General features: G+C 46.2%; 45 protein-coding genes and 1 pseudogene (1 of these 46 only partly in view). 8 read left to right on the top strand and 38 right to left on the bottom strand.

Translation table 11 applies throughout. The features are described from left to right. From ACZ42L_RS11770 to ACZ42L_RS11755, 4 genes are all read right to left on the bottom strand, one after another. Window positions 1-995: the 5' end (the start) of a surface glycan-binding family protein gene (locus ACZ42L_RS11770; protein WP_464716196.1), read on the bottom strand. It extends 1,156 nt beyond the left edge of the window; the window shows 995 of its 2,151 coding nt (coding positions 1-995); the start codon lies at window positions 993-995; its stop codon lies off the left edge, out of view. Window positions 996-1,004: 9 nt separating this feature from the next. Continuing rightward, entirely contained in the window at window positions 1,005-3,146 is a 2,142-nt protein-coding gene (locus tag ACZ42L_RS11765) for an alginate lyase family protein (protein WP_464716195.1), read from the bottom strand. Between the two features lie 92 nt (window positions 3,147-3,238). Further along, window positions 3,239-5,842 (bottom strand): DUF4962 domain-containing protein, encoded by a 2,604-nt coding sequence (locus tag ACZ42L_RS11760; RefSeq protein ID WP_464716194.1) that lies wholly within the window; start codon window positions 5,840-5,842, stop codon window positions 3,239-3,241. A gap of 110 nt (window positions 5,843-5,952) precedes the next feature. Beyond that, a complete protein-coding gene (locus ACZ42L_RS11755) occupies window positions 5,953-7,323 on the bottom strand; it encodes a sulfatase family protein (protein WP_464716193.1) in 1,371 nt (456 codons plus the stop codon). A gap of 215 nt (window positions 7,324-7,538) precedes the next feature. Here ACZ42L_RS11755 and hepC point away from each other — a divergent pair, with 215 nt between their 5' ends. Both hepC and ACZ42L_RS11745 read left to right on the top strand, forming a co-directional pair. After that, complete coding sequence (hepC, locus tag ACZ42L_RS11750; protein ID WP_464716192.1) at window positions 7,539-9,545, top strand: heparin-sulfate lyase HepC; 2,007 nt, start codon at window positions 7,539-7,541, stop codon at window positions 9,543-9,545. Between the two features lie 16 nt (window positions 9,546-9,561). Next, the gene (locus ACZ42L_RS11745; protein WP_464716191.1) at window positions 9,562-10,818 is read left to right on the top strand and encodes a glycoside hydrolase family 88 protein; all 1,257 of its coding nucleotides are present in this window, start codon (window positions 9,562-9,564) and stop codon (window positions 10,816-10,818) included. A gap of 472 nt (window positions 10,819-11,290) precedes the next feature. On the opposite strand, the gene ACZ42L_RS11740 is transcribed toward ACZ42L_RS11745, so the two are convergent. From ACZ42L_RS11740 to ACZ42L_RS11700, 9 genes and pseudogenes are all read right to left on the bottom strand, one after another. Continuing rightward, the gene (locus ACZ42L_RS11740) at window positions 11,291-12,436 is read right to left on the bottom strand and encodes an OmpA family protein (RefSeq protein WP_464699454.1); all 1,146 of its coding nucleotides are present in this window, start codon (window positions 12,434-12,436) and stop codon (window positions 11,291-11,293) included. Between the two features lie 187 nt (window positions 12,437-12,623). Continuing rightward, on the bottom strand, window positions 12,624-14,435 hold the full coding sequence (gene mutL / locus ACZ42L_RS11735) for a DNA mismatch repair endonuclease MutL (protein WP_464716190.1): 1,812 nt from the start codon (window positions 14,433-14,435) through the stop codon (window positions 12,624-12,626). A 25-nt stretch (window positions 14,436-14,460) separates the two neighbouring features. Beyond that, complete coding sequence (locus ACZ42L_RS11730) at window positions 14,461-14,748, bottom strand: hypothetical protein (RefSeq protein ID WP_464716189.1); 288 nt, start codon at window positions 14,746-14,748, stop codon at window positions 14,461-14,463. Then, window positions 14,745-16,397 carry an OstA-like protein gene (locus ACZ42L_RS11725; RefSeq protein WP_464716188.1) on the bottom strand — a complete coding sequence of 551 codons (1,653 nt, stop codon included), beginning with the start codon at window positions 16,395-16,397 and terminating at the stop codon, window positions 14,745-14,747. Before ACZ42L_RS11725 ends, ACZ42L_RS11730 begins: the two co-directional genes overlap by 4 nt. Window positions 16,398-16,444: 47 nt before the next feature. After that, a complete protein-coding gene (locus ACZ42L_RS11720; protein WP_464716187.1) occupies window positions 16,445-17,884 on the bottom strand; it encodes a peptidylprolyl isomerase in 1,440 nt (479 codons plus the stop codon). 24 nt (window positions 17,885-17,908) lie between these two features. Continuing rightward, window positions 17,909-19,330 (bottom strand): peptidylprolyl isomerase, encoded by a 1,422-nt coding sequence (locus ACZ42L_RS11715; RefSeq protein WP_464716186.1) that lies wholly within the window; start codon window positions 19,328-19,330, stop codon window positions 17,909-17,911. 4 nt (window positions 19,331-19,334) lie between these two features. Next, window positions 19,335-20,819, bottom strand: coding sequence for an IMP dehydrogenase (guaB, locus tag ACZ42L_RS11710; protein ID WP_464702869.1), 1,485 nt, complete (start codon window positions 20,817-20,819; stop codon window positions 19,335-19,337). 680 nt (window positions 20,820-21,499) lie between these two features. Further along, on the bottom strand, window positions 21,500-21,967 hold the full coding sequence (locus ACZ42L_RS11705; protein ID WP_464716185.1) for a hypothetical protein: 468 nt from the start codon (window positions 21,965-21,967) through the stop codon (window positions 21,500-21,502). Window positions 21,968-22,270: 303 nt separating this feature from the next. After that, window positions 22,271-22,490 (bottom strand): annotated as a pseudogene (locus ACZ42L_RS11700) (Arm DNA-binding domain-containing protein); the annotation flags it as partial. Between the two features lie 696 nt (window positions 22,491-23,186). Between ACZ42L_RS11700 and ACZ42L_RS11695 the strand changes: the two are divergent. Both ACZ42L_RS11695 and ACZ42L_RS11690 read left to right on the top strand, forming a co-directional pair. Beyond that, complete coding sequence (locus tag ACZ42L_RS11695; RefSeq protein ID WP_464716184.1) at window positions 23,187-24,833, top strand: glycoside hydrolase family 9 protein; 1,647 nt, start codon at window positions 23,187-23,189, stop codon at window positions 24,831-24,833. A gap of 957 nt (window positions 24,834-25,790) precedes the next feature. Beyond that, the gene (locus ACZ42L_RS11690; protein WP_464699443.1) at window positions 25,791-26,306 is read left to right on the top strand and encodes an isoprenylcysteine carboxyl methyltransferase family protein; all 516 of its coding nucleotides are present in this window, start codon (window positions 25,791-25,793) and stop codon (window positions 26,304-26,306) included. Window positions 26,307-26,352: 46 nt separating this feature from the next. On the opposite strand, the gene ACZ42L_RS11685 is transcribed toward ACZ42L_RS11690, so the two are convergent. The 6 genes from ACZ42L_RS11685 to tig all read right to left on the bottom strand — a co-directional run bounded on the left by ACZ42L_RS11685 (window position 26,353) and on the right by tig (window position 34,296). Beyond that, complete coding sequence (locus tag ACZ42L_RS11685) at window positions 26,353-27,492, bottom strand: acyltransferase family protein (protein WP_464716183.1); 1,140 nt, start codon at window positions 27,490-27,492, stop codon at window positions 26,353-26,355. Window positions 27,493-27,505: 13 nt separating this feature from the next. Then, window positions 27,506-28,582 (bottom strand): sialidase family protein, encoded by a 1,077-nt coding sequence (locus ACZ42L_RS11680; protein ID WP_464716182.1) that lies wholly within the window; start codon window positions 28,580-28,582, stop codon window positions 27,506-27,508. Window positions 28,583-28,597: 15 nt separating this feature from the next. After that, window positions 28,598-30,772: a DNA helicase RecQ gene (recQ, locus tag ACZ42L_RS11675; RefSeq protein WP_464699439.1), complete on the bottom strand. Its 2,175-nt coding sequence runs from the start codon at window positions 30,770-30,772 to the stop codon at window positions 28,598-28,600. A 77-nt stretch (window positions 30,773-30,849) separates the two neighbouring features. Beyond that, a complete protein-coding gene (gene clpX / locus ACZ42L_RS11670) occupies window positions 30,850-32,097 on the bottom strand; it encodes an ATP-dependent Clp protease ATP-binding subunit ClpX (protein ID WP_464716181.1) in 1,248 nt (415 codons plus the stop codon). Between the two features lie 12 nt (window positions 32,098-32,109). Beyond that, window positions 32,110-32,775 carry an ATP-dependent Clp endopeptidase proteolytic subunit ClpP gene (clpP, locus tag ACZ42L_RS11665; protein WP_464699435.1) on the bottom strand — a complete coding sequence of 222 codons (666 nt, stop codon included), beginning with the start codon at window positions 32,773-32,775 and terminating at the stop codon, window positions 32,110-32,112. Window positions 32,776-32,940: 165 nt separating this feature from the next. Continuing rightward, a complete protein-coding gene (gene tig, locus ACZ42L_RS11660) occupies window positions 32,941-34,296 on the bottom strand; it encodes a trigger factor (RefSeq protein WP_464716180.1) in 1,356 nt (451 codons plus the stop codon). A 258-nt stretch (window positions 34,297-34,554) separates the two neighbouring features. Here tig and ACZ42L_RS11655 point away from each other — a divergent pair, with 258 nt between their 5' ends. Continuing rightward, window positions 34,555-35,685 carry a PCMD domain-containing protein gene (locus ACZ42L_RS11655; protein ID WP_464716179.1) on the top strand — a complete coding sequence of 377 codons (1,131 nt, stop codon included), beginning with the start codon at window positions 34,555-34,557 and terminating at the stop codon, window positions 35,683-35,685. A 9-nt stretch (window positions 35,686-35,694) separates the two neighbouring features. Next, the gene (locus tag ACZ42L_RS11650) at window positions 35,695-36,471 is read left to right on the top strand and encodes a porin family protein (RefSeq protein ID WP_464716178.1); all 777 of its coding nucleotides are present in this window, start codon (window positions 35,695-35,697) and stop codon (window positions 36,469-36,471) included. A 415-nt stretch (window positions 36,472-36,886) separates the two neighbouring features. Here ACZ42L_RS11650 and lptB read toward each other — a convergent pair whose 3' ends face one another. Beyond that, the gene (gene lptB, locus ACZ42L_RS11645; RefSeq protein ID WP_464716177.1) at window positions 36,887-37,711 is read right to left on the bottom strand and encodes an LPS export ABC transporter ATP-binding protein; all 825 of its coding nucleotides are present in this window, start codon (window positions 37,709-37,711) and stop codon (window positions 36,887-36,889) included. A gap of 636 nt (window positions 37,712-38,347) precedes the next feature. Here lptB and ACZ42L_RS11640 point away from each other — a divergent pair. After that, window positions 38,348-39,094 (top strand): MlaE family ABC transporter permease, encoded by a 747-nt coding sequence (locus ACZ42L_RS11640; RefSeq protein ID WP_464702859.1) that lies wholly within the window; start codon window positions 38,348-38,350, stop codon window positions 39,092-39,094. Window positions 39,095-39,106: 12 nt separating this feature from the next. Further along, a complete protein-coding gene (locus tag ACZ42L_RS11635) occupies window positions 39,107-39,886 on the top strand; it encodes an ABC transporter ATP-binding protein (protein WP_464702858.1) in 780 nt (259 codons plus the stop codon). A gap of 100 nt (window positions 39,887-39,986) precedes the next feature. Here ACZ42L_RS11635 and ACZ42L_RS11630 read toward each other — a convergent pair whose 3' ends face one another. From ACZ42L_RS11630 to ACZ42L_RS11545, 18 genes are all read right to left on the bottom strand, one after another. Next, a complete protein-coding gene (locus ACZ42L_RS11630) occupies window positions 39,987-40,385 on the bottom strand; it encodes a hypothetical protein (RefSeq protein ID WP_464716176.1) in 399 nt (132 codons plus the stop codon). A 5-nt stretch (window positions 40,386-40,390) separates the two neighbouring features. Continuing rightward, window positions 40,391-41,704, bottom strand: a complete 1,314-nt coding sequence (gene der, locus ACZ42L_RS11625) for a ribosome biogenesis GTPase Der (protein WP_464716175.1) — start codon at window positions 41,702-41,704, stop codon at window positions 40,391-40,393. Between the two features lie 72 nt (window positions 41,705-41,776). Next, complete coding sequence (gene era, locus ACZ42L_RS11620) at window positions 41,777-42,658, bottom strand: GTPase Era (protein WP_464699415.1); 882 nt, start codon at window positions 42,656-42,658, stop codon at window positions 41,777-41,779. Between the two features lie 120 nt (window positions 42,659-42,778). After that, window positions 42,779-43,777 (bottom strand): beta-ketoacyl-ACP synthase III, encoded by a 999-nt coding sequence (locus ACZ42L_RS11615; RefSeq protein ID WP_464699413.1) that lies wholly within the window; start codon window positions 43,775-43,777, stop codon window positions 42,779-42,781. Continuing rightward, complete coding sequence (gene rpmF, locus ACZ42L_RS11610) at window positions 43,777-43,962, bottom strand: 50S ribosomal protein L32 (protein WP_084589749.1); 186 nt, start codon at window positions 43,960-43,962, stop codon at window positions 43,777-43,779. Before rpmF ends, ACZ42L_RS11615 begins: the two co-directional genes overlap by 1 nt. Window positions 43,963-43,968: 6 nt before the next feature. Continuing rightward, window positions 43,969-44,505, bottom strand: a complete 537-nt coding sequence (locus ACZ42L_RS11605; protein WP_464699411.1) for a YceD family protein — start codon at window positions 44,503-44,505, stop codon at window positions 43,969-43,971. 184 nt (window positions 44,506-44,689) lie between these two features. After that, on the bottom strand, window positions 44,690-45,859 hold the full coding sequence (locus ACZ42L_RS11600; protein WP_464716174.1) for a sensor histidine kinase: 1,170 nt from the start codon (window positions 45,857-45,859) through the stop codon (window positions 44,690-44,692). A 330-nt stretch (window positions 45,860-46,189) separates the two neighbouring features. Next, entirely contained in the window at window positions 46,190-46,939 is a 750-nt protein-coding gene (locus ACZ42L_RS11595) for a WecB/TagA/CpsF family glycosyltransferase (RefSeq protein WP_464716173.1), read from the bottom strand. A gap of 72 nt (window positions 46,940-47,011) precedes the next feature. Next, on the bottom strand, window positions 47,012-48,112 hold the full coding sequence (locus tag ACZ42L_RS11590; RefSeq protein ID WP_464699406.1) for a glycosyltransferase family 4 protein: 1,101 nt from the start codon (window positions 48,110-48,112) through the stop codon (window positions 47,012-47,014). Window positions 48,113-48,128: 16 nt separating this feature from the next. Then, window positions 48,129-49,202: a glycosyltransferase gene (locus tag ACZ42L_RS11585; protein WP_464716172.1), complete on the bottom strand. Its 1,074-nt coding sequence runs from the start codon at window positions 49,200-49,202 to the stop codon at window positions 48,129-48,131. Further along, window positions 49,199-50,311 carry a glycosyltransferase family 4 protein gene (locus ACZ42L_RS11580; RefSeq protein ID WP_464716171.1) on the bottom strand — a complete coding sequence of 371 codons (1,113 nt, stop codon included), beginning with the start codon at window positions 50,309-50,311 and terminating at the stop codon, window positions 49,199-49,201. The genes ACZ42L_RS11585 and ACZ42L_RS11580 overlap by 4 nt, the downstream gene beginning before the upstream one ends. Further along, window positions 50,311-50,889 (bottom strand): serine O-acetyltransferase, encoded by a 579-nt coding sequence (locus ACZ42L_RS11575; RefSeq protein ID WP_464699402.1) that lies wholly within the window; start codon window positions 50,887-50,889, stop codon window positions 50,311-50,313. Before ACZ42L_RS11575 ends, ACZ42L_RS11580 begins: the two co-directional genes overlap by 1 nt. 47 nt (window positions 50,890-50,936) lie before the next feature. Then, a complete protein-coding gene (locus ACZ42L_RS11570; RefSeq protein WP_464716170.1) occupies window positions 50,937-51,929 on the bottom strand; it encodes a hypothetical protein in 993 nt (330 codons plus the stop codon). 184 nt (window positions 51,930-52,113) lie between these two features. Continuing rightward, window positions 52,114-52,944 (bottom strand): glycosyltransferase family 2 protein, encoded by an 831-nt coding sequence (locus tag ACZ42L_RS11565; RefSeq protein ID WP_464699399.1) that lies wholly within the window; start codon window positions 52,942-52,944, stop codon window positions 52,114-52,116. Then, complete coding sequence (locus ACZ42L_RS11560) at window positions 52,910-53,527, bottom strand: acyltransferase (protein WP_464716169.1); 618 nt, start codon at window positions 53,525-53,527, stop codon at window positions 52,910-52,912. Before ACZ42L_RS11560 ends, ACZ42L_RS11565 begins: the two co-directional genes overlap by 35 nt. 61 nt (window positions 53,528-53,588) lie before the next feature. Beyond that, window positions 53,589-54,584 carry a hypothetical protein gene (locus ACZ42L_RS11555; protein ID WP_464699396.1) on the bottom strand — a complete coding sequence of 332 codons (996 nt, stop codon included), beginning with the start codon at window positions 54,582-54,584 and terminating at the stop codon, window positions 53,589-53,591. Between the two features lie 35 nt (window positions 54,585-54,619). Then, window positions 54,620-56,176 carry a lipopolysaccharide biosynthesis protein gene (locus ACZ42L_RS11550; protein WP_464716168.1) on the bottom strand — a complete coding sequence of 519 codons (1,557 nt, stop codon included), beginning with the start codon at window positions 56,174-56,176 and terminating at the stop codon, window positions 54,620-54,622. Window positions 56,177-56,332: 156 nt separating this feature from the next. Next, window positions 56,333-57,571, bottom strand: a complete 1,239-nt coding sequence (locus ACZ42L_RS11545) for a nucleotide sugar dehydrogenase (protein ID WP_464716167.1) — start codon at window positions 57,569-57,571, stop codon at window positions 56,333-56,335. Between the last annotated feature and the right edge of the window lie 100 nt (window positions 57,572-57,671).

Raw genomic sequence — 57,671 nt, 5'->3', positions numbered from 1 at the left:
GAGCCATACGCATTGGTCGCCGTAACGGTAACCTTGCATTCTGTACCCAATGCCAGATCGTTTTTCGCCAATGTCAATTCGCCCGTCATCGCATCAATGGTGACAGGCGCATTGGCCGGTACTATCGACTTCACACTGTATTTCAGTCCATCGCGCGAACCCACCATCTTCGGGACTACCGTCTTGGTCGGTTCGTCAGTACCAAGCTCTACCTTACTGAAATCAGGCTCATAGACCAGCGACAAAGGCTTCGACACCACATTCACCTCTACGGCATTGGCAAACAAACCTTCGCTGGATTCCGCATCAACCACAGCCGTAGTCAGTTTCATGTCGATGACATACTTACCCGGTTTCAGGTTCTGATGTTTCTTGCCAAACGAGACCACTCCGGCATCCGATACGGTGAACAACTCGTCATTGTCTACCAGTTCTCCCTCGTGTCGTACATTCGCTACGACATACTTCGTAATGTGGATATGGTTTCCGTCGGTAGTTATCGCAGAGGTGGGTAAATCAGCCTCGCTTTTCGACAACACATCCTCATACTTCACGTCCAGCTTCTTCGGCGTAGCCACGATACCTTCCGGCACCGTACGCATCATATTGATATGCACTATATCGTCAAAGCTGTAATGCTTCCCGTCCGATGTACATGCCACGCTCAGCGCATAGCTGCCAATAGCCAACTGATTGGTATTGGCAATGATAATCGCACCAGTTTCCTTATCTATGCCAAAACTTTCGTTCTGCACATTCTCACCATCGAGCGATACGCGTGTTATCTCAAAGTCGTAAGGTTTCGCACCGATATAGGTAGGTGCATAGAGCGTCATGCTCATAGACGGTCCTATGTCGGTAACATCAGAATAGTATAGTTGGAACTTACCACTATCCGTTGTCTCTTCCGAACACGAAACTATCATTATTCCTGCCATCAACACCATCAGTGCATGGAGAAATTTTCCCGTCATACATTTGATTTTTTGTTTCATAGTCTAACTTTAAAGCGTGTATGTCAATTGATATACTTTACCATTTACACTCACCTCTACCGATGCTCCACCAGCATGGAAAGTGCCTACTGTTTCCTTGGTATTATCCGTAAATCCTGCTTCTATCTTCTGCTTCCCAAAGTCGGAAACTGCTCCAAACGGGCAAATCACAGTGACAAAACGGGCCGCTCCCCTTTCCGGTTTCCTGATAGTGTATTGATAGCCAATCCTGTCACCATTCACTTCGCCCAGTTTGTTGGAATAAGGCGAGGTGAGCTTGGTGCAGGCAAAGTCCTGTGCCGTCTCTGCAAAAGTGCGGATGAGCATGTTGTTATTGTCTCCAAAGGCAGTGTGCGCCCCATAGACATGTTGAGCCGACAAATCGTCCACCACCGTTGTCTCTGCGCCTGTACCCGTAGCCAGATGGAAGTTCAGATTGATTTTATCCTTGTTTCCGTCGCCATAGCCTTCATCTACAATCACAAAGAACCTGTTCTCTACAAAGAATACGGCTCTGCGATGGGTCAGTCGGGCATACGATTGATTCTCCGTCACCAGCAACTGTGCATTGCCTTGCTGCTCACACTTCAGCATCTTGCCATTCATATAGCCCTTCTTGATGACCGCACTCAAATCGGTCATCGTATTGTGCATCTTCGTGGCGGCATAAGAATTTCTCATCATATTGCTCTCGGCAGTTCCGCCATAGGAGTACACTCCTGCATCGGGAAAGAAGTTCCTACCCTTCCGATAGATACAGAATGTACCGTTATCGGGTTGGCAATGCCATTTGTTATTCGGGTTGGCATTGTTCTTCAGCACCATCATCGTAGCATCGGCCTTCCATCCGTTGCGCAACATATAGTAGCCCGATGTGGCATAGGTACTCACCAGGCGTTTAGGCATCATTCCCTGACGCCCCTCGGTGGCCAGCCATCGCAGTTCTGCATCGTCGGGATACATGTCGGCATAAAGTCGCAGGTTTTTCAATATCACGCTCTTTGTATAAGATGAATTGCGCGTGTCATTGAAGTTGTCAAGCGAATAGTTCGGAAATATCAAGTCGCATACAAACTTCACGGCATCCTTTATACGACTCGTATAACTCGGCGAGAACACATCCAGACGATTGTTCACCTGAGCCATCCGATACATAGCATGGAAGTCGCTGATAGCTGCAATATGGTAGCTGGGGTCGAGTTCGTTCTGCACACCATCGGCATTAAACTGATTGCTCAACTCCTGACTCACTACGGCTGCACCTTCTTTCAACCATTCTTCCGATTTCTTGAACTCCGGCATCAGCAATCCTGCCGTGGCCACCGACTTAGCCTGCGACAACTTGATATTGCTCCCATCGCCGTAATACCCTCGCCTGATGGTCTCTACCTCATCATTGAATGCCTTCAGGACAGTAGTCAGCCATCCGGCACCGAACTTCGTAGACTGTATGAAGTATGGCAGGAAGTCCATCCTGTCCCTCACACGCTCGGTAGGCTGAAGACCCACCCACGCTACATTCTTGTCAGAGGGTTTGGCTTGCGGATTCGGATACTGCGCCATCCAAGCCTGATAGGCCGACTTCCACGCATCAAGATACTTCTCGTCGCCCGACAGCCGATAGGCTTTGGCCAATGCCGGCATCCACTGATGCCGATGCAGCTGATTCCTGAACTCCTGGTCGGGCATCGTTGCTGCCAGTGTTTCCCAATCTATCTTCCCATTGCTGTCGAAAGAATAATAGGTATCGACCCCGTTTACGCTACTCTCCTTGAAGTTGCGGATGTAGAAACGGTGTTGCAGGGCCTGGTCGGCCATGTTTTGTTCTGCCGGCGTTATCGTCGGAGTCATCAGGTCGGCATGAGGATTGACCACGTTTGCCCGATTCCTATAATACGTCAACAGTTCGCAAGCTGCGTAGTAATACTGTCCCTGCGCATACTGCGCTTTTACTTTTTCCAGTCCGGGATAGTCCAGGTTTAATACTCCGAATGCGGCTTTATCTACCGAATCGGCCGACAGGGAATCGGGATAAGATACTAGTTCTAATACATCCTTCTCCTTAGCGTTCAGTGTGTCTTCTGAGCATCCCACACAGAGGGGAACACCGAGACACAAGGCCATCACTGGGTAAAATGCAAAGTGTTTCATCTGGTTATATTATCTATGATTATTTTTCATGTCGCAAGGCCTTCGATATTCTGCTCCAGCCTGTTATCAACGTTCAGATACGCGAACGAGACTTATATCTCCAACTTAGGCAACACATCTGTCAACAGCGTCTGCTGCCCATCGTCGTTCACGGTGGTTGCTCCGCCCTGATATTCCACCTTCGTGCGCATATCGCGCGTATAGACGCAGAAAGCTCCCGGCTTTTGCCCATCCAGAGCAAACTTGATACGCCACTCTCCTATCTGCCAAGTGCCATCGGCCTCCTGCTTCATCGGTCTTGGCATCGCCGTCTTGGCGTGCGTGTCTACGATGGTAGCAAACCGATATTGGCGGACTTTGGCCGTTTTAGCCGTAAAATGCCAATGATTGCTGTAGGTTTCCATCTTACCTTTCTCGTCGGCCCGCAACCAACTTACGGGCTGACAGAAGAAGCGGTCGGTGACATCGGTGGTCAGACTGCCCGACGAAAACAGGTAGGCATCGCTGATACCATGCGTATTCGAAGTCGATATTTTCACACAACGGTCGCGCTGTTCCACTGTGATAGGCTGCAACACGGCATGCAGAAGGTAGCTCCACTCTACAGGCTCGTCGGCTTCCAACTCGTCGTAGACAAAGATGATACCCGTACGTCCCAGGCTCACCAGATGGCGACGATAGGTCTTCACGTGATTCTTTCCCCATCCATGCGCTTCGTCGAAATGCACATCCGACACCGCAGCACGGTTTTTCCACAGTTCAGACACCACTTCGCCATAGGCATTCGAGGCATCGCCCAACACGTAAGACACCTCCCGACCGGCATACCAACGGGGCATCCAGCCGTAGCCTTCAGTTCCGATGCGCTGCATCATGCCATTGACCAAGATGGTGTTATGGGCACGCGTACCGCGATGGCAATAGACACTATGCGGGTCGATAAATGCCACATGATGCCCACTGCTATAGAATAGCGACTCGCCACCATAGAAGGTGTTCCACGCATTCTGATTGGCAAGGGCATGCGAAGTAGAACCATACGGACTGGAACGGAAGCTCCACATGGCATTCTGCCGATAGTCATGCCAATCGGTCATGCCCGATGCCAGTCCAGATTCGGGAAATATATAGCTCGGCGGCAAACGGTCAAGACCGTCGCCTACAGGTAACTCGCGATGGCACAGCAGGCGAAACCACGACAGGTCGGCCGACTTTCCACCGAATGCTCCCTTCAGAATAGTAGAGTCGGCACGCATCGTCCGGCGCACGTAATCGGCAGCATGGGTATTAACGGTAAGTCGGGCCAGGGCGTCCAGATAGCCTATCCGCGCCCCCGCGGGTTTCAGTTTCTTCTGATGCGAACTGCCGTTACCGCCCGACTTGGAGAAAGGTGGCTGCTGATACATCGTATAATAGACATTCGCCCGATACCAAGGGTCGGCAAAGAAGTCGAATCCCGTAACACGACTATAGAAATAAGGCAACTCTATCAGCGTACGGGTATTCACCGTGAAATACGAATCGCCATTGTGCCACGCTCCATCGGCATTGAGTCCGGGCATGCGTGTGAGCCACACACCGTAACAATAGCGCAGCCACTCGGCAGCCTCCGGCTCTTCACCATACACGCTTACGGCGGCCATTGTCAAGATGCGGAGCGTCATCTGCCACACATGATTGTCGGCAATATGATTCTCCAGTCGGTTCTGATAGTGCTGATACATCTTCCGAGCCTTCGTTCTGATAACGTCAAGCAGCCTGACCTTCTCGTCAGCACTGAGCAAATCGTAGAACGAATCGTAGGCCGTAGAGGCCAGCGAGAGCAGCGTGGCATCGTTGAAGTCGCCCTTCACATTAGGATTCCTGTCCCAGTCCATCATCACCAAGATACGCTTCATGGCCTCGCGGGCGTATGCAGCCTGCTTGGTAAGCAGATAGGCGCGTATGAGTGCGTTGCAATCGGTTTCTTCCTTGTCGATGATGCGCCGGCTTTCGCGCGTCAGATAAGCCTTCACCTGCATCTCGTTCGTCAGGTGTTTCAGCCGCGCAGTGCGTATATTTCCTATCTGCTGCATCTCGCCTTGCATCACCCGGTCGGCCTTCTTGCAATACCAGCGATATTCGGGCAAGGCCTTTCGGACGCGCAACTGCTCCCAATCTGCTTTCAGCACCAATACACGGGGATGCGCATCGGGCATTCTGGACAGCAGGGTCTGCACGGACGGCGGACAGAAATAATCTGCCGTAGGATTCATCACCAGCTTCAGTGTGTTGCTCCAATGCACCTTCCGCCCTTCCACGTATCCATATTGCCAATACCACGTGCCGCGAGCCAAGGGCTTCTCGGTGTTATAGAATGGGTATTTCGTCGTATGTTCCACCGTCTCCGCATCGGGAAACGTCGGTTTCCGCGAATACCTTATCTTATAAGTGAAGCTCTTTTTGGGGGTCGGACGGTCGCTCTCAAGCCCGTCCAGGCCTGTCGCTACCGGCAACTGCACACCCAAAGGCCACTGAAAGGCTACAGCACGACGCGTTATCTCGTCGCCATCGGCAGGCGAGGGCGTGGCTCTCATCTCGTGCATCAGCGTCACGTCGTCGAGTACGATGCGCGTCTGTGCCTGCACTTCCATCACACTGTATGTGGCGAAGCACAGTCCCAACGCTGCGATATATACGCTCTTGTTTTTCATCATAGACTACTTCTATTTACTGCTACGGCTTGGCAGCATCGCTGCAAAGCCCGAACAGCACTGCTGCAGAGCCTAGGCAGCAATGCTGCCAGGCCCTTGCAGTAAACCGACTATCATTTCTTTTGTTCCACAGGCATCCACTTCGCCTTCATCCGAGTGGCTTTGGAGGGATGGCGTTGCATCCACTCGGCCAACATATGCCTATGCGCCCGCAGCACATCGCGGTATTGCGCCACCACTGCCAGATTGACCATCTCGCCTCTATCGGTCGACATATCGAACAGCTGTTCACGGTTCTTGCCCGTGTCGTACATCACATATTTATATTGTGGAGTGCGCACCATCCATCCCAGCGTACCTGCTGTCTGGGCAAAGTTGGTCTCCGTGACGACATAGGGGTGAATCTCCACACTGCCATCGCCACGCTCCAAGGCTGCACGCCAACTCTTTCCGAGCCTGCCTGCGGGCAGAGATATGCCTGCGAAATCGCAGAGGGTGGGCATCAGGTCTTCGCCGTTGCTGACCAACTGGGACATCACCTTGCCGTGGTTCTTGCCGTGGGGCATGCACACTATCAAGGGGATATTCACCACGTTCTCGTAGAGTGCCGTCTTCTGATTCCACTGATGGGCCGCGCAACCGTCGCCGTGGTCGCTGGTGAATATCACCAGTGTGTTGTCCCACAGACGCTGTCTGTCCAGTTCGTCGACTATCTGTCCTATCTTGGCATCTACGGTTTCTACCAGTTGATAGTAGGCATTCAGATAGCTCCGCCAGTCGTCGGGCGTATATTCGGCCGTGGGATAGATCTTCAGGCTGGAGCGTTTTTCGTACGACAGTGCCGACGCATCGTAGGGATTACGGGCAAAGTTGGCCGGCAATGGCGGACGCTCATCAGGACGCTTCTCCACGATTCGGCCATCGGGCGGATTCTGCCCACGGGCAAACTCGCATATTCCATGCGGATTGTTAAACGAGGCTACCAGGAAAAAGGGGGAATCGTGCTTGCGGCGTAGGAATGATACGCAGGCTTCGGCTAACCCCTCGTCGTCGAAACCGTGCAACTTTGTGAAGCCGAATGCCGTAGCCGAGGGCAGTTCGGCCGTATTGACATGCCATTTACCGGCGTAAGCACACTCATAACCGCCCTGAGACAGCAATGAGCCTAGGGTCTGATTGCGCAACGAGTCGGGCAAAGGATTCCCGTTTTCCTGCATACCTGTCTCGGTAGGCATGTAGCCGGTGAACATCGCCGCACGCGAAGGACCACTCAACGGGAATGCACAATAGGCGTTGGCAAACCTCACGCCACGGGCCGCCAAACGGTCCATGTTGGGCGTCTTGACGTATGGATTCCCGGCACACGACATGGCCATGGCCGACTGTTGGTCGGTCATGATATAAAGGATGTTAGGACGCTTCTGTGCCATTGCCAGCAGAGGCAAAGGCATCGTCAACGAAAATATAATTGCTCTTGTATTCATATACATGGTATTACTGATGTGGCGAAATTATGAAAAGCGCATGAATCGCACTAGCAAAATTGTCCAAACAATTAGCAATATCGTTCAAAAGCAGCCTAAACAGGCATTTTATTGCACAAAACTGACATTGTTTTCAACAAATAGACTGATGCAGATGAGACTTTTAAACTATCTTTGCCTTATCATTAAAACAACCATCAAAAACATTCGTAACTATGAAATTAAAAGCTTTGGGAATGTCCTTTTTGCTCTTGATGAGTGTCGGTAGCCAGACTGTATGGGGAAGGACGCCCGACAGGGTGACAGACGGCGTGTTCCAGAACCTGAATCTAGATTATCCCGGACTGGAAAAAGTAAAGGCGTGCTATACCAAGAAGGATATGAAAGGGGCTGCCCGCGAGTTGCTCAAATACTACAGGGCGCGTCAAGGAGTGGTAGACCCGGACATAAATCCGGCCAAGGTGAAGCTGAGCGACAAAGAGCAAAAACGGGCTGAGGAAGCACTGAGCCACACTTTCTATGTACACGATGGCTACCAGCCGTCGTTTAATTACGGCAAAGACATAGACTGGCAATACTGGCCTGTCAAGGACAACGAACTAAGATGGCAGTTGCATCGGCACAAATGGTTCACCCCGATGGGCAAGGCTTATCATACCACTCATGACGTGCGCTATGCCCGCGAGTGGGCTTTGCAATATGCCGACTGGATAGCTAAGAATCCACTGCTCGACATCAAGAAGAATGCCTACGAGGGCAATGTGAAAATTACCGAGCGGGAAAAGGAAAACGTGAGGTTTGCATGGAGGCCTTTGGAGGTGAGCCACCGACTGCAAGACCAGATACACCAGTTTGTACTCTTCCTGAATTCACCGGCTTTCACTCCCGAATTTCTCACCCTCTTTCTCGACAACTATCACAGACACGCCGTACACATCACGCGCAACTATTCGGAACGAGGAAACCACTTGCTCTTCGAGGCACAGCGGATATTCTTCGCAGGGACTTTCTTCCCCGAATTCAAGGAAGCCAAGCGGTGGCAGAGCGAGGGAATGGACATCCTGAACAAGGAGATACATCAGCAGGTGTATGACGACGGGGGACAGTTTGAACTGGACCCTCATTACCACCTGGCATGTATCAACATCTTCTGCCGAGCCATAGAGATAGCACAGGCAAACCGTCTGCAACACGTCATTCCGCAGACGTATATAGATACGGTGGAAAAGATGATAGAGCTGTATAGCAACATCTGTTTCCCCGATTACTCCAACCCCTGTTTCAGCGATGCCAAGCTCACACCCTATCAGGAAATTGTCAAGGACTATCGCGCTTGGTCGAGACTGTTCCCCCATAACAAGCAGATAGCCTACTTCGCATCCACAGGCAAGAAGGGCGCACAGCCTACCTATCTCTCCAAGGGATTCCTCACGTCGGGCTTCTTCGTATTCAGAAACGGATGGAAACAGAATGCGACGGTGATGGTTGTCAAGGCCGGCCCGAAGGGAGAGTGGCATTGTCAGCCCGACAACGGCACATTTGATATATGGTACAACGGCAAAAACTTGTTTCCCGACAGCGGTTCATATATCTATGCGGGAGACAGTGTGGTGCAGAAACAGCGTGATTGGTTCAGACAGACGGCTGTACACAACACCCTGACGCTGAACAAGCAGAATCTGCAAACCACCAGCTCGAAGACCCTGCTATGGCGACCTGAAGGAAACGTACAGACACTCGTCACGGAGAATCCCAGCTATACCGACCTACGACATCGCCGGACGGTGTTCTTTGTAGACCAAACCTACTTCGTGATTGTAGACGAAGCATTGGGCAATGCCAAGGGAACTATCGACCTGCACTTCCTGCCTTGCGACGGGAAACTGGACATCGACGAAACCCAGCATCGTGTAACTACCTGCTACGACGGCGAGAGCAATATGGTGATACAGACCGTCGGACCACAATCTTTCAGCACCATACAGGAAGAAGGATGGTATTCGACGGCCTACAGAAAGAAACAGGCGCGTCCCGCTATCCGCTTCAGCACCGAGAAACAAAGCGATGCGGCGATACGATTCGTGACACTTGTCTATCCTTGTAAAGAGCAAGGTGCAGTGAAATCTTTCAAGGCTGACATCGTAGATGCAGGCGAGAATTCGCTCAAAATCAATATCGACATCGACGGTAAGAAACGTCAACTCCAATGGAAAACAGCTTAAAAACCCTTTATTCATCATGAAACTACAAATTCTATCGGCTTGCTTACTGGTATCAACAGGTTCTATGGCAGCCGACAAACAAAATGAAAAATGGGTGGACAACGCTTTGCGCACTGCCACCCACCAACTCTTATACACTGCCAAATCCATCAACACGCCTAATACCCTGCCCCGATCGTCGTGGCGAGGATACGACATCGCCTTCCTGGAAAAACAGATGGAAGCTGACAGTATGCACTTTGCCCGCGAACTGGTGAAACAGACTCCAGCCGACAAAGTGGGTACGTTGCGCACGTGCGATATCTACGACTGGACCAGCGGATTCTATCCCGGTTCGCTATGGTATGCCTACGAACTGACCAAGAATAACAAGTTGAAAACCGAGGCCGAACGATTTACCACCATGCTCAATCCTATTCGAAGATATACCGAGACGCACGATATCGGGTTCATGGTAAACTGTAGCTACGGCAATGCGCTCAGATTGCAGCACAACGATACCATCAAGGCTGTCATCACAGAAACGGCCGACAACCTCTGCAAGCGGTTCGATTCGCGGATAGGATGTATTCGTTCATGGGATTTCGGTACATGGAACTTCCCCGTCATCATTGATAATATGATGAATCTGGATTTGCTGTTCAATGCCAGCAAGCTCACCGGCGATACCAAATACCGCGACATTGCCATCAAGCATGCCCTTACAACAATCAAACATCACTTCCGCAGAGACTTCACCTCGTTCCATGTGGTGAGCTACAATGCGGACGGGAGCGTGGAAAAGCAATGCACCTTTCAAGGTAAAGCTGATAATTCGGCATGGGCCAGAGGACAGGCCTGGGCTGTATACGGATATACTGCATGCTATCGGGAGACAGGTAACAAAGCCTTCCTAGCGCAAGCTGTGAATATAGCCGACATGATTATGAAACGTGTCAAGACACAAGACCGCATCCCCTATTGGGACTATGACGCTCCTGCATACACCGATACACCGCGCGATGCGTCGGCAGCTGCCATTACGGCGTCGGCCCTGATTGAGCTAAGTACTTTGACACCTGATGGTAAGAGATATTTCGACTATGCCCGTACTATTCTGCGCAGTTTGTCATCTCCCCGATATCTAGCCGCTAAAGGCACTAACAATGGCTTCATTCTGATGCACTCGGTAGGGTCGCTGCCCAACGGGTCGGAAATAAATACACCTATCAACTACGCTGATTATTACTACCTGGAAGCATTGAAACGCTATATTGACTACAAAAAGAAATAGATTTTCTCTCTGCTTTGAAGAAAGGTAGGAAAGACTTCTACCGCTCCTCATACAAAAACGGACACCTCATTCAGGCGTCCGTTTTTATTTTTTTACTATCTGCAATATCATGTGCGATGTCCACCATCACCTCTACCAAAAGAAATTCCTGTAAAACTTTTACTGCTTGGATGATTGAATTATGAATGGTAAACGTATCTCCTACATGGTAGATGAATCAATCACACTATCAACATAATCTCTTCCCCTGCCCTGCAAAGCAAACTACATCAGGAAATGCCTTTCCTTCACTATCATTATCTGATAAATAAGTCTCCTGAATAAGAAAAAGATTAAGCACACAAAGGCCCTCTCATCTGATGCCTTTATGCAATTGTGGCTGATACCATCAATTACTCATTGATAGATAAATGCACAAAAAAAGAGGGTAAGCATAAAACTTACCCTCTTATATATGAATCGTAATTCTAGATTATTCAGCAACCTGAACAGTAGCGCGACGGTTGTAAGAAACTGGTGAAAGTTCGTTTACACCACCCTTACCAGTAGTCTGGATCTTATCACGATCAACACCCATGTTAACAAGTGCATCAGCAACAGTGTTAGCACGACGCTCAGAAAGAGCCTGGTTGAACTCAGGAGTACCAGTCTTGCTATCAGCGAAACCTGTAACGAGGAGGTTAGTGTTGTTGTCCTTAGCATACTTAGCCAAAGCTTCAACGTTAACGAGATCCTTCTTAGAAGCAACTACGCTCTTACCAATGTTGAAGAATACAGATACAGGAGTTGTAACATATTCCTTAACAGACTTGTTCTCAACAGGCTTCTGGTTAGCCAACATATCCTTCAGGCGAGCAATCTCTGCATTAGCATCGTTGAGCTGAGCATTGAGAGCGTCGATCTGAGACTGAGAAAGAGCCTTGATAGCATCAACATCTGGAGTCTTGTCCCAAGATGCCTTACCCAAATTGAAGGTCAAACCAATTTCACCATAGAGGTTGTTATCACGCTTGTCCCAACCACGATGAGTAGAAGGCTTACTAGCTTTTCCATCAATATCATTGCTCATGCTGTTCCAACCAAGTTCAACGTTAACAGCAACTTTCTTGCTTACGTAGAATTGATTCAAGATACCTGCACTGAAACCAAGAGCATATCTGTTATAAGTCATAGAACGACCTACACCCATACCTGCGAATGGTACGAAGTTCCAAACACGATCAGGGTTGTAACCACAAAGCATATTGCTTACGTTGAACAAAACCTGCTCGTTGGCAATCCAGTATCTGTTGCCATTACCAGCATTGTTTCCGTCAGTTACAGTCTTACCCCAAATACCCTGTACTTTTGTACGGAGACCGAGACCAGGAGTAAACCACTTACCGATTGCAACAGCAGCACCAGGATTAGAACGGAACTTCTTGATTGGGCTATTGCTTAGACCCAAGCCATGTTCTTCCTGTGAATACCAAGCGTTCCAATCAGCACCTACCTGAATGAACCAATTGCTCCAAAATGAATTTGTAGCTACACTGTATTTCTGAACAGGATCAGCGTCCTGTGCCATTGTAGCCATTGATACACCGGCGAAAGCCAGTACCATGAATAACTTTTTCATAATCTATTACTATTTATAATCAAAAAATATTTTCTCTCTAACATATATTATCATGCCATTACTAGCCGATAATCTGGGAGCAAAGTTAATAATTAATTCCTAACAAAGTACGTTTTTATTAAGAAAAAATGATAAAAACCATTTATTTTTTTGATTTACCGCAATTATTTGAGTTTTTTTCTGTTTTTTACTTCAACAAATGTTCTATCTCACTCTGTTTTAAGATGCCAAGTACATTTTTACCATCTGGCGTATAACTGGCATTCTGACAGGCAAAAAGGTTATTGACTATACCTTCCATCTCATCATTACTCAATACCTGACCATAAGGAATGGCAGCCTTTCTTGCCATGACCAATGCCAAAGCCTCATGAATTTCCGTTCGCATATCAATCGGCTTCTCCATTGCAGCAACTATCATTTCTTTGACCAATGTGGGAATATCTACACCTTCTAATTCTGCAGGAATCGCATTGACAGCATAACTATTTCCACCCAAGGCAGAAAATTCGAAACCCATATGTACAAACTCATCTTGAATTTTATCCAAAGTTAGGCTCTCAGTAGTCGATAATTGAACTGTCTGGGGAAATAACACTTTCTGCGAAGGAGCATGATGCACCTGCAACTGTTGCATGTATTGTTCGAAAAGAATACGGACATGGGCACGATATTGATCGATTATCATCAGGCCGGACTTGACAGCCGTCATGATATATTTGCCCTTATATTGGTAATGTACAGGTGACTTATCGGCCGTTACATGCTCGTCTGGCAACTCCATACTGCCCTCCTCGGTCGGCCGAGAAGCAAACACATCATTCTCATGAGGCTGTGCCAATCCCTGATAAAGTTCCTCCCACTGGCTAGGAACACTAGCTGGCTTATCCGATTTAAACGGATTATAATTGGGATTATACTTCACCTTCGGCACTTCTACATGAGTATTCTGTGTAAATACAGGAATTTCAGGACGCCCTTCGGTATCAAAATCAATGGTCGGAATATCATTGAACATTCCGACAGCTTCCTTGACGGCTGCCATCAGTATCTGCCAAATAGGCTGTTCGTTCTCAAATTTAATTTCTGTCTTCGTAGGATGGATATTCACATCAATATCCTCTGGATTCACTTGGAAGTATATGAAATAAGGAACTTGCTCTCCCATAGGGACTAATCGCTCGAAAGCCGTCTGCACAGCTTTCCCAAAATAGGGGTGTTTCATATAGCGCCCATTGACAAAGAAATACTGATATACTCCTTTCTTACGCGCAGACTCCGGCTTACCCACAAACCCATGAATATCGCACATGCTCGTTTCAACATCTACCGGAAGCAAATCCTGATTGAGCCGTTTGCCAAACACTTCTATGATTCGCTGCCGGAGACTCCCCTGTCGCAAATTGAAAACCTCGGAATCATTGCTATGCAACGTAAAAGCCACATCGGGATAGACCAACACAATACGCTCGAAAGCAGCGATAATATGGTTCAGTTCTGTAGAGTTTGACTTGAGGAATTTTCGTCTTGCAGGTACGTTAAAAAACAAATTCTCCACTTTGAAGTTGCTACCCACTGCACATGAACATGCTTCCTGACCGGTAAACTTACCCGCAGAGACGGTCAATACTGTACCAAGTTCATCATCTGGCCGACGCGTCTTCAATTCTATCTGGGCCACAGCGGCGATAGAAGCCAAAGCTTCGCCTCTGAATCCCATCGTATGCAGCGCAAAGAGATCATCTGCCTTGCGAATCTTAGACGTCGCGTGCCGTTCAAAAGAGAGCCGGGCATCGGTCTCCGACATGCCTTTCCCGTCGTCTATCACCTGAATAGATGTCCGACCGGCATCCACCACAATCACATGTATATTCTTGGCACCAGCATCCACAGCATTTTCCACCAACTCTTTAATAACGCTGGCCGGACGCTGTATCACCTCGCCGGCAGCTATCTGATTAGCCACCGAATCCGGTAAAAGTTGTATGATGTCGCTCATATATGTTCTTTCTTTTATCCTATTATTATATAAGGTATACCCACAGCAGCACCAAAAGCAGTATCAACACCACTAACAGTCCAAAGCCCAACGCATTCCCCTGCATCAATCTGTGCTGCCGGCGACGCTGTACACGGGGTGTCGCTTGATGAAGCGCCTGTCGTATCTTATCTGGTGAATATCCTTCTTCCTGCATCATACCCAACTCACATCTGGCCCGCCGTTCTATTTCTGCGAGTCTCTCACTCCGTTCATCCACATATATCATTTCATGGTGGAAGCCACGTGGCTTGGGTTGTTTGAAGAAATTCATTTCGTATAGTCCTCCTTCGGCCTTATCACCGTCGGCTTCTGACGATTAAGATGCTGCAATGGAGCTTCCTGACGTTTGACCACCTTCAGCACGGAACCAGCTGCTTTTCCACGCCATTCAAACACATCTGTAGGGCTGGTTGGTCTCAGTTCCTCGAACCAGGCAAACTCCGGAAGTTTGTATTTCATCGGCGGAATCTGCGTCATCGGATATAGCGTGCCTTGGGGTTTGGGCATCCAGATTTTTTCCAACTGCCGATTCTTGTTCATGAACATACGCATCGTATCTGATTCCACATAATTCAAGCCTATCAACGAAGAATCCTTATCGTCCATAGGATAGTATATCACCTTCACATTACCAGTCGCCACAATACGTCGAACGACGCCATCCGTAAAGTAAGCATCCATCACTTTCGACGACACCTGATTGTAATTCTTTCCATCAGGCATACGTTCAACAGACAGAGCCTGCCCCACTACGTGAGCATCTCGTATCGTACTATCGTTCATATACACCAATATCTTCTCGCCCAATATCTGCCGTCCGCCATTCCAAGCTATCGGGTCTTTATACATCGTCATGCAACTATCCTTTGAATTCGCTACCAACGAGTCACAGATAGCTTGCATGTCGGCACGGTACACTTTCACATGGTCAAAGCAATGCACCTTGCGATACATCGAGTCGGTATTGATATGGAAGGTATATATCTTCATCGAATCGGCATGCATATAGAGCGTATCTTTCTGAGAATAGTCCTTGGCAAGCACTTTCCGAGTAGCCCATCCATAGCCGGTCTTCTCGTTATAGTTCATGCGCTCGCATTCCAACCGGTTCTTATTTACCTTATCTATATAGATGACGTTGCCATATCCACGTGCCAATCCGGTATTCTTATCATAGAACAAACTGTCTCCGGTAATGGTCTTCTCTTTGTCTACCACTGTAGACCGGCCATACATCTCTGCCTGGTCGGTCTTCGTATCGAAGTAAGCATTTTCGGTATCAATCACACTCCCATTCTGTGTAATCTTTGAAGGTCCTGTCACATGCGCCTTCGACCGCCGTGTATCATAATGCAACGTATCAGTGGTAATGAGCCTTCCGGCATTCGTCATACGCACATTGAAGCGGAATGTCGCCTCTCGCGTATCCATCCTGTATTCGCCCCAGTCCGAGGATAATCTGTCCTTACCATCTATCAGCCGTCCACCTTCGAAGAAGTAAGCATAGTTATACAGCTTATCATAGTCCAGACTATCCGTATAGAGTGTTTGCCTGCGATGCTTCAACACCACATTGCTACGTGCCGTCAGCATCTGGTTCTGCCCATCATACACGCCTCTGTCACACGTCAAAGACAGCGTATCGCCCTGCTTGAACCTTACATGCCCAAATGCTTTCACCGAATTTGACTGTTGGTAGAAATACGCACTGTCACACCATAGCTGTGCGCCTTGATGTGTGAAGTGCACATGCCCCTTGACTATCTGTGCATCGGGTACCTGACTATACATATCAAACTTCAATTCGTCCGAGTGTACCAAGTATACACGGTCGTCTTTCTGTGGCTTTTTCGGTGGCCGAATAGCCCACATAGCTTGAAACAGACATAGTCCAAACAGGCATAAAATCATGCCTGTCATGATTCTATGCCCGCTTTTTGTATTTTGTTTTCTATCGTTGAGGTCTATCATTTAACCCATCCTTGATACTCAAATTTACAACCTCTATAGTGCTCGTTCATCCTCACATAGGTATGCTTTATCTTATCGACAACCCAATCGTGAATCTTCTTTTCCTTCTCTTTGGCCAAGACAAGATTCTTCATCACCTGGAAGTCCTCGGTAATCTTGGCTTTATGCCCCTCCGTCCTGCTCTTCAGTTTCACGATGGCAACCACCTGCTTACCCTTACTATTAATCATACTGAACGGTTCAGAAATGTCGCCCACCTTCATGCCTTCCACCTGACGGGCCACCTCTGTTGGCAGGTCTTTCATCTGGAATTTTGAAGTCATTGCCTGGTTCTGCACATCATTGAATGCCATCAAGCCATGATTATTCTTCGTATCCTTATCTTCCGATATAAAAGTGGCAGCTTCCTCGAAAGTAAATTTACCCGCTTTGATATCACTACTGATAGAATCGAGACGGGCATGGGCCTTAGCCAGCGCATCTTCAGAAACCTTCGGTTTCATCAGGAGATGGCGCACCTTCACTTTGTCGCCACGCTTGTCAATCAACTGAATGATATGAAAACCAAACTCACTTTCACATATTTTGGAAATCTTCTTGGGATCTGTCAGATTGAAAGCCACTGAAGCAAAAGTCGGATCAAGCATACCGCGCCCCATATAATCCATCTCGCCACCCATACGTGCAGAACCGGGATCTTCAGAATACAAACGGGCCAGTGTAGCAAACGAAGTTTCACCGGAAGTTACACGCTCCGTGAAATTACGCAGTTGGTCTTTCACCCTGTTAATCTCTGTCTGCTCTATACGAGGCTGGCGAACGATGATTTCCACCTCCACCTCAGTAGGTACGAAAGGCAGACTGTCCTCCGGAACATTACGGAAATAATTGCGCACATCAGAAGGTGTCACCGTTACGTCTTTCACCAACTCACGGCGCATATTCTCAATCAGCTTGCGATTCTTGAACTCATCGTGCATTTCATCGCGCATCTGCGCAATGGTCTGATTACGGTATTCTTCCAGTTTCTCGCGCGAGCCGGCACTATTTATCCAAAAGTTGATTTGCTGTTCCACATCTTGGTTCACTTCTGCATCCGACACCTCTATAGAGTCGATGGCAGCCTGGTGCAAAAACAGTTTCTGAACAGCTATCTGTTCCGGAATCATACAATCAGGGTTACCCCCCCACTTGACACCTTCTACCTCGCCCTGCATGCGGGCTGCCTCAACATCCGACTTCAAAATAGGTTCATCACCTACCACCCAGATGACTTCATCTACTACTGCATTCTGTGGAACCTGTACTTCTTCCTTAGCCGAAGTCGTATCAGCCTGACTGCCAGTCTGCCTACCCGTCTTACCGGCGCGAGCCGACATGCCGGCCAACAGCATCACAGCCACACAGCCCATCAATATCTTATTTCCTTTTTTCATGTATCTTATATTTCTGAATATACATTAATGCTTGTTCACGGTCTGCAACACGTCTCGGTCTATAGACACGGTGTACTTTTTCCGCAAACCGTTCACCCAATCCTTCTCCCGCTCTTCCTGATAATCGGCCACTACCAAATGGCGCACATCGTCAATAGACTTAGGGGCTTTCAACTTCTTTCCATAGACAGCCATATAGGGATAGCCTTCCACCGTAGCGCTGCGTCCGACACCGTTGCCAAACACCTTGGCATCGACGAGTAGGTCGTCTCCCGGTTTGAAGAGACCTTGCCTTGCCCGCACCGTCGTTACACCGTCCTGACTGAAAGTGCGCTTTATCATGTCTGCCCAGCTATTGAAGTCTGCCGTTTTCAGCAATTTTTTCACGGCTTTCAGCTCTTTCTTCGTCTTAGCATAGTAAGCTATGCCTTTATAACGAGGTTGTCCCCAGCGATATTTCTTCTTGTTTTTCCGAAAATAGCGTTCCAGTCCAGCCTCATCGCGAGCAGCACTATCCCACACCCTACGACTACAGATATCATATAGCAGCAAACCATCGCGATATTCCTGCATCAGAAAGTCCCGACTTCCCGATATTATCCGGCGGTCGTCCATTGTCCGGCTGCTATCCGTTTGCAGTGTTTCTACTATCTGGCGGATTCTCCTACCGGTCATTCTTTTGCGAACATTCTGTCGCTCTACCCATTTCAACAGGTCGGCATGCACAGAATCGTAAGGCAAGAAATCGCGTTTCTCTATCAGTTTGATGATATGGAAACCACTCGGCGACTCAAACGGCCTGCTCATCTCACCTACCTTCAGAGCCAGCATCGCAGTCTCCACTTCAGCCAACATCTCGCCCCGCTGCATCCAAGGCAGTTCACCGCCACGTGCAGCCGAGCGCTTGTCTTCAGAGCTACGACGTGCCAACGCAGCAAAGTCGTCTCCCCGTTGCAGTACCCGATAAATCGAATCTATACGTTGCCGGGCTGCCATCTCTGCACTACGCGGGGCACGTTGCCCCACATGCAAGTAGATTTGAGCCACCTTATACAGTCCTCCATTGGCCGCCGTGCGCCTTTTCACATCTTCGTAGAGACTACGGGCCACCACTTCTGCATCCATACCCGACACCATCGCCGACCTCGCCTGACCACTACGATAAGCAGCCAAATTGCTCCGAAACGACGACAACGTATCCAGACGCGCATCAAGTGCTGCCTCTATTTTCAATTTATAGTCGACGAAGAGAGGCAGATAGTCCTCGACCGACTTCTTATCTATAACACCCGCTGCATTGTTTTTATTGTAGGAATATTCAAATTCCGAACGTGTGACAGCCTTTCCGTTGATGGTCATCACCACGGGATCGGCAGTCTGCCCGAACACCATGCTCCCTGTGAGGAGCATACCTACCAGTAACAACGCAGAAGGTGTACGCCGCATCAACTTATTCGAAGCGAGAATAGTTAGGAGCTTCGCTCGTGATGGAAATATCATGAGGATGGCTCTCCTGCACACCGGCATTGGTAATGCGGGTAAACTTGGCCTCATGCAGTTGCTCGATAGAGGCTGCACCGCAATATCCCATACCCGAACGCAAACCGCCCGTCATCTGGTAAATCACTTCCTGAACCGTTCCCTTGTAGGGTACACGTCCTGCAATACCTTCCGGAACGAGTTTCTTCACATCTTTCGTATCGCCCTGGAAATAGCGGTCTTTCGAACCGTTCTTCTGTTCCATAGCTTCGAGCGATCCCATTCCGCGGTAACTCTTGAACTTACGACCGTTGAAAATGATAGTCTCGCCCGGACTTTCTTCAGTACCGGCTACCAGCGAACCTATCATCACACAGCTGCCACCGGCTGCCAATGCCTTCACCACGTCGCCCGAATAGCGCAGACCGCCATCGGCAATCAATGGCACTCCAGTACCCTTCAGCGCCGAATATACATCGTAGACAGCACTCAACTGGGGCACACCCACACCGGCTACCACACGCGTAGTACAGATAGAACCCGGACCGATACCCACCTTGATACCGTCGGCACCATTCTCTACCAGCATCTTGGCAGCAGCTCCTGTAGCCACATTGCCCACGATAACATCTACCTGTGGGAATGCAGCCTTCACTTCGCGCAACTTGTCAATCACGCCCTGTGAGTGTCCGTGGGCCGTATCTATCACAATAGCATCAGCCCCAGCCTCTACCAAAGCCCGTGCACGGTCCAATGTATCTACCGTCACACCGACACCGGCAGCCACGCGCAAACGTCCTTTGACGTCTTTACAAGCCATCGGTTTATCCTTCGCTTTGGTTATATCCTTATAGGTAATCAAGCCTACCAAATGGTTTTCGGCATCTACTACCGGCAATTTCTCTATCTTGTTTTCCTGAAGAATCTGTGCCGCAGCTGTCAAGTCTGTCTGCTGATGGGTCGTAACCAGGTTCTCAGATGTCATCACTTCATCAATCTTCTTGTCCAGTCGGCGCTCAAAACGCAAGTCGCGGTTGGTCACGATACCTACCAGATGGTTTTCCTCGTCTACCACGGGAATACCGCCAATATGATATTCGTGCATCATCTCCAGCGCATCACGCACCGTCCTACCACGACGAATAGTCACCGGGTCGTAGATCATTCCATTCTCCGCACGCTTCACGATAGCCACCTGGCGCGCCTGGTCCTCTATCGTCATATTCTTATGAATAACCCCGATACCACCTTCACGCGCAATGGCAATAGCCATAGCCGACTCTGTAACAGTGTCCATAGCTGCCGTCACAAACGGAATATTAAGCGTAATGTTACGTGATAACTGTGTTTTTAACTCTACCTCTTTGGGCAGTACATTGGAATAAGCTGGAATCAAGAGGACGTCATCAAAGGTGAGGCCGTCCATTACAATTTTATCTGCAACAAATGATGACATATTGTAATTTTAAAAATTTATTGCGTGCAAATATAGCAATAATTTTCCACATAGGCCTTCTCTCTGCACAAGATTTCATTTCTTATTAATGCTATTTAACGACCATCTATATAAGGCAAAACCCTTACCACTCCAAAGTAAATCGTTTCATCGTTCAAACCATATACAAAGAAACAAGATTAGGCAAAATACAAAATAGTAATCATTGCCAGCTACTACCAATAAACACGAGCCATTCAAGATAAAAATATCATCTTTAATATTGTCGAATCTTTATCCCCAAAAATTCCCAAATATAAGTACATCATCCGTTTTGTCAATAGGAAATATTTCATCAAGAGATACGCCCAGAATATCAATTAAGCCCCACTCTCCACATCCATCACAAGGAATTTCCCCTTTTCTGATATTTGGATAACATTCTTTCTTACAAGTGTCATTAGGTTTACCATATCACAAAACATTTACCATAAGCCTTTCCGTAATTTACCACGGGACTTTATTGTTTCAACCCAAAAAGTTCTATCTTGATAGGGTCAATACGCCTCTCTACACTTGATGACCATGCTAATCCCAATCCATACCGTTTAACTAAAAATAAAATTTATTTGCCCATGTTTTAACAAATATTAAAGAGATTATCGCATGGAGACATATACTATCCTCATTGTGGTAAACATTCAATTATCTTTAAATAACCTATCAAGTTTTTTCCTTATTGCACCTAACGCTATACTTTGGTCATGGCTTATAGTCATTCCTATTCCACTACTTTTTACTACTGCTATACATTGATTATTACTGTAATCGTAAAATGTTACTGTAATATATGTATGTCCTCCATCCCATTTTTCAGAAGTAACATGGATATTAGGCGAAAGAATACTATCAGAACATTCCAACACCTTTGAGATATCAGAAACAGATAATACTTTTAGACTTGTTTCTGCAATTTGATTTTGGACTGCCATTACAATATCATCTAATTCTCTGTTTCCTGACGACTCACTACCAAAAATAACATACTTATACTTACTTATATCTGCATTGTTTGATAGTACAATCTTGCTTGATGCACAAGATGTCATTAATGTTATAATAATAGCAATAGATATAACATGTTTGATTAATTTCATCTTTTTCTTCATTCCTATGGCTCATTAAGTTCCTATCCAAGCCGTTAATTATACAGAAGCGTGGAACAATATGGCATACACTTACTTGAAAGTCGTAGGAAACCTTGGATACGGATGTAACAATAGCAACCCTCATTATAGCATGAGAATCATGAGGCTATTCTTGTATCTAATCTGAATATTTCCTACGTTTCCAAGTACAAGATAAGCATAACGCTTCTTTCTTTTCTAAATGTGTCTTGGAGAGAGTTATCTCTATCCAAATACAAAAGTATAAAAAATCCGTGATATATTTAGATGTAAACTACTAATATCACGAATTTTATCTAGCATAAGGTTGATTTTCTGTGTTTCAATACTCTTGCACGAAGCACGCCTATTTTCACATCCCACAACCGTATGGGGGAGACACTCATCTTGCAATTAAACTATTTGATCTCGCCGTCCACCGTGATACAGCACATTAGAGGCAAGTTACCGTTCAGCTCTGCGCTGTCTTTCTTCATGTAAAATAAGACCTTAATGTACTACGCATAACTCACCTTTTTTGTCACAAAAAAAACTTAGTGAGCTACCGACCGCTATGCAGAACGCAAAAGATTGTAGAAACAGAACCTTTCAACAAGAAATCTACACTTGTTACAAGACTAACAGAATGGTAACTAACTTCTTGGCATGTTTGGTTTCACAACGATTTCCGATAACTTCAAGTCAAACGAAAAACAAAACATAATAAACGCTGTATCAGCCAATTCGCTACACATCCCTCAAATTTGCAAGTCCACTATATGTTTATTTTAGACATTAACCACCCTGGCTCTAGTTTAAGAGGATTTAACACCACGTAGTTTCTAAAAGTTCTCTGTGTATACCGTCCTCACGCTCCCTATAACAATAGTAACTCCTCCTCCACTCCCTCTCAAAGCTAGAAAAAACAAACAAAAAGCATGGGACTCAATCTCTCTGGGAAGTTGCTTTTATAGGATAAAGTAGAAGTGGAACAACTAACCCTACCTAAAAATACGAGCGGGATACCACTGTCGTAGATATGCAAGTTGACTATCACTTGGGTTGTAGGGACGAATTGAATTCACCCTGGATTCCTTTCTTTGGGAGAAAGAATATATTTCATCAACGAATTACAGCACAAAACATCCACATTGTGCTGGAAAAGTTATATCTTTGCCACACAACAAACTATCAATCTACAATAACAAATTAATAACGTGACATGAAAAAGATTTTCATTTCCATGCTGTGTCTATGTCTCCCGTTGACGGGATTCGCAGCCACACCACGCGGTCAGCGTGCCTCCAACGTCCGGCTCAACTCCATCGGCTATCTGCCTACCGCACCGAAACAGGCCAGCATCGTTGGTAAGAAATGTGCTTTCAACGTAGTGAATGCCAAGACGGGGAAAGTGGTATTCAGAGGCAGTACATCGGCAGCCCGCTATCAGAAAGACATCAACCAGAGCGTATGCACGGCCGATTTCTCGAAGATTACCAAGCCGGGAAGCTACTATCTTACGGTCAACGGCCGACGCTCGGCCACGTTCAACATCGGCGACAAGGTCTACACCCAACCGCTCATCACCACCATGCGTGCCTTTTATCTGTGGCGATGCGGCATGGCCGTGACCGGCAAGCACAACGGTCAGACCTATCATTACGACGCATGCCATCTGAACGACGGCTATGAAGACTACATCGGGCAAAAGGGAACAATACGCGATGGTGTAGGCGGATGGCACGATGCAGGCGACTACGGCAAATACACCGTCAACGCCGGCATCACACTGGGTTGCCTCTTCCGTGCCTACAAGAGTTTCAGCAAGCAGCTCTCTACCCTTCCACTCGACCTTCCGCAGACGGCCGAAGGCTATCCGCAATTCTTACAGGAACTGAAGTGGGAGACCGACTGGCTGCTGAAAATGCAATATGCCGACGGGTCGTGGCGCGTATCGCATAAACTCACGCGTCGCGAATTTTCATGGGGCGCCATGCCGGAGAAAGATTTGGAAAAGCGATTCTATACCGACTGGAGCAGTGCTGCAACGGCCAACTTCGCCGCTTCGCTCGCCCAGGCAGCGCGTGTGTTCCAACCTTACGACGCAGCCTATGCCAAGAAATGTCTCGACGCAGCCCGACTGAGCTATCAGTGCCTGAAGAAGCATCCCGAAGAGAAACCATTCGTACAAGGCGATTTCAAGACAGGAGGCTATCAGACCACCGACCCCGACGACCGTCTCTGGGCTGCTGCCGAACTGTGGGAGACTACCGGCGAAGCGCAATATCTCAAGGACTTCGAGGCCCGTTCGCTGGCCAACCGCAACCAGGTGGACAAGGTATGGGACTGGGGCAACGTGACCAACCTCGGCACTTTCACCTATCTGCTCTCCAAGCGCAGCGGTAAGAATCCACAGATTGCCGAACAGCTGCACAAAGCCGCCATTGCCAGCGCCGACGAAATCGTGGCCGACGGCCTGAACGACGTCTATCGTCGTCCGCTCGGCACATCTTATGGATGGGGTTGCAATGGCACGGTGGCACGCCAGACCATCAATCTGTATGTGGCCTACCGGCTCACCGGCAAGGCCGACTATCGCACAACGGCACTCGACGCCGTGGCCCATCTCTTCGGGCGAAACTACTACGGCCGTTCATTCGTCACTGGTCTAGGCGTCAATCCGGCCCTCTATCCGCACGACCGCCGCAGCGCTTTCGACGAAAACAAAGCCCCCTGGCCCGGCTATGTGGTGGGTGGAGGACTCTCGGCAACCAACTGGAAGGACGACCAAGGGGAATACTCTCTCAACGAGATAGCCATCAACTGGCAGGCACCGGTGGTCTTTGCACTCGCGTTTGCAGCTGAATAGAAGCCACTTGACAGCTCTATCACGACACCGTGCCACATGTCCGAAAATTGTATGGGCAAAGTTAATTCGCCCATAGTGATTGGAAATTTATATTGGACTGTACAATTACAGTCGCTCTTGCCTGTAGAGACGGTGTGTACACCGTCTCTTATTTTTTATCTTGCAAGTAATCAACGGCTGGCTATGGAGATGGGGTACACCACGTCTCTACCTAATCTCTAACAACAACTTAGATATATGAAATCGTGCGGACGCGGCATGCTGCGTCCCTACAACTCACGAACTCACAAACTAAACACGTCTCCTCATGCTCTTCTGTCTGAACATCATCAGAAGGGCGAATACAATTCCCCCGATATTTTAGCATCATGTGGAGTACCTATCGGCACTCATTCTTAATTTATCTTCCTGCCCGACGGTTGTCGCTATGCGACAACTCATCGGCTAGTATAAACTGTAGCGGTTTCACTGCTATCATTTGGTGATGGACAACGAGACTAACCGCAACGCAGTTACAGTTTATAATAGCCTACGGTTGAAGCAAAGCGAAAACCGTAGGACAAGATGTACAAGGAATGTCGAGTGCCGATAGGTACTCCACATAGAGAATGGAGAATGGATGATTGAGATTTGAGAATGGAGAATGCAGGGGACTGTAGGGACGCGGCATGCCACGTCCTTACAATCTTCTAAATTGTCATTTCCTAATCATCAATTCACCAATTAAAACTCAGCTCGTCTACTTGTCTCTCGTCTACCCGTCAACTTTAAAAAACTGCAAGGCCTTAGCAGTATTACTGCCGTGGCTTTGCAGCAATGCTGTTTGGCCCTTGCAGCAATGCTGAAGAGCCTTTGCAGTAAATCAAGATGAATGTCTATGGAGAACAGCATTTGTCTTTTTGCTATTTATTTCTTACCTTTGCACCCCGAACAGTAATTATAAACCATTTTCAGAAGATGAACTACATTATTTTAGCATTTGCTATTTTCTTTGCCTTGCGCCTTGTATCATTGGCTTATTCCATCTACAATGAGAAACGAATCGTGAAAGCGGGAGCGGTACAATACGGCAAGACAAACTCGCTGTTACTCACCCTGGCCCACATTGCCTATTATTTCGGCAGTCTCTACGAAGCGTATTCGTGCAACCAGACATTCGGCACGTTGGCCTGGGCGGGCGTCGGTGTCATGACCTTTGCCTACATTATGCTCTTCTACGTTATCTTCCAGTTGCGCGACGTGTGGACGGTCAAGCTCTACATCGTACCCAACCACCGCATCGACACCAGTTTCCTGTTCCGCACCGTGCGCCACCCCAACTATCTGCTCAACATCATACCTGAGCTTATCGGCGTGGCCCTGCTCTGCCAATCCTGGACTACATTGGCCATCGGTTTCCCCCTCTACTGCTGCCTGCTGGCCGTAAGAATACGCCAAGAGGAAAGGGCAATGGCCGATTTAAGGAAACAGTAGGAATCAGCCCCTTACTATTTCATCTTTTCACAACGTAACATACTTCTCACTTTTTGAGCAGTATGTTTGTCAACCACCTACGTACAGGCATGTCATAGCAATGCAACAGCACGTAGGCCAGGACGATATTGGCCATGAGGACAGCCACTCCCACCGGCAAGGCTTCTGTCATGGGCACATGATTGCCCCATACCCACGAATAGAAGAGATACATGGATGGATAGTGGATGGCGTAGACTGGGTAAGACACGTCGCCCAGAAACCTACAGATACTTGCCGAACGCCTGTCGGTGACACTGCCCGACGCTCCCAGCCAAACCAGGACGGGGAACAAAACAACTACCACTACGGCATCGTACACACCATTGACCACTGCCGTTTCGCCGAATTGCAGATATGGCATGGCCGTCAGTCCCACGACAAGGAGCGAGCATAGCCAGAAAGCACCGCGTATCTTGACAGGGCGGAACACGCGCGACATGAGCAGACCAGCCGTATAGCAGAAGAGCATCAGGAGCATTCCGGCATAGTGGAGTCCGTCGGTCATGGTCCATCCTACTCCCAGATGGTAGCTACCCGAACCGTTACCAACGGCATACCATGCCAGTCCACCTCCCAACAAAGCGGTGAGACCGGCCAGCACTTTGGTCGGTAACCGGTGGATGAAAACAGCATATAGGATGTTCCCGATGTACTCCATGAAGAGCGACCAATACGGTCCGTTCAAGGGAAAAAGTTCACCATTGCCCCTAACCTCGATGCCGGCACCAGGTGCAGCCGGTATCATGAACAGGGTACACAGCATGGCCAGCATCGTCAGCGAGGTAGCCACGTGGCTTCCATCCCACTTCACACTGCCCTGAACGAAGAAGGACATCGTGCCCAGCACGACACCCATGACCACCATCGGATGCAAACGGATGAGTCGACGTTTGCAGAATTCACCTATCGACATACGATGCCAGCGGTCGTCGTAGGCATAGCCGATGACAAAACCAGACAGGATGAAGAAGAACGGTACGGCCAGATAGCCGTGATTGCAAACCTGGTCGGCCGGACTGGTAGCAAATCCTTCGAACAGATGATAGATTAAAACCATGAGGGCAGCGACTCCGCGCAGGCCGTCGAGAATGTCGTAATGCGGTTTGGTGTCTGCAAAAGATGCAGCGGAAACGGGTTTGGACATATTGATATTTGTCTTATTTTACAGGAATAGATACAAAGCTTATCTGCTCATAGGCATCATTGATGCCATGCTCGAAGAGTACGCCGACATGACCTCGGTCAAGTTTCACGATGTCGGAATAGGCAGCATGGCCGGGATATACCGTTTGCATCAGCTGCCAATGCCGGCCACCATCCACACTTTTGTGAATAGCCAGATTCTTGCGTTGGAGCGAATGGGGATTGGAGAACAGCAACGTATGCTTGTCGAAAGCCAAGAGACTGCCTTGGCAGACGGGTTCTATCAAGTCGTCGTGGAATTGCATCTGTCCCATCGTCCGACCACCGTCACGGCTCAGCGCATAGGCCCGCACGTGGGGATGCTGCGAATTGTAGTTGCGCATATTAAGCATCAGGCGTCCGTCGGGCAATTCTGCCACACTGCTCTCGTTGCCCCCTTTCTCCTTGACAAGACCGCCCAAATGCCACGTCTTGCCCCCATCGTCTGAATAAATAAGGTGGGAATAATAAGTTTTATCAGCCAATGAGGAATGGTTGGCAGGCACTACCAAGCGTCCACGATGCGCCCGCTTCAGCTGTATGCCATGACAAGGGCCGGTAGCATACCACCCCCACGACGGCAACTTGACGCTATCCGTAATCTCTCTGGGGACTGACCAGCAGCGGCCATCGGGCGTAGCCGTGAGCACATAGATACGGCGCGGATGGCGCGAAGAGCCACTCATCAGTTGCGACTCGGTGTCCTTGCCATAGTTCCAGCAGCACACCAACACCACCTGGCGGCGTCGCGAGTCGTAGATAGGCACAGGATTTCCACAGACACCATCGCCGGCATCCCATACCACAAAAAGTTTGCTCCAGGTCTTACCACCGTCCTTCGACGACTTCATCACGATGTCTATGTCGCCGGTATCGGAACATCCATGACGCCGACCTTCGGCAAATGCCAATAAAGATTTGGGAGTGCGAATGACAGAGGGTATGCGAAAACAGGCATACCCACCCTCACCACGAAAAAACACAGTTGACGGTTGCGCACACAATGTCAACTGTATAAAAACAAACTGTATGATGAACAGAAGTTGTTTCAAGGCGTCCCGACTTGATTAGTTAGCCATCTCAGACATGAACTTGATTCTCACAAGCCTGATTTCATCCTCCGAATAATCGAGTCCAAGCTCTTTCAGTGCAGCCTCCATAGCATCGGTTTCACTATTATGGAAATAGTCGTAGATGTCGTCTATATGGTCGTCGTCCATCACTTCTTCCAAGAAGTAGTCGATATTCAGCTTCGTCCCACTGTAGACAATGGCCTCTACCTCGTCAAGAAGCTCGTCGAAATCAATGCCAAGCGTATCGGCAATGTCGTCGAGTGCCACTTGTCGGTCGATATTCTGGATAATCTTCACTTTGACCATTGACTTTTTGGCCACCGTGCGGACACGCAATTCTTCCGGGCGCTCGATGTCGTTGTCCTCGCAATACTGCTTGATGAGTTCCAGAAAATCCTTACCGTATCGGTTGGCCTTGCCGATGCCTACTCCCTGAATATTCTTCAATTCGTCCACACTCACGGGATACATCGTCGCCATCTGTTCCAAAGAGATGTCTTGGAATATCACGTAGGCCGGTATCTGCATCTTCTGCGCGAGTTTCTTGCGCAAGTCTTTGAGCATCGAGAACAACTGCGGATCGAGCGCACCGGTAGTTTCTTCGCCCTCTTCATCGTCGTACTTACTGAACTCGGTGTCCTCTACAATCATGAAAGACTGCGGATTCTTGATGAACTTCTTGCCCGCTGCGGTAAGCTTCAAGAGCCCGTAGTTTTCTACATCTTTCTTGAGATAGCCCGCTATGAGGGCCTGGCGGATGACGGGATTCCACAATTTAGGATTCATTTCTTCGCCCGCTCCAAACTCTTCCAGCTGGTCGTGCTTATGCGAGACGATGTCATCCGTGCCACGACCTTTCACGAAATCGAGGATGTACTCTTGACGGAAGTCTTCTTTCAGTGCTTTCACAGCCTTCAGAATGACCACCAATGCTTCTTCTCCCTCAATCTTTGTCTTGGGATGCGAACAGTTATCACAATTATGACAGTTATCGCGTGGATACTCTTCGCCGAAGTAGTGAAGCAGCATCTTACGCCTACATACGGATGATTCTGCGTATGCGGCAGTCTCTTGCAGCAACTGTCGGCCAATGTCCTGCTCGGCTAACGGCTTGCCTTCCATAAATTTTTCCAGTTTCTGCAAGTCTTTATTGGCATAGAAAGCTATGCACACCCCCTCGCCACCGTCGCGTCCGGCACGTCCGGTTTCCTGATAGTAGCCCTCCAGACTCTTGGGAATATCATAGTGGATGACAAATCTTACATCGGGTTTGTCAATGCCCATACCGAAAGCGATAGTCGCCACGATGACGTCTATCTTCTCCATCAGGAAGTCGTCTTGCGTCTGTGAGCGCGTCGCACTGTCCAGTCCGGCATGATAGGCAGCTGCCTTGATTTCGTTGGCCAGCAACACCTGCGCCAATTCTTCCACTTTCTTACGCGACAGGCAATAAATAATACCGCTCTTACCCGAATTCTGCTTGATGAAACGGATGATTTGCTTATCAATCTCTTTCGTCTTCGGGCGCACCTCATAATAAAGATTAGGACGGTTGAAGGAGCTTTTAAACTCTTTCGCATCCATGATACCAAGACTCTTCTTGATATCAGTACGTACCTTGTCAGTGGCCGTAGCGGTAAGCGCTATGACTGGCGCGTTGCCGATTCTGCCTATCGTTGGGCGTATGTTTCGGTATTCCGGACGGAAATCGTGCCCCCATTCCGAGATACAATGTGCCTCGTCGATGGCGTAGAATGAAATCTTGATGGTCTTCAAGAACTCCACATTCTCATCCTTATTCAGCGACTCTGGCGCCACATAGAGCAGTTTGGTCTTCCCCGTTCGCACATCGTCTACCACCTGTTGAATGGCAGCCTTGTTCAACGATGAGTTCAGATAATGGGCCACACCGCCATCCTCGCTCATGCCATTGACAACGTCTACCTGATTCTTCATCAGGGCAATCAAGGGCGAAATCACGATGGCTGTACCCTCCATGATAAGAGATGGCAGCTGATAACACAGACTCTTGCCACCTCCCGTGGGCATCAATACAAACGTATCGTTACCAGCCATGAGATTACGGATAATAGCTTCCTGGTCGCCTTTGAACTTATCAAAGCCGAAGTAATTTTTCAGTTCCTGGGTTAGATTAACTTCTTTCGTCATGTCAATAAGCAACTACTTATCTGAATAAGGAATGTCTTTCATTGTAAAATCGTATAAAGGGCTACAGAGACCGAGCCTTAAACTGAGGCCAGTCCCTGTAGATGTGCCTTGTCCAACTGCGCTTTTGCATAGTCGAGCGACACTTCAAAGTTCTTCACGTGTTTCGATGGAATCTCAAACATGGCATCCATCATCACCGACTCTACGATAGAACGTAGTCCGCGGGCACCGAGTTTGTACTCCACAGCCTTGTCTACGATAAAGTCGAGCGTATCTTTGGCGAACGACAACTCAATGCCATCCATATCAAAAAGCTTCACATATTGCTTGATAATTGAATTCTTCGGTTCTTCGAGAATTCGGCGCAAAGCCTCCCTGTCAAGAGGATTAAGATAGGTAAGTACCGGCAGACGACCAATGATTTCAGGTATCAAACCGAATGATTTCAAGTCTTGCGGGAGTATATACTTCATCAAATCCGTCTTGTCTACATTGCGAACGTTTTGCACGGAGTTGTAACCCACCACGTGAGTGTTCAATCGTTGAGCTATCTTGCGCTCTATTCCGTCGAATGCACCGCCACAGATAAACAGTATATTCTTGGTATCGACGTGGATATACTCTTGGTCCGGATGCTTACGTCCGCCCTGTGGCGGAACATTTACCATCGTTCCTTCGAGCAGTTTCAGCAAGCCTTGCTGCACACCTTCACCGCTCACATCGCGTGTTATGGATGGATTGTCGCTCTTACGCGCAATCTTATCTATCTCGTCGATGAACACAATACCACGCTCAGCAGCCGGCACATCATAGTTAGCCACCTGCAACAAGCGACTCAGAATACTCTCGACATCTTCGCCTACATATCCTGCTTCGGTGAACACGGTAGCATCTACGATGGTAAAGGGGACGTCGAGCAGTTTCGCAATAGTGCGGGCAAGAAGGGTTTTTCCCGTTCCCGTGCTGCCCACCATGATAATATTGCTCTTCTCTATCTCCACTCCACTCTCGTCTTTCGGTTGTTGCAGACGCTTGTAGTGGTTATATACCGATACCGACAGATAACGCTTAGCCTCATCCTGACCAATGATATACTGATCAAGATACTTCTTGATTTCTACCGGCTTCGGCACTTTCTTGAGCTTGAAAGCTCCGTTTTCCTTCTTATCCTGGGCATTCGAAACAGCAATACCTGTAGACCTTACAATCTCATAGGCCTGTTGCGCACAGTTCTCACAGATATATCCATTGAGTCCCGTAATCAACAATGTTACCTCTTTTTCGCTTCTTCCGCAGAAGCTGCATACCTTTTTCTGTGTTGCCATCTTTGCTTACGTTTATTTCTTACGCACAAGCACGGTATCTATCATGCCATACTCCTTAGCCTCTTCCGCATTCATCCAATAGTTACGGTCAGAATCCTGCCATACCTTCTCGAAGGGAGTATGAGAGTGATTAGATATGATGGTATAGAGTTCTTTCTTAAACTTCTGTATTTCCTTAGCCTCAATCTCTATATCGGAAGCCTGTCCCTGCACACCACCAAGCGGTTGATGAATCATCACACGGCTGTGAGTCAGTGCCGAACGCTTACCCTCCTGACCCGAAACGAGCAGCACAGCAGCCATCGAAGCTGCCATACCGGTACAGATGGTAGCCACATCGCTGGAGATAAACTGCATCGTATCGTAGATACCCAAGCCTGCCGTAACGCTTCCACCGGGACTGTTGATATAGATAGAGATATCTTTACCGCTGTCTACCGAGTCCAGATACAACAGCTGTGCCTGCAATGTATTGGCCGTATAGTCGTCAATCTCCGTACCGAGGAAAATGATACGGTCCATCATCAAACGCGAGAACACATCCATCTGTGTCACGTTCAACTGGCGTTCTTCCAAAATATAAGGGTTCAAATATTGTGCCTGAGCTTTCATTACGTCATCAAGCACCATACCATTCATACCAAGATGCTTGGTAGCATATTTCCTAAAATCGTTCATTTGTTATTCTTTCCTTTCGTTTATATAGATAAAAATAGAGGTTAACGACCCTCTTTTCAAATCTTCTAGGAACAAAGATACTAAAAAAAGTCGATAACCTCTTAATGATAAGAAGTTTTTTTATTTCGGTAACTGCGAAATATCTATATTGAGAACTCCTTCGATTTACTCTTCCATCAGTTTGTTGAAGTCGTCAAGAGAAATTTCCTTCTCGTTCAACTTCACTACATTCTTCAATACAGCACCGAGCTTACGGTCTACAGCCCTGTTCACGAAGCCGTCGATATTCTCGCGCTTCTTCAACAGTTCCTGAGCTCCCTGCTCGATGTACTCTTCAGGAATATTGTTCATGCCATATTGGGCAAACTGAGCACGTGTGGTCTCTTTAGCCGATTCAAGTATATCAGCATCTTCCACCTTGATATTATGTGCTGCTACCAGCTGCTCCTTAATCAGATGCCATGTCAGTTCCTTGATGCTCTGCTCGTAGTTGCTTTCTACGAATTCCTCACCGCGCTCCTTGTTGTTGTTCAGCATGATGCGCTTCAGCAATGCATCAGGATATTCCAGCTTGCCAACTTTCTTCTCGCAGTATGCACGTACATCGAGGATGAACTTGTAGTCGCTGTCGGTTGCCAACTGCACCTTCAAGCCCTCAGCAATCTTATCGCGGAACTCTTTTTCGCCTTTCACTGCATCCTTACCGAAGACGCTGTCAAACAATTCCTGGTCTACAGCATGCTTCTGGAAACGCTGGATTTCCGTAATCTGATAGCTGAAGTCGCCGGTATGCTCGCCCACCTGTGCACGGTCTATCTTCAACAGTGTAGACACCTCCGTATCGTTCTCAGGATATGCCTTGCGAGGATTGAATGTGATAATATCGCCTAACTTAGTGCCATCGAAAAGCTTCTTCTGGTCGTCTACCTTGATGTAGCTAGGCATCAGCACTGCTGCCTCAACAGTAACGCCACCCTCTTTGGTGTTGCCCTGCTCATCGAGTTCGCGCAAGTCGCCCTTCAGCATATCGTTCTCCTGATAGTCTTCAGCCTTTTCGTAGTTGCCCGAACGAGATGCAAACATGTCTACCTGGCGGTCAATCAGTGCATCGTCTACGGTAATATTGTAATAGTCAATCTTGTTGTGACCATTCAGGTCGCACTGGAATTCAGGTGCTACGGCTATATCAAATGCAAATGTATAAGGGGCATCCTTTGACAAGTCCTGCGGTTCCTGCTTCTCAGAAGGCAGAGGCTCGCCCAGCATCTGAATCTTGTTGTCCTGGATATACTTGTAAAGCTGGTCGCCCACGAACTTGTTGATAGCGTCCATCTTGGCAGACTCACCGAACTGCTTCTTGATAAGCCCCATAGGAACCATACCAGGACGGAAACCTGGGAAATTAGCCTTCTTGCGATAATCTTTCAATGTCTTCTCGACCTGCTCTTTGTAATCTGCTTCTTCGACTGTAACGGTCAACAGACCATTGATTTTGTCGGGATTTTCAAATGAGATATTCATCTTCGATGTTTTGTTTATTATTTATGTTTTTTATTATTCTAATTCCAAAGTTGAGCAAAGACCATGCCAAAAGCCGATAACTGCCAACACTTTACAATGGAGTGCAAAATTACAAAATTAACTGTGTTCCTGCAATAAGTTAACTTCTTTTTTATTATTTCTTACAAATCTTACAGACCCAGCTTCCTGTTTTTCCATATCTTTTATTACTTTTGTCCTCTATACATACACAATTCAGAAATAAATAGGTATTAGATTATGCAGAAACTCAAGAACTCGCTCCCAGCAGCGATGCTCCTGCTTTCATGCGCTTTTACATCTTGTATTCAAGATGAAGCACCGAACGCAGAAGCCGACATCACCGCTTGCACACTTCCCGATGCAGGCATGCTCATCAGAACTCCGGTCATCACCAACGACGAAGTAAAATTCTACACCAACGGGTGGAACGACGTGACCAAGCTAGCCCCATCCTTCACACTCACCGAAGGAGCAACCATAGAACCGGCCAACGGTACTGTGCGCAACTTCACTACGCCCCAGACTTACACTGTGACTTCGCAAGACGGGCAGTGGAAAAAGACCTACAAGGTATCTTTCATCTCCGACGATCCTGTTACGACATATCACTTTGAGAACGTGAAGTATTACACCTACGGCGATAATTCCTCTTCCGGCAAAGAGCCACAGAAGTTCTATCAGATATTCACCGAGACCACAACCGAGGGCAATACGATGGATTGGGCCAGTGGCAACGCAGGCTTCATGATTACACACAGCACGTCGCCCGCAACCGATTATCCCACGTGCCAAGCCGAGAATGGCGTGGAGGGCAAGTGTGTAAAGCTCGAAACAAAGGACACCGGAGCACTCGGTAAAATCTTCAAAGCGCCCATTGCAGCCGGCAACTTGTTCACAGGAGAAATGACCAATAATTTCCTTGCATCCGACAAAGCCAAGCTGACCCATTTCGGTGTGCCCTTCCGCAAGTCTCCTACTTACCTCACAGGATTCTACAAATACAAGGCCGGTGCGAAAGTTACCGATGCCAACCAGGCCGAAGTCAAGGGCAAAAAAGACACATTCGACGTCTACGCCGTATTCTTCGAAACTTCAAAGGAGACACCTTATCTCGATGGTACTAACTCGCTCACAAGCAAGAACATCGTTTCGATAGCACGCCTCACCGACAAGAAAGAGACCGACGAGTGGACATACTTCTCCATCAAATTCCAACCCATGAACGGTAAGACCGTTGATGCCGCCAGACTCAAAGAGGGCAAATACAGCCTGGCCATCGTCATGTCGTCGAGTATCGACGGCGCTAAATTCATCGGTGCCGTAGGCAGTACGCTCTATATAGACGAAATGGAATTGTTTTACGAATAACTTTTGACTATGAAATTAAAACTCATTTTGGCACTGCTCTTGGCAGCTGTAGCCACCAACATACAAGCGCAACAGGAGCGCGACCAGAATCTTATCAACTCCGAGAAAAACGGATGGGAATACGAAGTACGTGCCGGTATCAACATCGGCGGAGCTACACCGCTCCCTCTCCCCGTCGAAATCAGAAGCATAGACAGCTATAATCCCAAGTTTGCCGGTTCGCTTGAGGGCATCGTCACGCGTTGGTTCGACACCCAAAAGCAATGGGGTGTATCTGCCGGACTGCGTTTAGAGAACAAGGGAATGGAAACCGGGGCGACCGTGAAGAACTACAGCACCGAGATTATCAACGACGGTAGCCACGTAGCCGGTCACTGGACAGGTTACGTCAAGACCAAATACAGCAACACCTTGCTCACCTTACCGGTGATGGCCAACTACCGTTTCAACAACCGATGGAAGGCTCGTGCCGGCCTGTTCGCATCTCTACGACTCGACGGCGACTTCTCCGGACATGTGTCCGACGGCTATCTGCGCCAAGGAAATCCCACGGGCGAGAAAATAACATTTACCGACGGGAAGACCGCTACCTACGACTTCACCAGCGACCTGCGCCACTGGCAGTGGGGAGCACAGATTGGCGGCTCGTGGCGTGCATACAAGCATTTCTCGGTAAATGCCGACTTCACATGGGCCTTCTCCGACATCTTCAAGAGCGACTTCAAGACCATCACGTTCAATATGTACCCCATCTACCTGAACGTAGGATTCGGCTATCAGTTCTAACAGCACTATACTAAAAACTTATGCCTTCTATGTTTCTGCTCATACAGAAATATAGAAGGCATTTTTTATTTGCATTATAGTCTATAGATGAAACACGTCACTTCGGTATAAAATAAGCAGCCTACAACTGCCGTACACAATTATCCTCACAAGCAAAGATACAAAACAACAGTCAACGAAACGCCTTATTTTGCAATTTTTCTTTCAAGTTATTGCCTTATTTTACAGTTTTTACAACTTACAAACACCTTATTTTGCAAAAATCAGTCTTTACACATGACCTTATTATACACTAAACAGCCTACTGCAATGAATATCTGCCATGCCCGGCTATGCAGACAAAGCAGCCTTATAAAACTGTCAAACTTTCTTGTTGGGACAGAAATCTCTATCTATGTATTTTCTTTTTCTCCATTTACATCGCCTCTGCTTCGCGCTTTCTCTTCTCCTCGTCTATCATCTGGAAGTCTTTCTTGCGCAGCACAAAACTGTTGCTCAGATATTTCTCGCGTACTATCTTATTATTGGCAAGCTCTTCCGGATTGCCCTGGAACAATATCTTGCCCTCGAACAAGAGGTAAGCACGGTCGGTAATCGTGAGCGTCTCCTGCACATTGTGGTCGGTAATCAAGATACCGATATTGCGGTATTTCAACTGCCACACGATGTGTTGAATATCCTCCACGGCGATAGGGTCGACACCGGCAAAAGGCTCATCGAGCATGATAAACTTAGGGTCGATGGCCAGACAGCGCGCTATCTCGGTACGACGACGCTCACCTCCCGACAGCTGGTCGCCCTTATTCTTGCGCACCTTGCCCAGACGAAACTCGCGGATAAGCGTCTCCAGGCGTTCGAGCTGCTGCTCATGGTTGAGCTTGGTCATCTCCAACACCGACATGATATTGTCTTCCACACTCATCTTGCGGAACACACTGGCCTCCTGAGGCAGGTAGCCGATACCCTTACGGGCACGCTTATACACCGGGTCGTAGGTTATTTCCTCGTCGTTGATATAGACATGCCCCTCGTTCGGCACTACCAATCCCGTCGTCATGTAGAACGAAGTGGTCTTACCGGCACCGTTCGGTCCCAGCAATCCTACGATTTCTCCCTGCCGCACATTGATGCTTACACCATTGGCTACCGTACGCTTTCCGTAGCGCTTCACCAGTCCCTCGGTGCGCAACACGAGTTTTTCGCCATCGCCATACACCTGTCCGTTGTCCGTTTCACTCATCGTTTTGTTGTATCTATGTTTGTCTGCAAAGATAAAAAGAAAAATCGGAAGTCTACCTATTTTTCCGAAAGAGTGCTGCCTGATGATTACAACAGCATCTGTCTCGCCCCATCTTCGCCCGTTCCACACCCCTTGAACCACCGCCACAGAGCCATCCTCATCCCCTCTACGCACCTGCTTTCTATCCCACCTGTTTTTAATGATTTTACTGCAAGGCCTCCGCAGCATCACTGCAAAGCCCGAACAGCGGTGCTGCAAAGCCTAGGCAGCAATGCTGCCAGGCCTTTGCAGTTTTTTGCCCATAATCAGCCACTTTTCTTGGAAAATGTGATTTTAAGGCCCAAAACAGTTCGATTTTTGTGATTTTTACCTATATTTGTATTCAGAAAATATGATTTTCGCCTCTAAAACCGTCCATTTTTTGTGATATAAGGATTGTTCGCCTTGATTAATGAAAGGAACATCGGGTTCAACGGAAAGTTCTACACATTTCCCAATTTCCTCGCATTCCTGCTGAAAAGGTATCTGAGGGAAGAGCATTCGGCCATGCCGGAATAATACATATTAACCTACCGTAACAATAAAAGAGAGGGTTCGTTTGCCGTTTTCCTGTTTATTTCGTATTTTTGCAACGATATGCTTATCTTCAAATATCTCAATACACTAGGCAAATACCTATTGCTCATGGGGCGCACATTCAGTCGCCCCGAACGCATGCGCATGTTCTTCAAGCAATACGTGAAGGAAATGTCGCAGCTGGGTATCAACTCTATCGGCATCGTGTTGCTTATCTCTTTCTTTATCGGTGCAGTGATTTGCATTCAGATGAAAGTGAACATCCAGAGTCCGTGGATGCCAAGATGGGTAACGGGATATACCACACGCGAAATCATGCTGCTTGAATTTTCAAGCTCTATCATGTGCCTGATATTGGCCGGAAAGGTAGGGTCGAACATCGCTTCAGAGCTGGGAACGATGCGCGTAACGCAACAAATCGACGCACTCGATATCATGGGTGTGAACTCGGCAAGCTATCTCATCCTCCCCAAGATAATGGGCCTGATGACCATCATGCCTTTCCTGGTGATATTCAGTTCGTTCATGGGCATCATAGGTGCGTATGCCACGGCCTACGTGGGGCACATGCTGTCGCCCGACGACCTGACACTGGGCCTGCAACACTCATTTAATGCGTGGTTCGTATGGATGAGTATCATCAAGAGTACATTCTTCGCATTCATCATAGCCAGCGTGTCTTCCTACTTCGGCTACACCGTTGAGGGCGGTTCTGTTGAAGTAGGTAAATCAAGTACCGATGCAGTCGTGAGCAGCAGTGTGCTCATTCTGTTCTCAGATGTGTTCCTCACCCAACTCTTATCTTAATTTCCGCATACAATGATAGAAGTAAGACATCTCACTAAATCGTTCGAAGACAAGACCGTACTCAAAGACATCAATATGGTGTTTGAGGACGGAAAGACCAATCTCATCATCGGGCAAAGTGGTAGCGGAAAGACTGTTCTGATGAAAAACCTGGTGGGACTGCTCGACCCGACAGTGGGGCAAGTGCTGTACGACGGGCGCGATTTCGTGACAATGTCCAAACATGAGCGCGTCATGATGCGTCGTGAGATGGGCATGATATTCCAGAGTGCAGCCCTGTTTGACTCGCTGAACGTACTGGAAAACGTAATGTTCCCACTCGATATGTTCTCCAGCATGACGCTGAGAGAGCGGCAGAAGCGTGCACAAGACTGCTTGGCGCGTGTGAACCTGCTCGATGCACAAAACAAATTCCCCGGCGAAATCTCCGGAGGTATGCAGAAGCGTGTGGCCATAGCGCGTGCCATCGTGCTGAATCCCAAATATCTGTTCTGCGACGAACCTAATTCCGGACTCGACCCGAAGACTTCGCTCGTCATCGACGAACTGCTGTCGGGCATCACCAAGGAATTCAACATCACCACCATCATCAATACCCACGACATGAATTCGGTCATGGGCATCGGCGACAATATCCTCTTTATCTACAAAGGGCATAAGGAATGGCAAGGAAACAAAGACGAGGTGATGAGTTCGACCAACGACAAACTCAACGCATTGGTGTTTGCCTCAGACTTGTTCAAGATGGTGAAGAAGGCCGAAAACGAGAACGAAGCTAAGGCAACGAAATAGAAGCTGCAAGAAAACGAAAAGAGGATTAGAGTTATTTTATCCAAACTCCAATCCTCTTTTTTGTTGATATGAAATGCTGACCAGACGTTATCCGGACGTTTTATCGCAGATACCACACACCCTTATGCTGTACCATAGGCACTACTATCTGCTCGTTGGTGCTGTCGCCATAGACAAACTGCAACATCACCTGGGCCACATGCTTTGCTGTATCGGCCTTACTATTGACAATACGGATATCCTTGATGCCGCGATGCTCGTCGTTCTGCTGCCCGACAAACATGGCTGCATTATCGGCCAACTGCCTCTGATAACTCGCCGGAAGACTGTCCGGACGGTAAGTTCCAGCCACGAAAGCATCGTAATCGCCATGCAACAGGTAGTCGTAATAGAGCTTGGCTGCACGCGCAGCCACCTCGCCGGAGTCATCTTTCTTATCGCTACAAGCAGCAAAGCCCAGTAGCAGACAAGCCAGAATCAGAACAGGGAATCTCTTCATCGCACTTACTTCTGACGGATAAAGATGTTGATGGGACAACCATGCATGTCCCAGTTCTCACGTATCTTGTTCTCCAGGAAACGGCGATAATTCTCTTTCACGTACTGAGGCAGGTTGGCATAGAACACAAACGATGGTATCTGCGTGTTCGGAATCTGCATACAATACTTGATTTTGATATATTTTCCCTTGATTGATGGGGGCGGAGTGGCCTCGATAATAGGCAGCATGACTTCGTTCAACTTCGATGTTCCTACCTTCGAAGTACGGTTCAGATACACCTGTTTAGCCGTCTCCAACACCTTAAAGATGCGCTGTTTGGTCAGTGCAGAAGCAAAGATAATGGGGAAATCTACGAAAGGAGCCATACGTTCGCGTATCGCATTCTCGAAAGTCTTGATGGAAATCTGCGACTTATCTTCCACCAAATCCCACTTATTCACCACGACTACAAGCGACTTGTTATTCTTCTGGACCAACTGGAAGATGTTCATATCCTGCGCTTCAATGCCACGTAGCGCATCAATCATCAAGATACAGACATCGCTATTTTCTATGGCACGGATGCTACGCATCACGGAATAGAACTCCAAGTCTTCCGAAACCTTGTTCTTACGACGGATACCGGCGGTATCGACCAGATAGAAGTCGAAGCCGAACTTGTCGTAACGGGTATAGATACTGTCTCTGGTCGTACCTGCAATCTCTGTCACGATGTTGCGGTCTTCACCGATAAAAGCATTAATCAGGCTACTCTTGCCGGCATTCGGACGACCAACGACAGCAAAACGCGGAATATCTTCTTCCAACACCTCGTCTACCTTCTTCTCCAGTTTCGACAACAGCAAGTCGAGCAAATCGCCTGTTCCGCCACCTGTAGCAGCACTGATACACTGCGGATCGCCCAATCCGAGACTATAGAAATCGGCTGCCTGATAGTATTCAGAGCTGTTGTCCACCTTGTTAGCTACCAAGATGACGGGCAATTTCGCGCGACGCAGAATCTGCGCAACATCTTGATCCCAGTCGGTTACACCCGTAGTGACGTCGACAAGGAACAATACCAAGTCGGCCTCCTCGGTGGCAATAAGCACCTGTTTACGGATGGCATCTTCGAAAATATCATCCGAATTCACTACCCAGCCACCGGTATCGACCACCGAAAACTCGTTTCCATTCCACGAACACTTGCCATATTGGCGGTCACGCGTGGTGCCGGCGGTATCACTGACAATCGCACGACGCGACTGTGTCAATCTATTGAAAAGCGTAGACTTACCCACATTAGGACGTCCTACTATTGCTACTAAATTTGCCATATACTAATAATAAATCATGAATTACATCCTACTCCCCTCTTCAGGGAAATGAGGTAAAACCAAAGAGTGAAACTATTCCGGACTATAGCCGAAACTTTCCAACTCTTTCTTGGAACTGCGCCAGTCCTTATCTACCTTGACAAAGGTTTCCAGGAATATCTTCTTGCCGAAAAATTTCTCCAAAGTCTTGCGCGACTCCATGTTCATCTTCTTCAGCGCAACGCCCTGATGCCCGATGATAATGCCTTTTTGTGAGTCTCGCTCCACATAGATGACAGCACCTATATTAATCTGTTTCTCCTCTTCCTTGAAACTTTCCACGCGCACTTCGACACTGTAGGGTATCTCCTTGTCGTAATACAGCAGTATCTTCTCGCGTATAATCTCTGATACAAAAAATCGAGCTGGCTTGTCGGTCAGTTGCTCTTTGTCGAAATAGGGGGGAGAATCAGGCAACAGCTCTTTGATGCGTTTCAACAATACATCCACACCAAATTTATTCTTGGCCGATATCGGCAATATCTCTGCATTGGGCAACAGGCGATGCCAATGCTCCACGATATCGCCTAATGAGTTTTGATTGCTCTCATCTATCTTGTTGATGAGTAGCAATACCGGAATTGTCATCTTACTGACTTTCTCCAGAAACTCCATGTTCTTTTCCGGATTCTCGACCACATCGGTCACATAGAGCAGAATATCTGCATCGGTCAAGGCCGATTCAGAGAACGCCAACATATACTCCTGCATCTTGTAATTCGGCTTCAGGACACCGGGCGTGTCAGAGAAAACAATCTGCATATCATCGGTATTCACTATACCCATGATACGATGGCGGGTGGTCTGCGCCTTAAATGTAGCGATGCTGATGCGCTCGCCCACCAACTGGTTCATCAAAGTACTCTTCCCTACGTTCGGATTGCCAACGATATTTACAAATCCGGCTTTGTGCATTTTAACCTCCTTTTAGGACAAAAAGACGCATCCTTAACTGATATAAAGATGCGTCTCTCCGTATTCTGTTTATTACAAATATTCTTCTACTCTCACTGGCGAGAGTCAAATCAAAGCTGCTTATGAGTCGTAAGCCCAGCGATAATAGCTAGCTCCGTTCACAAATCCAGCTCCAAAGGCTGTGAAGATGATGTTATCGCCCTTCTTCAACTGCTTCTCGAAGTCCCATAATACCAACGGCATACAAGCCGCACTGGTGTTACCGTAACGCTGAATATTGACAAGAACCTTCTCTATCGGGCATCCGACGCGCTTTGCAACAGCTTCGATGATTCGCAGATTTGCCTGATGAGGAACGATATAAGTTACATCTTCACGGGTCAGTCCATTGCGCTTCAGCAGTTCCAGACAGTCATCGCCCATCGCTGTCACAGCATAACGGAACACCGTGCGCCCCTCTTGATAAGTGGAATGCAGACGATGGTCTACCGTGAAATGAGATGAAGGACATACCGAACCGCCGGCCTTGATGTGCAAGAACGGCAGACCCTTGCCATCCGTACGATGATAAGAGTCTATCAAACCGACATTCTCCTCGGTCGTACCTTCGACCATTACAGCCCCAGCACCGTCACCGAACAGCGCACAAGTGCTACGGTCCTGATAGTCGGTAATCGACGACATCTTGTCTGCACCAATCACAATGATACGCTTGTGGCGTCCACTCTGAATCATGTTGCAGGCCACATCGAAAGCATACATGAAACCGCAGCAGGCAGCAGAGAAGTCGAAAGCAAAAGCATTCTTCAGTCCCAACTTGCCCAATACGATAGATGCTGTAGACGGATGAATATAGTCGGGCGTGGTCGTTGCCACTATGACCGCATCAATGGTATCAGGATCTACACCCGTCTTCTGTATCAGAAGCTTGGCAGCCTTGCGCGCCATGTAGGACGTTCCCAGCCCCTCTTCGGTCAGAATGCGACGTTCCTTGATACCCGTGCGTGCCGTTATCCACTCGTCGTTGGTATCCACCATCCTCGACAGCTCTTCATTGTTGAGCACGTAGTCAGGTACATATCCCGCAACACCCGTGATAATGGCATTGATTTGCTCCATTATTCAGCTACTTCCTTTACAACAGCCAACTTACCTCTATAGTATCCACAAGTAGGGCATACTGTGTGATATACATGGTAACTGCCACAGTTAGGGCATACTGCCAGTGTGGGGGCTACTGCCTTATCGTGCGTTCTTCTCTTGAGTGTACGAGTCTTCGATTGTCTTCTTTTAGGATGTGCCATTTTAATTTATTCTTTAATTGTTGTTTTTATTTTTTCTAATCCGGCCCAGCGAGGATCTATCGTGTCTTTGCTGTCGTCCTCGTTGGCATTTTCCGTCGTAGAGTGCGCCTCCAGCAGTTTCAACATTGCAGGGTCACATTCCCCAGGCGCATGCGCATGCTTGAACGGAATGGAAAGTTCCACAAACTCATAAACGAACCATGACACATCGACAACGCCTTCATTCTCAGGCACCGTCACCAGGTCATCGTCCTCTACATAGTCTTCTCCAAACTTCACGACCAGCTTATTCTGCGTGTCTATAGCCTGCGCCATAGGCTCCAGACAGCGGTCGCATGGAACCTGTATGGTACCGGAAGTATGGAAGTTGAGTTCGAAAAAGTCTCCCACTCGATGAATGGAAAGATCTGTACGCAACTCACCTCGCTGCACTTCGGGAGCGTCTATCGCCTCAAAGTAGCTATCGTCAAGATGAAAGACAAGCTCGGTATCGCCCTCTTTCAATCCTTTTAAGTCTATCTTAAATGGTTCTAAACTACCCATACGGGCTGCAAAGTTACGAATAAATTCTGATATACAAAGAATTAAATGAGAAAAACTAAATATACAAAACGCTCAAAATGTGCAATTTAGCCCTCTCACCATATAATATAATAGGACTAGCGAACAACAGGACTGGAACGACATGAATGCAAAGTACGAATCAATATTCTACCAATATGCGCCATCACAAAGCCTTCAGAACGATACGGAACGTCGTACCGACTCCCACTTCCGACGATTTCACGCTGATGCGCCCCTTGTGATATTCCTCCACGATACGCCGGGCAAGCGACAGGCCCAGTCCCCAGCCACGCTTCTTCGTCGTAAATCCGGGGCGGAACACATTATGTATATCGCGCTTCCGAATGCCCTTACCCGTATCCACCACATCCAGTATCACGATGCTTTCGGCTTCTTCCACATGCAACCTGATACTGCCACGCTCCCCTCCCATCGCGTCGACAGCGTTCTTGCACAGATTTTCCACCACCCATTCAAACAGCGGTCCGTTCATCATCACCAGCACATCGTGGTCGGGCATCTCCATCGTAATCTCTACCTTGTTGGATGTCCTGCAATTCATATAGTCCACCACATGTTCCAACACCTCAGCCATACGCGTCGGCACTAATTCGGGGAGCGACCCTATCTTGGAAAACCTGTCGGCAATCAATTCCAGTCTCTTCACATCCCTATCCATCTCCGGTATCAGTTCATCGTGCGGATAGGTCTCCTTCAGCATCTCCGTCCATGCCATCAGACTACTGATTGGTGTACCCAACTGGTGAGCAGTCTCCTTCGAAAGTCCCACCCACACCTTGTTCTGCTCGGCACGTTTCGACGTCAGCAAAGCAAAAATAGCCACTACCACAAACAACATCACCACGCCCAGCTGCACAAACGGGTAACTCTGTAAACGTTTGAGCATCAGCGACTCATCGTAACATACATCCACATAGTCACTCTTCACCGAGTCGTTCAACTGAATACGGATATACCGTCCGGAAGCTCTCATCTGCCTGGCCATCTCTCTGGCCTGTCTCAGGCTGTCCTCGTAAGACCCTTCCTGCATTTCCACATTGCGAAACAGCTGCGCCTCTCCCCGATTATCCGTCACCACAACGGGTATCGTATTATTCCCATCCATCACTTTCAGCACCAATCCCAAGTCTGTATTCTCATCAGCCCGGTTCAGTTGTGACATCGCTTCTGCCCACACCTCCATCTTCTGCCGCTCCTCCATAGACAGGTCGCGTGTTAGCAAATGCGACACGACAAGCGATGCTATCGCAATCACGACAGCTCCAACCACCAATAGCAGCTTCACCTGCCATATCCTATCCGTCCACAACATATACTATCTAACGCTCCCTCGCCGGAAATATTATATCCACCAAACCATATCTTCCCCTCACCACTTCTCCCTCCATTTTCTGCAAAGCCTCCGCAGCAATGCTGCCAAGCCCCTTCAACAAAACTGCCAGGCCCCCGCAGCATTGCTGCGAAGGCCTGGCAGAAAAGGGAAAGAATACCTACATGTTCCCTACATATCTATCAAACACTTCTTCAACCTATTTATCCATATACAGCTACCGACCAAATCCGTTATCTCCGCTATATATAATACTACACATACTTATCCCCCCTATAAAGACTACCATGTAAGGGGGCGTACTGCCCATTGCTATGGTTTCTTATTACAGGGAATTTTATTATTTCGCTTTTCAGCAAACATATACCACAAGAATTTTGTATTCCCAATAATATATCTCCTCCACATCCGTTTCGGCTCTTTTATCAAACGATAGAGCCATTCCAATCCATGCCGTTGCCACCACAAAGGAGCTCGCTTGACAGTACCTGCATAAAAATCAAACACAGCTCCTATCGTTCCACAATGGCAATGAATATTCAGTTCTTTCCAATGACTATAAGCCCACTTCTCCTGTTTTGGAGCGGTCATACCTATCCAAAGCAAATCTGGGGTTGCCAGATTGATTGCATTTATGATAGCCGTGTTATCATTCTCATCAAACTCATCCTTATATGGAGGAGAATAAGTTGTAATCTCTATATTTGGATAATCTACAACCGCACGCTGCTTGATGAGCCTCAATACTTTTTCAGAAGACCCCATGAACATGCACCTACCGCCTTGTCCATTCAGTCTCTGCATCTCAAATTCGAACAAATCCCACCCCGAAACACGCTCTTTGGGGGCATCGGGCCATCCTACCCATTGAAAAGCCTTGACAACACTCATTCCATCGGGAATCAGTACATCCCCATTCCGAAGTGCATCAGAAAACTGGGAATCTCCTTGTGCCTGATTGTACGAATGTGCATTCACTGTATTAATCAGCAACTTACCCATAGGCAAAGTTTCTAATTCCGCCCTACTCCCTAATATATGCCTATCTGTAAACTTGAACATCCTATAAAATTAATACTATAAATTCTAATACGAAAAACGAAGAACCATCATTCCTAAGCTCTTACATCAAGATTACCCCGTATAACAGCTTGTCTCCTCTCTCAATATTTTAGAGAAGTTATTTTCAAACTGCTCTAAAGTATAATTCCGCCTGTACTTCTCATACCCGCACTTACCCATTGCCTTGCATGCTTCCGGATGTTCTATCAACCATTGCAACTTATCAGCAAGAGCGTCAGAATCGCCGGGAGCTATAACAAAACCGGTCTCACCCTCATCAATGACAGAAGGGATTGCACCAACATTCGTACTGATACAAGCCACCCCATGCTGCATCGACTCTATTATCGTCAGAGGCAGGCACTCATTATACGAAGGCAATACAAATACATCTGCAAGATTCAAGTATTTCTCCTTATCTTCTCCATATTGAGGACCGACAGCTTCCACATCTTCATCCAAATGCAACTCATTCACTTTTATTGCAAAGTCAGCCTCACTAATATCTTTCCACGCTCCGGCAAAGATGCAATGGAAGGGAAGTCTGCGCGACTTCAACTTTGCACATGCAAGAAGCAGTGTCAAAACCCCTTTTGCCCGCATCATGTTAGAAAGGAACAATATATTAAGCCTCCTTGCATCTGTTATTCGATGGTGAGTAAGGGATTCTGGAATACCATTGCTGCAAAAATACACATCCCGTTCATCAACATACTTCTCTATATCACGATACAGAGACTTTGCCAAAAGTATTATTTTTGTATTTCTAAAAAATCTCTTATAAAGGAAATTATCCACCAACTTGTCTTGTCTCGTGACCACTCCCTTATTATGGAAATGCACCATAACTCGACAACCAAGACTCTTCACTAATTGAACGATGACAAAATCTTTATAGAAAGGCACCCCTGCCGAATTTGGCGTAATATATACCAAGGACGGCTTTATGCGCTTCACTTCTTTTCGAATCTGATGAAGCAGATTGAAATAACGTAGCAATTTCCCCAATCCGCCTTTTCCTACATCTCCAATACTCTGTGCCAAAGTCATATTCATATAATGGCAGTCGAAAGCATCATTGATAAGCTTACTATCACGTATGCTTTTCCCGACAACAGATGCTCCATGCACAGGAGGGGGAAGGTGAAGAATAAAAAGAATCCTTGATTTCATGACCTAACCACCATTTTTACTTATAAGAATATAATTCCTCATACGCTTTCTGCATCTTTTCCAGAGAAAAGTTCGTTTTCACATAACTGTAAGCTAATTCTGTCAATGATTCACGATTACAAGTTGGTATATAATGGGTAAATATTCGTATAAACGATTCCGTATCATTGTTTTCAACCTTTAAAGGCCAATCTTCAGGCAAGGTTTCTCCCAGTCCGGGACAATCATTGATAACCGCTGGTAGTTTGGCCATACTTGCTTCTATAGACATCAGTGCCAAACCCTCAAAACGAGAAGGCATAAATAGATAATCGAAAGATGACAACAATGATGACAAACCGTATATCTTATCATAGAAATACACACATGTGGAATCTGAAAGTGCGTTCCTCACCTGCCATTCCTGTGATCCATTACCAACAATATGGAATACAAATCGGCCATCTTCTTTCAGACGGGAAATAACATCCACCAATACCGAGACTCCTTTTTGTTCTTCCATTCTCCCGGCAAACAGGATATTTATCTTACCTGCTATTATTCCCTTAAAAGTTTGCTGCGACATTTCCTCTATCCCATTATATATAATAGGTGGACATTCAGCATACACTGCTCTGTAACAACCTTGTGTAGCTTGACTGATGGCAATATTGGCTTCTTTTTTCGAGAAGAACTTTTCAACCGCCCTACCTACCATTCCCCAACTATTCCACAATTCCGTGTTATGAATAGTCCTGACTGATTTTATTTTCCGCATAAACCTGCCAAACAGTAGATTACACCAATACCATGCCAAATCTGGAACTTCGGTATGCGTATGAACAATAGCTGGCTTTATCTTAAATAATAAGGGAATTAAGAATATGGGGAATAATACTATAGCTAACTTACTATTTGAAATGTGCGACCGGTGATATTTGATACCGCTATTTGCTAATTCTTCTATAAATTTATCAGCAAACACACCCCTTCCTCGTATCACCTCTACTATCGAATACTCAAAATCTGGATTAGACGACTTAACGATATTCAATGCTACGCGTTCGGCGCCGCCCATCTCGAAATGGCTGATAATATGCAATATCCTCATAGGCATCTATTTTCAAATAAGTTTAGGTTCTTTGCTATATCACAAAGCATCTGGTCAAATGAAAACGGCATCATATTAGGCTTCAATGTGAGACTACTACTTTTTGAGACCTTGTCAAGTGCCAAGCCTATCTTCTCTGATAAATCAGCAATATCCAATGACTTAAAAATAAATCCATTGACACTAGGAGTTACCAATGTCTCGCTTCCGCATTTATCGCTCACCACACATAGGCATCCTGAAATAAGTCCTTCGTTGACAACTGCGCCGAAAGCCTCCTGGCGTGATGGTAACACCAATACATCGGCCAGGGCATACCAAGCAAACAACTCTTGTCCCACTTTCCACTCTAAGAATATAGCATGTGTATCTAACACAGCATCTAATGCTTTAAGTCGCTGTTCTTCGGCTCCACTGCCAATGACAACCAATACCGCATCTTCTTTTACCAACCGAAACGCATGTAGCAAATCGTCTATCCGTTTTAACTCCATCAACCTCCCTACATAGAGGATAATTTTACGATGAGACAACTGGTATTGCTCTTGCAGTTTAGCAGCCAATGGTAGTGAAGCTTCTACCTTATGTCTAAAAACACGCTCATCCGTAATAATAGGGAAATAAACACCTTTATGATAATTCTCTTGATACCACTTGCAAGATTTGGCATTATTCAATATCAGGTTATCAACAAAAGGTACTATCAATTTTCTAGAATAACGGTGTACCCTGGAGAAATCATTCCCTTGTATCATATCATAACTATCATCGCATAATGATATAATCTTATATTTATAGCCAAACACCCACCTAAGGATGATTACTTGAAGTGCTATGATTGAAAATTCCGGGACAAAGACAAATTCTGGATTATTCTTTCTGATAAGTTTATTAAGTCCACGGGCAAAAGCTCTGCTATAACCTCCGAGATAATGTACCTTAAATGTCTGATATGGGAAATTACATTGGGCTTTTAACTCATCCATCTGATTTTTAAATTCTGTACCAATTGTATAGTGATAGATACTAAAATTACATCTATCATGTAAATAATTACAGAAATCTATCCGGTATGTTGCTAAAGCAATTCCTAAGTATAAATTTTTCATTAACAATGAGTATTATAAGGTAAGCACCAAAGTTTAGACTGTTCAACTCCATCCATACTAAGGATTTTAGCAGGTACACCTCCAACAACAGCACCATCAGGAACATCATGGGTCACCACAGCATTTGCACCAATCATCACATGATTCCCAATATGGACATTGCCTAATATCTTTGCTCCACACCCTATAAAGACATTATCACCAATAACCGGGACACCGGCACGTTTACCACCCCGACTAGACCCTATAGTAACTTGTTGCATAACCACGACATTATTCCCTATTTTGCATTGTGATATGATAATAGAGAAACAATGTCCTATACAAAAGCCTTTCCCTATTTCAGCATCCTTTACTATATATACATTATAATGTGTAGAGACCAAACGATCGATAATACCCAAAACGGAACTCAGGATTTTGTTATTGCAGTAATGGCAAACACGATAAAGGAGAATACGCTTAAAAGACTGATTGAGTAACACAGCCGAAAGAAAGTCTTTCAGTCCAACGCCGCCTCTCACTTGGACCAAATCAGCTTTAATGCTCTGAACAAACATAGACAAATTAAACGACATATTTAAATAAAAACTAATTCATTTAGCAGCCCCAATCTTATTAGAGCTTAGATATTGCTATGGTTTTGAGGAGATAACATCCGAGTTCCAGAGATGGAAAGCCCCATAAAGAACAAGGCATACCATGAGAGCTGGGTCGATTCTATCGAAGTATAGGAAATTCCACCAACAAAAAAGATTAGCATGTATCCTATGGTCAAATAGAATAAACGCCTATCACTCAATTTATTCAAATTCATGATAACCGCCCATACTAACATAAAAAAGACAAAGCATCCAAAATAGCCCAAACTAAACAACAGCTTGATATATAAACTGTGGGCATTGAAACCTATTCCTCCCGCATTCGCATCAGAAACCAAATCATACCCAAAGAATCTAGTGATAAGAGGCTGGTTATTGAAAAACATCAATATGTTTGCCCAGGTTACCGATCGTCCTTGTGTATTTCCAGCACTAAGAAGACCGCCTTCGTCATTTAGATTGATTAGCAGATATTCTTCGCCTAGCTTGGTGTTGGTTGCAACATAACTCATACTGACAATCAATAATCCTACAGACAAAAGGATTAGGGCAATGAATCTTGGAGAGATCTTTACAATTCTCCCTGTTTTGATTTCGCGCTGGTGCATGTACGCAAATACAAAGAATACGACTAATACCAAATAATAGATTCGAGCATTTGCAAGCAAAATAAATATAGCACACACGCCAATTGTCAACACTTCTATCTTAGTATACCCTCGCTTTTCCTTAAATAAGAACACCAATAGGCATTGAGACAGTGCAGCAGCCAAGTCGGTCTTAAAGAAATACAATCCTGTGAATGTATTCACCCCTCCCCATTCCTGAAATCCTACACCCGTGACATAACTGAACACCGTAACAGCCAATACTATATAGAAAGAATATCTCAGTGGCTTAATATAGTCTTTCCAATTGGAATAATAAGCCCTGCCTAAGAAATAGAGTACAAAGGCAGTAAGTGCCTTTGCCAAATTAGGAAAAGCCTCCTCTGTGTTCCTTTCATAAGCAACCATATAGAGAAGACATAAGATGAATACTACAACATCTATTTTGCAAAAAGAATTAAACTTGGATTTCAACAATAGAAATATAGCAAGCCCGAACAGTACATAATCCAGAAACTGGAGTGTGTACAGCATATCGATAATCGGCTTCAGAAACCAGAGGCATTCCATGAACAGAGAACTTTCTTATTTTTTAACCCTTGATAAGATTATAAACTCGCGGCATCAGCATATGCAAAAAACTAGTAAGCGTAACGCGGATTGCATAGAATTTACCATAGTGCTTCGAGAAGCATAAGTAAGTATCAGAAGTTCGATGATTGAAGAAATAATTATTCCAACGCATCCGCACAGGAACAGACGGGTCACGCCACTTTTCTATCCGGTCATGCTCATTGCATTCACCCAAGATGCCAACAGGAACAATATTTCTCAGTCCACTGTCTGACACGCGAAATCCATAATCAGTATCACCACACGCATGGTGATAACGGTAGTCCAGCTGGCCTAGCTTATGATATACAAATGCGGGAATAAGAACTATATTTCCATTAAAGGTATCACAACTTTGCTCTTGACTTATGTCCTTTATCAAGTCTAAGCCATGACAACCACCATAGGTAATAATGGATTGATTGCCTACAGCACAACAAGTCCCGACAATGACAGATTCGTTATTATACGATTCAGATGTCCGCAAAAGCCGGTCTATACAGTCATCATAAATAAAAGTATCATCGTTCAGCCACAAATAATAATCATAATCGTAAGACTTAGAAGCCGCATCCCACGCCACATACATTCCTCTATTCCAAAATAGATTCCCATCACCGGCAATAACATGAACTTGTGGAAATTGCGATTGCACCGCTTCACTTGTTCCATCAGTACAACCATCATCGGTAAGATATACTTCTAACTGGTATTTTCCTGTTTCTATTTTCTGATTAAATACTTGAGCTAGACATCGAATTGTCATTGCTTTCCGATTATGAACGGTAAGTAATACTGCTATCTTTTTCATATATTATTTTTCTAATAAGACGGGCGGGATTACCACCCCATATTTCATTATCAGGAATAGACTTTGTTACAACAGAGCCAGCGCCCACAATGCTATTCTCACCTATTGTAACACCTTTGAGTATCAAACACCCTGCACCAATAAAAGCATTTTCTTTAATCACCACAGGTGCGTTCTTTCTGTGTTCCATATCATGAGAAGACTTTCTTATCAGAGGATTGATAGAATGAAAATCTGAAGTATAGATACGTGAGCCACCTCCTATTTTAACATTATCTTGTATCTCTAATCTATCAAGCGCCACAAGAGTTGTTTGCGAAATACCGACATTACGTCCAATAATAAGCTCGGCACCTTTATCTACGAACAAGATACACCTATCACTGCAACCAATGGGATTACTCTTCAACCCATTATTCATTGAGAAATTGTCACCTATCACCAATTTCCCTCCACGAGCAACCATGACATAAGGAATACCGCTAGTCTTGAAACTATGAAATTCCACACCATTGCCTAAAAAAGAAAATACGGTACGTGTCTTCTCAATAGCACATTGTATCGTTAAGCAAATCTTTCTCACTATTTTATAGACAGCAACCAGCATATAGAACAACTAATTCTTATATATATATTTAAAAAAATCACCAATAGCACGCACCCTCCACATTACTTGCATTGGCTGGTCTATCCGAAACCGAAGGATAAACCCATTTATCATTAAACATCTTCAGATATTTACCTCCCTCATGGAGTTCCTTTTCTCCATAATTTGGATACTCCCAACGCTTGCCTTTTATACCGAATAACAATTGCAAGACTCCACCCATATGGAAAGCTTGATGTCCACATCTCTTGGCATAGGCTGCTAGCGGAAAACCATAAGCACCACACCCGATAAGAGCTATGTCATAATCTTGCTTATCCATTTCCTTTTTCATCCATTCGAGAGCATCAAACCAATCATGGAATCCCTGTCCATTGCTCCCACCCAGACTTTGTACAGCCTTTACGGTGCGGAGTGAAGCAAATTCCGGCAAAACATCAGTACCGGGAAATAATTCTTCTCGATGATTATAATACTGCGACTCAATCAGTTCTGAAAAGGGATGAACTACCAATACATGTTTCCCTTTCAGAACTCTACTCCAAGGCCTTTTACCCCACCAAGGTTCAGAAGCTAGCAATTCAGTGAGGATAAGGTTTGGTTTCATGCGGGGATATAATAACTGCTCATTTCTTTGCCAAGACAATAACACATCGCATTCTGCCACCTCCTGGAACATCATCTCACTAAATTTTGAAATAGTCTCTTTATTTGACGGGAAAAAACCAGAATGGGTTTCCATCTGCTCTATACCCAAGTCATTCCACCACCATTGATATTGTCGCCCTGTGATAAAGTCAATGACAGAATGGCGCGAATCGGCCACAGCCATATAGTTAACGATTGCATTGAGTTCTGTAGAGCCAAAACGGGCTATCATACATGGTTGATTACTGGACAAAACCGAATATATTATGTCAGAAGCATCATCAGGAACAGTGACTACAGACTTCACATTTTTTTCCAACTTACCTATTGTTGTCAAGTAAATCTTGCGGAGACCCTTTAGAATTATTTCTTCAATTCTAACCATATCATTTCTTTTTTAATATAACTGTATATTATAAACTACAAATTATCAGAATTCTTAAAATAAGGAGAAAGTGGTTTATAGATTTTCACTAAAAGTTTATTCACAATATTTTTTTCGTCTTCATGTAAGATATAGACATATCCAGACACGAGGAATACAACTATACTTAAGGATACACTTAATATCGCCCTCCCCCATCCTATAGACATAAACAGTGAGGGCAATATTGCAATCACAATCAATTCTATCGTAAATAGCAACATTGGGAGCAAAAAATCTTTAACGTATAAAGAAATATTTAGACCACAATACTTCTTACATAGAGTTATTCGCACTAAATTTTGAATAATAACTACTATGATCATTAATATATACATCCAATATGCACGAAATCCGATACCAAACATTACCCACTCTAATATCAAAGGAGAAAAAAACAAAATAGCTGTGATTAAGTTTACCTCCTTTATTTTTCCCGTAGCATCCAAAGATGTAGAAAAACTTTGTGTAGTCAGCTCTAATAAGGTCCTAACAACTTGTAAACGCAAAAACAAGACTGTCCATTCCGGCACATCTTTCAACCACATCTTCAATATGAATGGAGCTTCCACACAAAAAGGAATTGCAATCCACACTAACAAAAGATAGGAAAACCGACACCCTTCCAATGACCATTTTAGCATTTCATCACGCTGATTCGCACCTTCCTTCTTGATAATAACCGGTATAAGCACCTTTAACATATTATTGGTGAGAACCAACAACTGACCTTGCAACTGACTTACAATACCCATTGACGCATTAATAACAGCCCCAAAGAAGTGATTCACAACAATAGCATTACCATAATTACCTATCATTGTAGATGAATTCCCTAACAAATTCCACCCTGCAAAGGATGTCATAGAATGCAAAATATTCTTATCCCAATATTTCCTTGGCTGCACTACACATTCCGTATAACGACGATGACAATAAATTCGCATAATGCTCAATGTGACTAAAGGAATTCCTCCCATCAATAGACCATAGATAATTAACTTATCGTACAAACTATACACACAGACAAAGGCAACAGATAATTTTAATAGAGACTCAAAGATGCCAATAATAGCATAATACTTAAAATTCTCATGTGCATTCATAACTGCATCATATGGAACAGTCATAACTGTGAACATTGTACTTACAATAAGACTTCCATACACTATTTTTGCAGCAAAGTATCTCTCAGAAGGTATATTGAGCAATCCATGAAAGAAGAAGTAACCAAATAGCAAAAAAAGAAGTCCCGCCAAACATGCTATAAAAACATGCAAGATGAGACTTACATTAAATATCACCCTTTGATTTTCTTTATCTCCACTTCCTTCACTATAGCTCATAAATCGCTGTGTCGCACTTGCCATTGCAGCATTAAGGAATCCAAGCATGGCAATAGCTCCACCTAAGACATTGAAAACACCAAAATCAGACGCCCCCAAAGAATTCAATATAAGCCGCGTAGTATACAAAGATATAAACATGGTGATAGCTAACCTTGCATACAAAAATACAGAATTCTTTATTATTCTATTTACAGTAGAAGCCATTAAGCTATATTAATTCCAGTTTATAATTAAGGACTAATAGCCTATAAAAAACATAGAAATCCGAATTATTTCTTTATATATTAGTAAAAGAAAAAGATTATTCTAAAAACATTCCAATAAATTGGAAGTAAGATCTAACTGGTGAAACAGAACACCCTAATCTCTCCTAAATATATCTCTTGTATATACTTTCTCAGCTACATCGTCGAGACAAGCATCGTAACGGTTGGCGATAATGGCATTGCACTGTGATTTAAACTCTGTAAGATTGTTAATCACCCGACTGCCAAAGAAAGTGATTCCGTCCTCCAGAGCCGGTTCATAGATTATCACTTCAGCACCCTTGGCCTTGATACGCTTCATGACTCCCTGAATACTGCTTTGCCGGAAATTGTCGCTGTTGCTCTTCATCGTCAGGCGATAAACGCCGATTACGCAATGTTTTTCTTCCTTGACATCAAAATCTCCACGATTGTAATAGTCATAATAACCAGCCATGTGCAGAACGCGGTCAGCTATGAAATCCTTACGAGTACGGTTGCTTTCAACAATAGCTCCAATCAGATTCTCCGGTACATTTTCATAATTAGCTAACAACTGTTTGGTATCTTTTGGCAGACAGTACCCTCCATACCCGAAAGACGGATTATTATAGAATGTGCCAATACGCGGGTCAAGTCCTACACCATCTATTATATCCTTCGTATTCAAGCCCTTCATCTCTGCATACGTATCAAGTTCATTAAAATAACTGACGCGCAGAGCCAAATATGTATTGGCAAAGAGCTTCACGGCTTCAGCTTCTGTCACCCCCATATAGAGCGTATCTATATTCTCCTTAACTGCTCCCTCCTGCAAGAGAGCCGCAAAGACATGGGCTGCACGGTCTAATCGTTCATCATTCTCCGGCCTACCGATAATGATACGGCTGGGATAGAGATTGTCATATAGAGCCTTACTCTCGCGCAAGAACTCCGGAGCAAAAAGAATATTATCGCAATGATATTTCTCTCTAACACTTACAGTGTAACCTACCGGGATGGTAGACTTAATCACCATAATTGCATTGGGATTCATCTGCAACACAAGCTCTATCACTTCTTCTACATGCCGTGTATCAAAGTAATTCTTTACAGGATCGTAATTGGTCGGAGTGGCTATCACTACGAAATCAGCATCTTTATAAGCTGTAGCCCCGTCTAGAGTAGCCGTCAAGTTTAGAGACTTCTCTGCCAGGTACTTTTCTATATACTCATCCTGGATTGGAGAGTGACGAGCATTAATCATCTCAACTTTTTCGGATACAACATCTACTGCTGTAACCTGATGATGCTGACTCAATAGTGTAGCAATACTCAATCCTACATACCCTGTACCGGCAACTGCAACTTTCATACTATAAAATGCTTAATATTTATATATATTATTTCCCATATATAGAAAACTTTCCCACACCTGAACGACTCCACGCATACTTGTAAGATATACCAACTCC

This window comes from Prevotella mikamonis (genome assembly GCF_055381405.1).
This window is presented reverse-complemented; position numbering and strand designations above follow the sequence as displayed.

Bases quoted from the DNA above. Each gene is read 5' to 3' on its own strand.
- ACZ42L_RS11765 (WP_464716195.1), bottom strand. From the start codon at position 3,146: ATGAAACACTTTGCATTTTACCCAGTGATGGCCTTGTGTCTCGGTGTT.
- ACZ42L_RS11760 (WP_464716194.1), bottom strand. From the start codon at position 5,842: ATGATGAAAAACAAGAGCGTATATATCGCAGCGTTGGGACTGTGCTTC.
- ACZ42L_RS11755 (WP_464716193.1), bottom strand. From the start codon at position 7,323: ATGAATACAAGAGCAATTATATTTTCGTTGACGATGCCTTTGCCTCTG.
- hepC (WP_464716192.1), top strand. From the start codon at position 7,539: ATGAAATTAAAAGCTTTGGGAATGTCCTTTTTGCTCTTGATGAGTGTC.
- ACZ42L_RS11745 (WP_464716191.1), top strand. From the start codon at position 9,562: ATGAAACTACAAATTCTATCGGCTTGCTTACTGGTATCAACAGGTTCT.
- ACZ42L_RS11740 (WP_464699454.1), bottom strand. From the start codon at position 12,436: ATGAAAAAGTTATTCATGGTACTGGCTTTCGCCGGTGTATCAATGGCT.
- mutL (WP_464716190.1), bottom strand. From the start codon at position 14,435: ATGAGCGACATCATACAACTTTTACCGGATTCGGTGGCTAATCAGATA.
- ACZ42L_RS11730 (WP_464716189.1), bottom strand. From the start codon at position 14,748: ATGAATTTCTTCAAACAACCCAAGCCACGTGGCTTCCACCATGAAATG.
- ACZ42L_RS11725 (WP_464716188.1), bottom strand. From the start codon at position 16,397: ATGACAGGCATGATTTTATGCCTGTTTGGACTATGTCTGTTTCAAGCT.
- ACZ42L_RS11720 (WP_464716187.1), bottom strand. From the start codon at position 17,884: ATGAAAAAAGGAAATAAGATATTGATGGGCTGTGTGGCTGTGATGCTG.
- ACZ42L_RS11715 (WP_464716186.1), bottom strand. From the start codon at position 19,330: ATGCGGCGTACACCTTCTGCGTTGTTACTGGTAGGTATGCTCCTCACA.
- guaB (WP_464702869.1), bottom strand. From the start codon at position 20,819: ATGTCATCATTTGTTGCAGATAAAATTGTAATGGACGGCCTCACCTTT.
- ACZ42L_RS11705 (WP_464716185.1), bottom strand. From the start codon at position 21,967: ATGAAGAAAAAGATGAAATTAATCAAACATGTTATATCTATTGCTATT.
- ACZ42L_RS11695 (WP_464716184.1), top strand. From the start codon at position 23,187: ATGAAAAAGATTTTCATTTCCATGCTGTGTCTATGTCTCCCGTTGACG.
- ACZ42L_RS11690 (WP_464699443.1), top strand. From the start codon at position 25,791: ATGAACTACATTATTTTAGCATTTGCTATTTTCTTTGCCTTGCGCCTT.
- ACZ42L_RS11685 (WP_464716183.1), bottom strand. From the start codon at position 27,492: ATGTCCAAACCCGTTTCCGCTGCATCTTTTGCAGACACCAAACCGCAT.
- recQ (WP_464699439.1), bottom strand. From the start codon at position 30,772: ATGACGAAAGAAGTTAATCTAACCCAGGAACTGAAAAATTACTTCGGC.
- clpX (WP_464716181.1), bottom strand. From the start codon at position 32,097: ATGGCAACACAGAAAAAGGTATGCAGCTTCTGCGGAAGAAGCGAAAAA.
- clpP (WP_464699435.1), bottom strand. From the start codon at position 32,775: ATGAACGATTTTAGGAAATATGCTACCAAGCATCTTGGTATGAATGGT.
- tig (WP_464716180.1), bottom strand. From the start codon at position 34,296: ATGAATATCTCATTTGAAAATCCCGACAAAATCAATGGTCTGTTGACC.
- ACZ42L_RS11655 (WP_464716179.1), top strand. From the start codon at position 34,555: ATGCAGAAACTCAAGAACTCGCTCCCAGCAGCGATGCTCCTGCTTTCA.
- ACZ42L_RS11650 (WP_464716178.1), top strand. From the start codon at position 35,695: ATGAAATTAAAACTCATTTTGGCACTGCTCTTGGCAGCTGTAGCCACC.
- lptB (WP_464716177.1), bottom strand. From the start codon at position 37,711: ATGAGTGAAACGGACAACGGACAGGTGTATGGCGATGGCGAAAAACTC.
- ACZ42L_RS11640 (WP_464702859.1), top strand. From the start codon at position 38,348: ATGCTTATCTTCAAATATCTCAATACACTAGGCAAATACCTATTGCTC.
- ACZ42L_RS11635 (WP_464702858.1), top strand. From the start codon at position 39,107: ATGATAGAAGTAAGACATCTCACTAAATCGTTCGAAGACAAGACCGTA.
- ACZ42L_RS11630 (WP_464716176.1), bottom strand. From the start codon at position 40,385: ATGAAGAGATTCCCTGTTCTGATTCTGGCTTGTCTGCTACTGGGCTTT.
- der (WP_464716175.1), bottom strand. From the start codon at position 41,704: ATGGCAAATTTAGTAGCAATAGTAGGACGTCCTAATGTGGGTAAGTCT.
- era (WP_464699415.1), bottom strand. From the start codon at position 42,658: ATGCACAAAGCCGGATTTGTAAATATCGTTGGCAATCCGAACGTAGGG.
- ACZ42L_RS11615 (WP_464699413.1), bottom strand. From the start codon at position 43,777: ATGGAGCAAATCAATGCCATTATCACGGGTGTTGCGGGATATGTACCT.
- rpmF (WP_084589749.1), bottom strand. From the start codon at position 43,962: ATGGCACATCCTAAAAGAAGACAATCGAAGACTCGTACACTCAAGAGA.
- ACZ42L_RS11605 (WP_464699411.1), bottom strand. From the start codon at position 44,505: ATGGGTAGTTTAGAACCATTTAAGATAGACTTAAAAGGATTGAAAGAG.
- ACZ42L_RS11600 (WP_464716174.1), bottom strand. From the start codon at position 45,859: ATGTTGTGGACGGATAGGATATGGCAGGTGAAGCTGCTATTGGTGGTT.
- ACZ42L_RS11595 (WP_464716173.1), bottom strand. From the start codon at position 46,939: ATGTTCAAGTTTACAGATAGGCATATATTAGGGAGTAGGGCGGAATTA.
- ACZ42L_RS11590 (WP_464699406.1), bottom strand. From the start codon at position 48,112: ATGAAATCAAGGATTCTTTTTATTCTTCACCTTCCCCCTCCTGTGCAT.
- ACZ42L_RS11585 (WP_464716172.1), bottom strand. From the start codon at position 49,202: ATGAGGATATTGCATATTATCAGCCATTTCGAGATGGGCGGCGCCGAA.
- ACZ42L_RS11580 (WP_464716171.1), bottom strand. From the start codon at position 50,311: ATGAAAAATTTATACTTAGGAATTGCTTTAGCAACATACCGGATAGAT.
- ACZ42L_RS11575 (WP_464699402.1), bottom strand. From the start codon at position 50,889: ATGTCGTTTAATTTGTCTATGTTTGTTCAGAGCATTAAAGCTGATTTG.
- ACZ42L_RS11570 (WP_464716170.1), bottom strand. From the start codon at position 51,929: ATGGTTGCTTATGAAAGGAACACAGAGGAGGCTTTTCCTAATTTGGCA.
- ACZ42L_RS11565 (WP_464699399.1), bottom strand. From the start codon at position 52,944: ATGAAAAAGATAGCAGTATTACTTACCGTTCATAATCGGAAAGCAATG.
- ACZ42L_RS11555 (WP_464699396.1), bottom strand. From the start codon at position 54,584: ATGGTTAGAATTGAAGAAATAATTCTAAAGGGTCTCCGCAAGATTTAC.
- ACZ42L_RS11550 (WP_464716168.1), bottom strand. From the start codon at position 56,176: ATGGCTTCTACTGTAAATAGAATAATAAAGAATTCTGTATTTTTGTAT.
- ACZ42L_RS11545 (WP_464716167.1), bottom strand. From the start codon at position 57,571: ATGAAAGTTGCAGTTGCCGGTACAGGGTATGTAGGATTGAGTATTGCT.